The sequence below is a fragment of the Paenibacillus tyrphae genome (genome assembly GCF_024158745.1).
In the GTDB taxonomy this organism is placed as follows: domain Bacteria; phylum Bacillota; class Bacilli; order Paenibacillales; family NBRC-103111; genus Paenibacillus_G; species Paenibacillus_G tyrfis_A.
On record NZ_JAMZAW010000010.1, the window covers coordinates 1 to 57671 of the forward strand.

Genomic DNA, 57671 nt, shown 5'->3' on the forward strand with positions numbered 1-57671 from the left:
ATGTTATATACGTATTCATTGAGGCTTTGGAAATGGTTAGTGTTCAATTTCAGCAAGCTGCATGTCTCCTTTTCCTTTCCCCGTCTTTGCCGTGGATCGGCAGCTATCTTGAAAATATCTCTTGTCAGGGTAACCTACAACTCGTTGTCCGAAGTAAGGTAAAATCAGTAGGCAGGCAGTTGCAAGCGAAACACAGTAAGGATCTTCGTACCAAAGAAACTGCTTAACTTCTTAAGCAGGTGGCTTGATGGCTACGATGCGCAATCGGCGGGTGTCGATCATCCATCGACCTCCCCTGTCCAAGTGCGGCCTAACCTTTTCTTCGATGGTGCGGTAGATCGACGTTTTGTCTGCCGGGGTGACGTCCGGGAAGAAATAATCGGCGAACTTGTTCAGCCAGTCCCGAACCCCTGTCTCTCCCTTGAGTGGAGTTGGACTGTCGAAGTGCTGAGCCAACGTGACGCGGAAGCCAGTCTGCTCAAGCAGGCTGGCGTATTCGCCAATGGTGGGCAAATACCACGGGCTCCGTCCCGCCCACGCATAACCATGCGCCTCCAATGCCTGCTCCATGGCGGTGGTCAGCACGGCGACATTGCCGCTGCCGGCGAATTCGGCAACGAATCGGCCGCCATTCCGAAGGGCCAGCCAGATGGAGTTGGCAACGGCGGAAGCATCTTTGATCCAATGCAAAGCTGCATTGGAGAACACTGCGTCAAAGCGGACATCTGTCCGGTAATGACTAGCGTCTTCTACCTGAAAATTCAGTTCAGGGTATTTCTGTCTGGCCTGCCTAACCATCTCCTCCGACAGGTCAATACCTGTGGGTATAGCTCCGGCGGCTGCGATCTCGGCCGTCAAGTTCCCATTACCGCAGCCCACGTCTAGGATGCGTTCCCCGGGTCGGGGCTGCAGCAAGGTCAACACCCCGACTCCCGGCTTGGCCACAAAATCTTGCTTATCCTCATATACTTCCGAGTTCCATTGACGGGAAGAGTGTTCGTTACACATAGGCTCAGTCTCCTTTTTTAAGGGGCATCCGCATCTGCTCGCGTCCGAAGCCGACTCGATCAGCCCCGCTTTAACCAGCTTCGTGGGTATCAAAAAAAACATCGTAAGGAGGACTTCGTTCGTCGCTTTCGAATTTCGTCTTCCTTGCCTAAATCATAGACTTAATGTATCCATGATAACCATAATACGAAAGCCTGTCAAGACGCTTTTCGAAGACGTGCTTGACAAGCCGCGAATGTTAATGCGAGGCACCCGACACTTTCTCTATGTGCTCTCTTCTGCTCTTGCGCCACCTGGGATTTTAAATCTCTATTTTTGTCTCCAGAAACTCAAGATATTTCGGGTCATCTTCCATCAAAATCTCAAAACCGGCACCCATATAAGCCCGGGTTAGCTCGTCTGCGGCCTTCTCCAGGCTTTCCTGTTCATAATACAACTGTCCTAGCCGAAGATGAATATAGGGGTTGCCCATCCCCTTCGGGCTGTACCGCATTAAAAAAACATTTGAATGCCTTGTCGTAATTGTTCATTCGAAAATGAACATCCCCAATAGCCACGTACAGCCACGTAGCTGCCTCCCATTCTCGATGGTTTTCCGGCAATAAACGGAGGGCCTCGACATACTTATGCTTGCCCGCCTCAAGTTCGCCCGCCTTCACCAAATCATCGCCTTGTTTAGACAAAGCGGTAATTTCGGAATAGGTGGAATCTGAAAGTTGCACTGCCATCCCTCCCGTCCTACTCTTGAATTTAACGAATTATCGTTTTTTGACCTTCATCAAAAATGATTGCGTCCGGTATCTCCAATAAATAGTCTATTGCCCAAATGATATGATTCGTGAAATCTCGTCTCTCATCAGGCGAAAATACAAAGCGAATGCGATCAGTACAATCTTGGATGTCAGGCGGACAATCCTTGACGACACTCGCAACATAATTTGCATCTGCGACTACATTGCCGCCAGTTTCAAAATGTGCCGAAAAGTTCCACCCTGGCCAAAGAAGAATCGCATATTTTTGTTTCGTGAACGGATTCGCCGATGTTTCTATTTTCAGACCATTTTTTGTTTCAAAATCAAAATAGGTGCGTAACTCTGAGGCGAGACGTTCATAAGAGTATGGATTTGACGACTTCGCAAGGTAGGCATGTATTACGGACATGAACCGATTCTCCTGACAATAGGGATGGATGAATTAAAATAATTGTTTTCATCAAACAGGATGTCTCGTTTGCAGCAGAAAGTCAATACGATCATGCCATCAACTCCTCTGGGTTTACACGATCATGTCAATTGTATGGAGCACCTTCTCTTATCCTTTCTGAGAAGAATATAGACCATCTATATTTAACATACTGCCCTAGATCGTTGTATGGGAATCCTGCAAATCTACCAATTTTAATGAGAGTGTACGAGGCCTTTTTGACTGTCCGCAAATCATAAATCAGCCGCTTTAGCTCATGATTTCTCTGGAATGGCCTGCGACAGCGCTTGAACCACGTTGAGCAGCGATGACAAGGTGTTCGTGTCCGTCACGCTGCCATCCGGCCCGATCATCTTACTAACGAACGGAACGGCAAGTGATGCTTCGTCCGGGATAGCCGCGCTCATCATCTTTAGAGTCAGTATCAACGATTGCAGCGCTGCAGCTCCACCATCCGGATGCGGAGACGCGCTTATGACCGCCGTCGGCTTGTTCATGAACTCGCCGGAGGACACGACCCAGTCCAGTGCGTTCTTGAGCGTGCCCGGCACACCTCGCGCATATTCCGGCGTACAGATCACGATCGCATTCGCCGCTCGGAGCTCCTCCCGCCATTCACGCACCGCCCCTTGCATTTGAGCTTCGTCACCGTCTAAGTCTGGACTGAAATGTGGTAAAATCGCGAGCCCTTGATACATACGAAACTCTATACCGGCGGGCATCATTCCTCCGATGAACGAGAGCAACCGCGTATTAGACGATTGCTTTCGCAGACTTCCGGATATTCCTAGCACTACTAGACTTCGTTGTTCCATTCAGTTCACCTTCTTTTCCATTCGGTATCTGCATTATAAACCATATCATTAATGTCATAGTCAATGGGAACATAATTGATATATTTAATAAATAGTCGGTACCATTCCCCCATCCATACGGATTGGAGAACCTTTAAATGCGGATGCATAAGGACTACACACAAATGCAGCTAGTCTGCCTATTTCAATAGGCTTGATAAATCGCTGTATTTCAGATTGAGGCAGGTTTGTCGTCATAAATTTTTTTTCTTTTTCTGAAAAAGTCATATCTTCATTAGGGTACATACCTTCAATGATTTGAAGCACATTTTCAGAGAGTGTTGGTCCTGGCATGATCGTGTTGACTGTAACTTCTGTTCCTCTTGTTAATTTAGATAAACTTTTTGACAATGATAATAGCATTGATTTTGTCATACAATATTGGGGCATTTGTCCTGAAGGCATAATTGCTTCTTCACTCGCAATAAAGATAATGCGGCCATAATCGTTTTTCAACATTTTAGGTAAATAAAATTTAGATAATCCATTTGCGGCAAGAACATTTGTACGGAAGTATTTTTCCCATACTTCATCGTCAACGTCCTCATATTGCATAATTTCATAAATACCCATATTGTTAACTAAAATATCAATATTAGGGTATTTTTCAAATAAAGCTTCTCTTTGTTGACTATCCACAATATCGGCTGTAGCGTTTTGAGGAGAGGTAGCCGGGAAATCTGACTTAATTTCATTTACGGTTCGTTCTACCTCTTCATCATTTCGTCCATTAATTAATACGTGAACACCTTCTTTGGCAAGTTCAATGGCAATTGCTTTACCTATACCTTTCGTTGATCCTGTAACTAAAGCTGTTTTATTGTTTAATCCCATATCCATATCCATTTCTCCTTTTAAATGATTGGCAGTCATTTTTAAAACAGTATTGTGCTCCGGATCGTGATTATATTACCTTGTCTGAATTGTTCAGTAACTAGCATATCGCGCCAAAGTTCTTGTTTAACACGCCAAATGATAAAAACTCAGTAAATTCTAGCGCTCTGTAGAATGGGTTGGGTTGGGAATTCGATTAATGAATCGTCGGCATTCCTAGCCGTCCTTCTGATATCGAGTTTGTACCTACATGTTCCGTACGCCAATTTGAAGGAGTATCCCCTTCCCAAAGGCGGAAGGCACGATAGAACGAGTTCTGGTCTTCATATCCAACCAAGAAAGCCACTTCTTTAATATCGAGCGAGGGGTCCGCCAAGTACTCTCGTGCCTGCTCATGTCTAGCTTGTGTCAACAGATGCTTGAAGCTCGTGTTTTCGTCAGTAAGCCGGCGCTGCAAGGTACGATCGCTCATCCCCAACTCCTTCGCGACAGCCTGAATGTCGGGGCGCCCTCCTGTGAGGCTGCGTTTCATGATCCATTTGACCTTCTCGGCAATGGAGCGGCTGCGCTGCTGTTCATCCAGCGATCGGTCCAGAACGGGAGTCAGGATCTCCAGCAACTCTTCGTTATACGAGACAAAGGGGCGGTCCAAATCTCTTCGATGCAGCGTCAACCGGTTACATTTTGCACCAATCCGGATACAGCAGCCGAAGTAAGCTTCAAGGGCCTGTACATCGCCCATGGAATGCGAAAATTCGACGAACCGCGCCGTCAAAGGTTGACCAGTGCCCCGGCGCCCCAGCTCCAGAAGACATGCCAGCGTGATACCAACCAGCATCGGCGGACCGGGTTGCTCGGTATCCAGCCATTCCAGTTCGATTGTGCAGTGCTCGCCCTCCTCGGTGATACGTAAGCTTTCAGGGGGGCACAGTTGTTTGTACCGAGCCATTCGGTTTAGAGCATCGCGGTAATCACGAGCGTGGTAAGTCGCCAAGACGGTCGGTGGGTACTTCGCTGTTTCAAAGACGGTCGCAAGCTTAATGATTCCTTTGGCCGTGTCGCCTATGAGATCGGAATAAGCCTGCCAGATCGCGAAATATTGGGCGGTGGTGACTGCCGGTTCAGTAATAATGGTGAGCGGTAGTCGTGCTTTGCGAGCTACGTCGTGGGCGGCAATCCCTAATTGGCGTAATCCTGCCCAAAATCCTGGCGGGATTTTAATACGTTCAGAGGTATGAGACTTCAGCATATGGGCCTCCTTTAGCTGCTTACCTATTCAATTGGTTGTGATATTGGTTCGCTCTGTAACTAGCAGAAAGTGACATTTCACTTGCCAATTACGACGTCGAAATGCTTACGCCGCTGAACACGCATGCACAAAAAAAAGACATCAACCAACCTAGTCTGGTCATGCTTCAGGCTGACGTCCTTTTGAGATAACGATATTCAGACCTCTTCGGCGCCGGAAAGATCGTCGAATCCCACAATGCGCGCATCGTGGAAATTCACCAGCACGCCGTAAGGCTCACAGATATCCAGACTCCCCTCGGCGAACAAGATGGACCAGTCCAAGCCGCCCCAGAACGTGAATTCCGGTTCGGCAATCAACGGCGCTTTGTCCTCCCCTTCGGGATCGAGGCCCAATCGGAGATCAAGAAAATCCCTCGCCACATCGGTATAGGGCTTCACCCCGGCGATCCTCTCGCGAATGAACTCGAAATCGACTTCTTCCAGGCGATCGCGGGCGGGCAGCTTGATGGAGAAGAACACTGGCTCTCCTGAAGCCACATATCGACCCTGGGCGAACACTTCGCCGTCGTCGCTCTCATTGATGCGCAGATCACCGATAGGCGAACTCAAAATCTCTTCCTTCATTTCCCGCCCCCCAGTTGAATACCTTGCTTGCCGCACGACAATCCATATATCCTACTATAAGTCCTGTATAAACTAAATACGACAATTTACTTATATTGTCCTCCTTTCGCCCGTTTCCCCAAAACCATCCTTCAATCCATACTTTAGTATCTATGAGGGCGAGTCGTATTGCGGATATAATGCACGTGAATGAGCGTGAATCGCCCAATTCGGCCATATGCAGGCTGTAAACTACGGAGGAGGGAAACATGGATGCGAATCGAAGGTCCGCAGTCATAGTTGGCGTATTATTTTTAATTGCAACGGCTGCGTATATTTCAGGAAATGCAATGATTGAATCTATGATGAGCGCTCCGGATGATCTCAAAGATGTTTATTCAATGAAAGACCAAGTCATCTTGGGAGTATTGCTTGAGCTCATAAATTCCGTCGCTGTTGTCGGAATCGCGATCGTATTGTTCCCGATCTTAAAGCAGCATAATGAAAAAATCGCCTTAGGCTACGTTGCTTTTCGGGTAATCGAGGCTGTGCTCCTTATCGTTGGGACAATCGGACCGCTATTGCTGATCAGATTAAGCCAAGAATACATCCAGGCAGGGGCTCCGGCTCATTCCTATTTTCACACCATAGGTGCGTTAGCGGCAGAAGGCAGTTTTTTGGCTTTCCAACTGGCGATGATTGTACTTGGTTTGTATAGCCTTTTGTTCTGTACTTTGTTGTATCGGTCCAAACTCATTCCGCGATTCCTATCCGTCGTAGGCCTCATTGGATACGCATCGTTGTCAGCCAGCGCCATTGTAGAACTTATGGGTAACAGTGGAATGGTTCTGTATACTCCGGGAGCCCTTTTCGAGATCATGATGCCGCTTTGGCTGATCGTCAAAGGGTTCAACTCATCTAGGACCAGAGCCAATCACAGCAGCAGATGATGAAATCACACGTTACAGGAGGCAAAAAGTGAACGTCTTTCGTTTAGCAATTGTAATCTGCAAGGGAAAAGTTGGGGCGAACGCCAACTTCGTATTCAGCGGAGACAAATTGCAGGCTAAATCGCAATACGGACTTGAATAAAAAGGGAACATTAAAAAATCACCAAATCCATAAAAGGATTGGTGATTTTTTTCATCATCAGCTGAGATTTTATAGGTGAGATCCTCCGCTTACATCGAGCAATTGGCCGGTTACCCAACGGCTGTCCGACGAAGCGAGAAAGGCGGCAACATCCGCAACATCCTCGGTTTCTCCCCATCGGTTGAAGGTTGAAAGACCCGCCGCATATCGCTGCCCATCGGGATTTTGCAGCGTCCCGGCATTCATCTCTGTGTTAATGATTCCGGGCTGAATGGCGTTAACCGTAATATTACGGTTTCCAAGCTGTTTGGCCAGGAGGCGGGTAAAGGTGTCGATGGCTCCTTTTGACATGCTGTAGGTGAACACGCTTGGGGAGGCTACGCGCGTCACAAAAGATGAAATATTAATAATGCTTCCTCCATCTTTCAAACGCGGCAAAGCTTGCTGGGTGACGAAAAGCGGCGCTTTGACATTGATGTTCATCACCTCGTCAAAAGATTGCTCCGTTGTCTCATCCAGGCCGACAATTTGACCGATTCCGGCATTGTTGACAAGAATATCGAATTGCTTGCCGCCCGTATGTTTCTTAAGGGCATCATCCAGTGCCGCGAATAAATCATGAACGCCATCGAGCGTGTTCAGGTCAGCGCCAATCGCGCAAGCACGCCCTCCGCTTTGTTCGATCTGCTGTACGACGGCCTCCGCTTCACTTCGTCTTTTTCCATAGTGCACGGCGACAAAAGCTCCCTCCTGCGCCAGACGCAATGCGATGCTGCGGCCAATTCCCCTGCTCGCCCCGGTGACTAAAGCGACTTTGCCTTCCAACTTATTCATGTCTTCATCTCCTTGTCCGAATTCAAGTATAGTTATATCACAACACATCATTTGAAATGTTGCTCTCCTATTCGGCCCAGTCGGGAATAAGGAGTTGGACGGAGTCCTATGATGAATCGGTAAGGCGTTCGCACAGGAGAACTCATAGACCGGTTTACTGCAATGTCCGAAGTTGTCTACGGATCAAATCGTAAACATCATTCCCATCCGGGAACACGTCCGTCATCGCATAGAATAAGTGGATCATTCCGGGATAGCGCTTTAACGTAACTTTGACGCCGCTCTCGATCATTTTGTGCGCATAGCGTTCTCCTTCGTCGCGAAGCGGATCGTACTCGGCGGTGACGACCAGAGCAGCCGCAAGGCTTGCGGTTTCTCCGAAGAGTGGCGAAGCGAGCGGATTCTTCCGGTTCCATTCACCCAAATAATGGCCGGCGCAGTAATCCAAGAGCGCTTTGGTCAAGAAGTAGCCGGTACCGTAAGTCTCTTTTGATTCATATTCACCGGACCAGTCGGTCAGAGGACAGAGCAGGATTTGATAGGCGATGTTCGGGACCCCATCTTTGCCGGCTCTCTGTGCCACGACGGCAGCGAGATTGGCTCCTGCGCTTTCGCCCGACACAATGATGCGCGTCGGATCCAGACCGAGCGACGCGGCATGCTCGCCCAACCACGCCGCTGCAAACAGGGCTTCTTCGACCGGAACCGGGAAAGGATTCTCCGGCGAAAGCCGATAATCTACAGATAAGACAGCACAGTCGCTTACCGCAGCAAGCTTGCTACACATCGGATCATACTGTTCCATCGTGGTGAAGACGAAACCTCCGCCGTGGAAAAAAAGAATAACGGGGAGCGAGCTTTCATTGGATGGCCGGTAGAGCCGCACGGCGAGCGGCCCGTGCGGTCCGCTCAATTCCAAGGTTTCCGTACTCGCAAGATCGTACGTTTCCAAAATCGCGGTAGCGATGACGACTTTTCTGATTTCCTCCGGCGTCAGCTTATGCAACGGCGGAAATTTCGCATCAAAATCATCCACTCCGCAATGACGAGATTCGCAGCCAGACCGACCCAGATGTTGATCTCCAGCACCTGCTTCACTACCGCTGCGGCCGAATGACCTCCATGCCCCGCCAAATAGATCAGGATGCAAAATGGAGTAAGGAGGCGGGCGCTTGCCGCGACGAGCGTCAATGCGTAATTTCGGACCATCCACGCCCCATGATCATCGAATCGTCCAAGCCTCGCTTTTTGATAACCTTTCCAGCCTGTAAACAGCCACAGAATACCCAAGGTCAGGAAGGACATCTGTCTAACATAGCTCGTTGCGAACATCCCGACCGTAAGTCCGGTTATGCCACCAACTGCAACAAGCCTCAAATAAATCCGTCCCGCCAATCGGTGGATATCCGTTCGCCGCTTTCTCAATCCGGGGAGAAACTGCAGCCAGCCAATGACAAGAGCAAGGAAGGAGCACCAAATATGCACGAGCAGGAGCGGATAGTGCGGCGGAAACGAAGGATTCAGTTCTACCCGGATGAGGCCCGGATCAAGATAAAGATAAGGAGCGACGGCAAAACCGGCCGCCCCTAAAGTAAGCACCACGATTACACCCCAAAAGATGCGGACTTTGCGTGTTTCCGTCATCCGCCATGTTCCTCCCGTCGGCCGTCAGGCCTCATCACACCTGCGGGAGCTGTTACCACCCAGCCGATGATTTCTTCGATCGTCATGGCCAAACACTCCTTTCCTAGCTTGATATCTCAGCTATTGCCTGATAAGTGGACGGATCTGCAATCGATTTGATCATGAAATCCGCCAGATCGGCGCGCGATATTCCCTCGGCACCTAGCAAAGGCTTGTTTACAGCCGTGCGGTAAGCTTCCGTTCGCGGCCCGTTCGTCAGCCGCGGAGGGCGAACGACGGTCCAAGTAATGCCGGAGGAAGCTCGGACTGCCGCTTCCATGCGCGACATGTCCTCATAAGCATGTTTATACATCCGCTGTATGACGTATCGGATGACCAGCCGCTGCGGCAGCGGCGTAGCGACGGGGACTTCCAGCCCCGCCGACGAGAGGCAGACGAGGCGGCGCACACCTGCCGCTTGCATCGCCTCCATGATATTTACCGTTCCAGTAGAATAAACCGTTGTCGGATTCCGGTGGGATACGCCAAGTGCGGATAGCGCCGCATCCTTCCCGCTCATCGCCTGCCTGAAAGTGGCGGGCAGGAGAACGTCGCCCTTGAGCACTTCCAGCTTATCGTGGCGAAGATCAAACGCCTCAGGCCTGCGGACGACAGCGGCGACTTCGTGCCCCTCCTCTAAGGCTTGAACGACAACCTGCCGGCCGGTGCCGCCGGTAGCGCCGAATACGATGAGCTTCATTCCGCAGCTCCTCCGGCGAGTACTTCAACGAGCCGTGTCACGATCGCTTTATGGCCAGCGAGGGTAGGATGAACACCGTCGGGTCCAAGCAGCAAATGAGCATCAGGCACCGCAAATTCCGCTTGCGTATCCACAACTTGATCCGGCAGGCTGCGGATGATATCGCCGACACGCGCAATATCCTCATTACGCCAACTAAGCTGGCCGAATTGAAAATAAGGATAAGCCGCAGCGCGCTCTTCGTTGAAGGTCGGCGGAGTCAGCCACACCCAGCCGGCATTTGTCCGATCGGCCGCGATACGCCGGATCGCCGCTAGGTTTTTGGCCGTTTCTTCGGCGCTGACCTGCGTTTTGGCTGGTTCCCGGCCAATCCTCATCGCGTCGTTGCCGCCGATCATACACAAGATCCAGTCCGGCTCCCTGGCGGCAATGCCGCTCATCCTCCCCAATACTTGTGCTGTCGTATAACCTGATATCCCTTCGTTAATAAACCGGATTCCGTCGTGCGGCCTCCGCAGCCCGACAAGATGGCGGAGCAATTCAAACCAAGACAGCAGGTCGTCGGTTGTGCTTTCGCCGATCGCAATCACCGTCTGCCCCGCTTGGATCGGCAAGCGATCCACCTTACCGGCAAACGCCGAATCTTCCAGCAGCACCAAAGCCGCATCCTCCGCCTGCTGTGAAAGCTGACGCTTAATTGTTCTGTAGGTGTCCACATCCATGTCATAGATAGCAGCAAGAGTCTGTTCTTCCATCTTGCGCGCGAAGGGCAGCAGCTTCTCCGGATGCTGAGATTGCACCAGCTTCACCCACTGCGGATTTACATTCGTTTCCATTATGATTTCATCTCCTCATCTCATGAACATGCCGCCGTTGATTTCAAGCGTCTCGCCGGTTACGAACGCGGAAAGCTCCGAGGCTAGGAACAGCACGGCGTTCGCCACATCCTCCGGCAGCCCCTCGCGCCCGAGCGGAATACCGGCGATGATCGATCTGCGGATCTCTTCGGTTTTGAACCGGTCATTATCGGTGTTCGCGATGACTCCCGGGGTAACGGCGTTGACGCGAATGCCTTTGCCGGCGAACTCCTTCGCCAAACGCCGAATGCGGCGTGAACCTCCTTCACAAGCGAGTCCATCTGACGAACCTCCGAAAGGTCGGCATGAAAAGCAGCCGCTTGCCCTCCTGCTTCCTGGATGCGGCGCACCGTTTCCTTCGCCCGCTCTTTATTGCGCAAGTAATGGACGGCGACAATCGCGCCTTCGGATGCCAGCTTTTCCGCAACCGCCCCGCCGATCCCGCCGCTTCCTCCCGTTACTAACACCAATTGTCCGGTGAACAGTTGATTCATCATTTTGCCTCCTTGACTTCGGTGTGATCTTTCCTGGTTTGGCTTAACATTCATGTCATGCTTTCCGCGCAGCTGCAATCGAGCCCCAGAACAGCAGCATGGCAATAAGCGGATGAAGCGCCGCAATAACGAATACGGATGAAAACACCTGAACCGTTAGAAACTGCATGACTACGAGCAGGAATAGTGCAAGGCTGAGGAAGCGATCGCGTCCCTTTATCCCTCCTATGAAGGTGAGAAGAAACATAGCCAGAGGCACCATAGCGAAAATTTTCACGAACCAAGCGTGCGCCTGCCACTTGGACGGATCCCCGAAAGTCGCCATTCCCGCCAGAAAAACTTGAATGACAATACAACCCAAGAAGGCCCATGCCAGAATCCTGTACGCGATACGCCCTATGTTCATGCTGTCCCCCTCCTTTCTACAATTTTTTGAGTTGACATCACTTATCGTAACCGGTGAATCTCTCAAAAAACTGAGTGAAATAGTCACAAAACAGTCACCATTTCGTTACAATTCATTCAAAATAAGCCGAGCACAGCCATAGATGTGCTACAATATTTTCAAATTCTCATTTAGGAGTGGCAGAGGTGAGCGGCTTGAGTTTGAGCGGAAAACGTACGGTACTCATTGTCGATGACGATAAAGAGATCGTGGAATTAATGCGAGATTATCTTGAAGACGAGCAGTTCGACACCGTCGAAGCGTTCAGTGCCGTTGAAGCGCTCGAAGCACTGGACCGCGGGCCGATCGATTGCATGCTGCTGGACGTCATGATGCCAGGGCAAAACGGCCTGGACCTGTGCCGGCACATCCGCAAAACGCACGATCTCCCTATCCTGTTCCTCAGCGCGCGCGGAGAGGATATGGACAAAATACGCGGGCTGAGCTTGGGCGGGGACGATTACATCGTCAAATCGGCCACCCCTGAAGAGGTTGTAGCGCGCATCAAAGCTGTACTTAGGCGCTATGACAAAAGCGAAAAAGAGACGAAATCGGAATGGAGGTTCGGTAGGCTCCTACTGGATGTGAAGGCGCATGAAGCCGTGCTGGACGGACGACCGCTGCCGCTAACGCCGAAGGAATTCGACATGCTGTGCCTTTTCGCGGAATACCCGCGCCAGGTATTCACATACGATCAACTGCTGCAGCGATTTTGGGACGGGATTGGCGACAAGCATGCGGTAACCGTGCACATTGGGAGAATTCGCGAGAAAATCGAAGAAGATCCGCGAAAGCCGAAAATCATTACGAATGTGTGGGGTATCGGCTACCGGTTCGAAGGGGTACGAGGATGAGGCCGCGGCTTCGCATCCGCCAGTGGATGATGATCGGCATGCTCATCGTCATGCTTCTGCCACGGTTATTATTTGAAATATCGGATCTGCTCGATCGTTACGTCATCGGAAGCTCTCTCTATGAGCGGCAGCAATCCGCCTTGACTGCGGCGATCCGTACCGTGAGCGAAACGAATGCGGCCCGATGGGCGGAGCCGGATTGGCAGGCTTCGCTGCAAAGTATGGCCAAGCTGTCAGGCCTCGGAATCATCCTGCTGGATGACTCCGGCCGCGAAATTCTGCATGCCGTCCCAGCCGGTACGGAGGAAGCCGCGAATCGCCAGCTAAGCGTCATCGAACATGGCGAGGTACGCGGCCAAGCCCTCTTCTTTGTCCCGAAGCGGAGCAGCGGGCTGGCTACAGGTTGCGCCATAATTACTGCGATAGGTGCGATCTTGTTCATCGGCTGGCAGATGGGACGCTTTGTCGTCAAGCCGCTTGAAGCGATGAGTGCGGCAGCCAGACGGATTGCCGATGGCGATCTTGATTTTCACTTGCCCGAGTCCAACGTGCTCGAAGTAGCAACTGTGCGATCGGCCCTTGATGCCTTGGGCAGCAGCCTGCGCGAATCCTTAACCCGCCAGTCCGAGCTGGAGGAAGAACGCCGTTTCTTTATTAGCGCGATCGCTCACGACTTAAGGACGCCGTTATTTACGCTGCGCGGGTTCTTGACAAGACTGGAAAAAGGAATGACCGGCAATCAGGAGAAAGCCGCACGGTATATTTCAATCTGCAGCAACAAGGCCGAGCAGCTTGAGCGGCTCATATCCGATCTGTTCTCCTACACCAAGCTCGAATCGATTGAGCAGACGCTGCGGCCGGAACTGGTGGAACCGGGCCGTCTCTTCGCAGAGCTTGCTGAAGAATTCCGCCCTATAGCTAGGGAAAAAAGCATTGAGCTTAACTATAAAGAGGACGTGTATAAGGAAGACGTTACTTTTATAGGAGATTCGCATTTGTTACGACGAGCGGTAGGCAATCTAATAGACAATGCCGTCAGACATACACCTTCTGGCGGAAATATTATGTTCGGTTGGCGAAAGGAAGACGATCGCATTGTCTTCACGATTGAAGACACCGGAACCGGTATTGTTGAACAAGATTTGACGCTTGTATTTGAGCCGTTCTATCGAGGGGATAAGTCCAGAAATCCGGCGTACGGAGGGGTTGGTCTTGGATTAACGATTGCGCGTCGAATTGTCCGAGCGCACAAGGGAGAAGTTACCGTTCAGAACCGAAGCCTGTCCGGTGGTGCTATTTTTACAGGGTGGGTACCTTTGGGTTAGCGGCTGGCTAAACAAACAGCACCTTCACGATAAAACGGTGAAGGTGTTGTTGACATTTTGTATCATGTCATTCTTTCCTACAAAGGGTTTAGTCTATGACAGCCGGGATAATCCATTCCTTAATGAGTGCCCATCGATCACGGGGATGAATGATGAATTCCGATGCTATGGCTACGACCAGGTCTTGTTCCGGAATACAGCAGATGACATTACCGCCATCGCCTAGCGCCAAGTATGCGGAAACTCCACCCTCTTCGCGTAACCACCATAGATAACCATAGTTATGGGGGGGCATCGCTGTCGATTCGTCAATCCAGGCCTCGGAAACAATCCGATGATTGTCCCAATGGCCACGGTTCAGATATAGAAAACCGAAACGTGCCATATCACGGGGAGTTAACGTAAGTCCCCACCCTCCTGTGGAGTTGCCGTTCGGATCATGAACCCACCCTTTCACATTTTTCCCGAATAAATCCTCAAACCCGAATGATTTCATTTCGTAATCCGGGATTTCTTGCATGCCGATCGGCTTAAATAAGCGTTCGTTGGCAAACGCGCGGGCACTTGTTCCCGTGCTGCGAGTGAGGATGGCCGAAAGCAGGTGCGCCCCTGCGGTGGAATACTTAAACGCCCCAATACTTCCTTGTTGACCCAGCATATCCAGCGTATATTTTACCCAGTCGGGCTGCATGCACATCTTGTCCAGCGGTTCGTGCCAGTCCTCGAATGGGTAAGGAGCCGTCATTGTGAGAAGATGGCGTATGGTGATTTCGCGTTTCTGCTGATCGGCAGCATCGGGAACATATTCGGGAAAAAAATCCAGCACCTTCTGATCTACACTCTTAATATATCCCGCATCGACGGCAATACCTATAAGGGCGGATAGTATGCTTTTCGTTACAGACGCCACATGGTGCGAATCGTCCGGGCCATAGCCGTTATAATAGCTCTCATAAGCGATGTATCCATTCCTCACAACAACAATACCGTTGATATTGCTGTACTCGGATTTTATCGTTGGTTCGAGCGCTGAAAGCTTTTCAGAGTCCATGCGCAAGGTGACCGGCTCTGAGGCTTGCCATTGTGTCGCTGGCCAGTAGTTTTCTTGCATGATAGCACCTCTCTATTTTTTCTTTATGGGAAAATATACCTCGGTCTCCATCTCCTCAGGACCGGCGGCTTGATTCGGGTCGGTTACATACACTTCATACGGGGATTTCACCAAGGCATATCCTTCGTTTTCTACCCATTCCCTCAGCTTGGCGTATACCGATGTCAACTCTGAATAGGAACCCTTTAACACAGACTTCGCGCAGAGGCCTCCGGGCAAATCTCTCGTTCCTTTTACTGGCTCCTTGATCGGGATGGCAAACTCGGTATCATTGCCGGCAGGATTGTATTCAGCGCTGTGATATATCGTCATTGGCGTACCGAGCATGGTGAGTTTTTCCTTAGCAATCTTTTCATAGAGCCTGCCAAAATACTTTCCATATCCTGCAGCATAGTCATCACTGCTCAACATCTCACGCATATAAAGGATATTCCTGGGCTGGGTTTCAACAAGCTGTACTTCGATCTTGTCAAGGTATGACATCATGGGGATGCCCTTCTCTAAGCTTAAAATGTCATTGCTCATTTGGTTTAGGGTATATTCTAAAGCATGCAGCTTCTCCTGTATTTCCCTTCTCTTGCGATGAAGGGCAGAACAAAGCTTCTCTTCGGATTGATCCTCTTCCAATTCAAGAACAGCTTTGATTTCTTCCAAAGAAAAATGATAAGATTTCAGGCGGTTGATAAAGAGCATCTTTTTGAGCTGCTTGATGGAATAATAACGATAACCGTTTTCAGGATTAATCTCATCGGGATGGATTAACCCGATTTCTTCATAATACCGTAGCGTCTTTGTCGAGACTTCGCATATCTTCGAGAATTCTCCAATCGATAGCAAAAGGTCACCTCCATTCTTCCTGTTTTGATGCGAGCTTTGTTCCCTTTCACTGTACAGCTTACCCTAAGGGTAAAGTCAACGGCAAAAAGAATAAAACGACCGTTTCCCGGTGGAATACCGAAAAACGGTCGTGACATAAATGAGTTCAGCCCATCGCTTCCAGACTTTCCGGAATAATCTGCCCGCCATCGACGATGATCGTTTGGCCTGTAATATAACCTGCCTCCTTCGAAGCCAAAAAGATAGCGGCGTAAGCGATATCTTCGACGCTTCCGAGCCGCTTGAGCGGGATAGACGCCGTCATCGACTGCAAATATTGGTCTCCAAGGCCTTCCAGCCCTTCGGTCATAATGTTGCCGGGCATGACGGCGTTAATCGTAATGTTGTAACGCGCCAGCTCAAGCGCTGCACTGCGCATAAAACCAAGCTGAGCAGCTTTGCTCGCGCCGTAGTGCGACCATCCGGCATAGCCGGTGACCGGCCCCGTAATCGACGAGGTAACGATGATGCGGCCATAGTCCGCTTTCTTCAGGAAAGGCAGGCAGGCTTGAAGAGAATACAGCGTCCCGCGTGCATTCGTGCTCATCACTTGATCCCACTGCTCGCCGGTCATCTCCTCAATCGGCGCATTCGGAAAAATACCCGCATTGGCGCACAGCACGTCGATCCCTCCGTACATACCGGCCGTCTCGTTGGCCACGCGCTTCATCGACTCCAAATCGGCGACATTGCCTTCGAAGGCATGAGCAACGCCTCCGTTCTCCCGGATTTCCGCCACCGTTTCCTCCGCATTCGTCAAGCTACGTGCGACAACGGCGACCTTTGCCCCCTTCGCGGCGAAGGTTCTGGCAATTCCTTTGCCGATTCCTTTGCTCGCTCCGGTCACAATGACCGTCTTATCCTTCAGTGGCGTCAGCATGCAATAACACTCCTGTTCTCTTTAAGAATGAGCTGCTATTTTTTCCATTAGCTGGTTCCACTATGATCGTACTACAAATCCAAATGCGGAGGCAACATATGGAATCACTCTGACTGGACAAGCAGCTTAATTCCATAATACAAAAAGACCGCGGATCACGCGGTCTTTAATGAGATCCTATTTTTACAATGAAAGAAATGCATGCAAAGCTTATTCTTCAGGTAAATCCACATTGTGATAAACTTGTTGAACATCCTCCAGATCTTCGAGAGTATCGACTAATTTCTCGAACTGTACCAGAGCGTCTCCCGAAAGAGTCACATAATTTTGCGCCAGCATCGTCTGTTCTGCAACGATAAATTCCGTAATGCCCGCCTGCTTGAACGCGGATTGCACGGCATGAAACTGATCCGGCTCGGCATAGACGATAACCGAATCCTCTTCCTCCGCAATATCCCGAACGTCTACATCTGCCTCCATCAATAGCTCCAAAACTTCGTCGGATGTTTTCCCTTCGACCCCGAAGACGGCCGTCGGACTGAACATATAAGTTACAGAACCGCTGACTCCCATGCTTCCGCCGCTTTTATTGAAAGCTGAACGTACGTCCGCAGCAGTACGGTTTACGTTATTGGTGAGCGTATCGACGATGATCATGGCGCCGTTCGGACCGAATCCCTCGTAACGGAGCTCCGTATAGTTCTCTTCCGAGTTTCCTTTCGCCTTCTCAATCGCGCGGTCGATGATGGCTTTCGGTACGTTGTATGTTTTGGCTCGTTCGAGCACGAATTTTAAAGCTTGATTGGATTCCGGATCAGGTTCACCCTTCTTCGCCGCGACATAAATCTCAACTCCGAACTTCGCATAGACCCGACTCGTACTGGCGTCCTTCGATGCTTTTTTCTCTTTAATATTATTCCACTTACGTCCCATACTGGTACCCGCTTTCTCTTTCTTATTTTGATCCTTTCCCTATTATATTTAATAAAGCGGTATTTGGACAAGTTCAGCATGTCGAAATCCTTGTTTAAAAATGAAAAAGCCGCAATAGATGCGACTTTTATCATAAGATTTATATCCCCGCCCAGACATCTTTGGCATAGCTGCCATTCAACTGAAGACGTTCCAACCATTGTTCCGCTTCTTGCTTATCGACCCCGTGGACGGCCTGGTAAGCTTTCTGCAGCTCGTTTTCGACATCGGGGGCCATTTTGCTGCCGTCTCCACACACGTAAAGCCGTCCGCCAGCGTCAAGAATGCGGATTAACTCTGCCGCATTCTTCGCCATCAAATGCTGTACGTACGTTTTGGGTACGCCTTCCTTGCGGGAAAAAGCCGTATGAAGCGTAACCACGCCGTCTTTTTCGTATTGTTCCAGCTCTTCACGGTAAATATAATCCGCTTCGTTCCTGCAGCCGAAATACAGATGGGCTTCGCCCAGCGATTGTCCTTCCCGCTTCATCTGCGCTCGAGCCTGCAGGAACCCGCGGAATGGCGCTACCCCCGTCCCCGGCCCTACCATAATCACGGGAGTCTGCGGATCTTCGGGGAGCTGAAAGCCGGATTCCGGCGTACGAACGAACATGACGATGTTCTCTCCCGACGGACGTTCCGCCAAATAATTCGAGGCGACCCCGACATATTCCCCTTGTCCGCTCCAAGCCGGACTGCGGACGATACCCACCGTAATGCTGGCCCGGCCTGCGTTTATCCGAGGGGAACTGGATATCGAATAATATCTGGGTTTTAGCGGAGGCAATAGCTCCAAAAACTTCGCAAACGGAATTTCGCAGGCTTCGTATTTTTCAACAAGGTCAAGCATCGTGATCCGTTTCTTCAAAATCTGTTCTTCGTAGGTCCCCTCTTCTAACAAAGCTTCCAATTCGCGCTTGTGCGGAGGACAAACCGTAAATGCGGCAACCTCACGGATCTGGGCTCGCGTTGCCGCCTCCTGCAGCTCCACATTATGGCTAAGCAGGTCCGAGAGCGATACGGGCCGGTCTAAAGGTAGATGGGATGCACTGACTCCGCTTGCCGTCAAAATCACTTGCTCTTTCTCACTCAAGCCAAAGCGTCGCAGAATGCGGCCGACATTCTCTTTTCTGTTGCTTGGAAAGACGCCAAGGTGATCGCCCTCTTGATACGCAACCTCCTCCGGCAATTCGATCTCGATATGCCGCGTGCTGCGTCCGCTGCCAGACTGCTGAAGTTCGCGGTTTTCCGCGATTGTCGCGTGAACCGCATCGTACGATTGAGCGAGAGGCGTCTCTGCAAAGCCGCTGACAAACTGAATGTTCAGGGTGTTCCGTTCTTTTTCCGCATTTTCGTTCAGTTTTAGATCGAATGTCTTCATCGCATCGGTCCACATTTGACTTTTCCATGTCTCAAACTGCTTTTCGAAGTCGCCGCTCGCATCAGCCTCCCCGCGAAGGGAGAATCTTGTCGCACCTTTTGCTGCGAGCTGTTCATCAATGAATCTCGGCACCTCTTGATACGTCGAGGCCCAGTTGTGGTCCCCGCAGCCAAATACGGAATAATGCACGCCGCTAAGCTCGCCCGCTTCCACCTGCTCCAGCCATTGAACGAACTGTCGCGCATTGCCCGGCGGTTTGCCGTTATAAGAAGAGGTGATGATGATTAAAGCGCCTTCCTTCGGCAAATGGCCCAACCGATCGTTCAATGCCGCCGCTTCGCTTCGTATACCGTGTAAACGGGCGAGGTCCGCCAGTTCTTTGGCGATGCGTTCAGCGGTTCCCATGTTGGAGCCGTAAAGCACGAGCAGCGGTCGGTTGTTCACTCCGATGACGGAAGCTTGCTGCGCTTGTTTTGCAGGGCCGGGAGCCTGGGCAAGGTCTTCTCCCCGTTTGTCGGGATGCGTAGCGGTTATTTTCTTATCCCGCAATTGAACACGGATCTTGAAATCGTCCGGCTTCAGCGTCAGCGTTTGTTTGACTTTCAACTGGTAGTTCAAAGGATCGAGCAATTCGAATTGCTGAAGGACCATCCCGAGCACCAAAGTCGCTTCGTGAAGCGCAAACTGCATGCCGATACAGGCTCGTTGCCCATTCCCGAACGGTTTATAGGCATGGTTCGGTACTTGGGCAGGGTCTTCGAACCGTTCCGGCCGGAATTGTTCCGCATCTTCCCCCCATACCCCTTTATCCCGGTGAAGCTTGGGCAAAACAATGGAAACGGCTTCCCCTTTCTTAATGGGATACTTTCCTCCAATGACGGTATCTTCCTTGGCGAACAAGCTAAATTGGGGAGCGGTCGGCCATAGACGCAAAGACTCGTTCAAAATCATTCGGATATATTTCAGCTTCAGAACTTGTTCGTACGTTGGCGTTGCGTCTGTTAGCACTTCGTCCACTTCGGCGTAAGCTTTTTTTAATACTTCCGGATGCTTTAATAAAAAGTAAATCGTAAATGACAATAGTCCGCTTGTGGTTTCATGACCGGCGATCAAGAATGTGATAATTTGGTATCGAATATTTTGATCATCCAGCTGTTGACCGGTCTCGGGATCTTTGGCGGTCAGCATTCGGGCAAGCAAATCGGTTTCTCCCTGGTCCCCTTTTGCTTTGCGCTCGGCGATGATTTTATCGACCAAGGAGAACATCGATTGAATATCTTGCTCGTACTGGCGTTTGGTTTTCACCATCAGCATGTTTTGAATCGGCAGCCTGTTGCCGTAATGCATCGCTTCATCCAGGGAACGAACCATACTGACAATAAAAGGATTTGGCGTTTCCCGGTAGTAGCTGTTGAAACGATAGTTAAATCCGCACAATCCAATAGTATCCAGGGTAAGCCGTGTCATATCGTCCGGAACGTCGATGCTTTCGTCCGGATTAAGGCGCGCCCATTTTTGGACGAGCAGCACAGCAATATCCACCATCATGTCATGATACCCCTTCATCGCTTGAAGGCTAAAGGAAGGCATCAGAATCGCATGCGCCTTTTTCCAATTCGGCTCTTCCGTAAGACTTGTGAACAGTCCGTCTCCGGCAAAATCGCGTACTTTAAGCAAATGACCTATCGCTTTGTCAAAACGCGATTCGTCACACACATCGGCCACCAAGACGGGTCCGGAGATGATATAAACAGATCTTCCCAATGCCTCAAAGCGGAAAATAGGACCGTACTCGTCAGCAAGTTTACAAAAAGATAAAGTAGGCGAATCCTTATCGATCAAAGGGATATTCCCTAGAACGCCATAGGTTTTGGGCTGGGGGATCAGCATCAGATTTTCCATAAAGAAACCTCCCTCTTTTTTATAATTAACCAGACACGCAGCAATCTCTTTCCAACCTAATATTCCCCAACATGGCTAACAAAAATTACCCTAAAGGATCATTCGGAAGAAAAGTTCTTTTTTTGTCCCTTCGAAAACTTATTCGAAAGTATGGGTTTATTTTAACCGCGGCGATCCATAATATCCAATGTATAATTGAACATCAATTCATTACATTGAAACAATGAATGGAGTCAGGGAATGGAACTGCAGCAGCTTCGCTATTTTCAAACCGTAGCCCGAATGGAGCACATGACACAGGCAGCCGAAGAATTAAACATTACCCAACCGGCGCTGAGCAGAACGATCTCCCGATTGGAAGAGGATATCGGCGTTCCCCTATTTGAAAGAAAGGGCCGTCATATTCGGCTGAATCGATATGGCGAAATTTTTCTTGCCCATCTGGAGCGGTCGTTTCTGGAGCTGGATCAAGCCAAGAAGAAAATCAATGACATAGCCCGGATCGAAAATCTCTCGGTCTCCATTGCTACCACAAACGTCAGTATATTTCCGAGTCTGGTATCGGCTTTTCTGCGTCAATACCCGGATATCCGGATTCGTCAGTACTTGCGAAGCGACATCAATATGTACCAATTGCTAGAAAAAGGCGAGATCGACATGTGCATTTCTTCCGAGCCTATAGAAGGCCCTGATATCCAATGGGACCCTTTATTTTCGGAAGAATTGTTATTGCTGGTGCCAAGAGAAGAACGCTTTGTGCATCGTCAGGAAATACGGCTGATCGAAGTCGCCGGCGAAAGATTCATTAGCAGCAATACGAGCTACGATTCTTCGAATTGGCTTGAAAAGCTTTGCCAGCAAGCCGGTTTTGCTCCCAAAATTTCATTCGAGGGAAATGATTCCGTGGTCATCGGAGAAATGGTGAGTCTCGGTCTTGGCATCTCGTTTATCCCGAAGCCTCTTTGGGAAAAGTTCTCTGATATCGTAAAGGATCGGCTTCACGTTCTGACCATGACCGAGCCCCATTGCACCATGACGACCGGCATATCGAGAATCATGGGCCGTTATCTGCCCACAGCCGCGCATGCCTTCTACAGCTTCGCGATTCAGCGAACTTGGGATGAAAAAAATGGACATTCCGTCTTTTGAAAACGGATGTCCATTTTTGGTATGAGATATTCGCTTATCGGCGTCCCCGAAAGGTGCGGCGCAAGTCGTCAACCCACTGGTCGGGAATTTCCCAGGGGATGAAGTGACCGCCGCGGTCGTGAACGGCGATATTGACATGGTTGTACCAGGACGCGCGGTCGCTGTCCAGAAAGTGCCGAACCCGGTTTTCGGTCGTAATGCCCGGCGGATTCTCATAGCCTACGAACGTAATGCCGGTAGGCGCTTCTATAACCGGCCATCGGTCGTGAGACGGTGTCCACGGGTAACGGTTGGCGTTCGCGTAGACGCGTATGGAGGTTTCGATGGCGTTGTTCGCCCAGAAGATCGTCGCGTGGGTAAGCAAATCGTCCTTCGAAAAGACACGCTCGATGTTTCCGCCATTGTCGCTCCATTTGGCCCATCGCTCCAGAATCCATGCAAGCATGCCTACCGGGGAATCGCTCAGCCCGTAAGCGAGCGTACTCGGATCGAGCACGTGTACGGCGAGATGCGACGCGAAACGACGATCGAACTTCAAGATCTCGCTCCGTATGCTTTCAGGGATATCGTCGGGAATAGGCTGCCCTCCGGAGAAATCCCAGGCACGATCACCGTTGAAAAAGGTGAGCTTTTGTGCGGACCCGATGTGGATCGCGTAGAGCTCGTCGCTATATTTGTGTCCGAGCTGGCCGGTTACAAGGGCTCCTACATCGCATCCCCCGGCGGCGTACTTATCGTAACCGAGAATCTCCGTCATGAGCACGTGCCAAAGATCGGCGACCTTCCAGAAATTCATGTCCGGATTGTTCGGCAGAGGCGTCGAGAACCCGAAGCCCGGAAGCGATGGCACGATCACGTCGAAGGCCTCCGCGGGATCTCCCCCGAATGCGCCGGGGTCGGCAAGCGGATCGATAACCTTGGACCAATGCCAAAACGTCCACGGCCAGCCGTGGGTCAAAATCAGCGGAATCGGGTTCAGTCCTACGCCGGGCTTGCACATAAAGTGGACAGGAACGCCGTTGACGTTTACTTTGTAATGCTCGTAGACGTTGATCGCGGCCTCGGATTTGCGCCAATCAAATTCGTTGATCCAGTAGTCGACCAGTTCCTCAAGGTAGCGCCGGCTGACGCCGTAATACCAGTCGTCGTTGCCGGCATCGAGGGGCCATCTGGTAGATTTCAGCCGTGTTCTCAAATCTGCAAGCAGATCGTCTGGCACGTAGATAGGAATCGGTTCAAGCGCGAAAAGAGATTGTGTCATGAGTACTCCTCCTTGGACCAATAAAATGTGAGTACGAAGCTGCCACAGTTTGGGCTAAGTGTTTCCAAGCTGGGCAAGGCGCGTCAATGCAGGCAGTGCGGATGCGATAGCACCTCTTTCCTCTGGAGAGAGCCCTGCAATAAGCTTGGCGATCCGCATTATGCGCTCGGACCGGCGTGAATCGATGACGCCGGCCCCTTGGGGGGTGATGTGGACGAGCACCGCACGACCGTCACTCGGGTCGGGACGGCACTCAACCAGCCCATCGCGTTCGAGCCGAGTCACCAGCTGCGTAATTGCGGATTGCGTTACCTGTTTCGTCGCAATCAGCTCGCTCAGCCTCATAGGGCTTCTAAGAGATAGTGTGTGTAACACGGATAGCGTAGTGAAGCTTAGCTTTTCGATAGACGGCATCCGAATGAAAATCCTCGTCAATTCTTCGAACACCATGGCGAAGTCGCTAACGTTCAGTTCAGATAAGTTCGTTTTAGGTTCCATGGATAAAATTACATCAGCAACTTATATAAATATCTAATATATATCCAATTTTTGTGTTTTTTACAGGTGAATCTGTTCGAAGAAAATAAAGTCCTAGACTGGCCGCTGTGGTTAACATTCAACTATCGTAATCCGTTAACGTAATGGTCTATGATCCTTGTGTTACGTTTCTCATTACAAATTGGTCTAATAAAAGATTTTTGTATTGGTTCTATATCATATACCAATAAGCCAATATAATTTATTTATACTAACCTTTGTTACTCTTATTATAATTGAAAGGATGATCCAAAATCGCAGGAATATCGAATAAACAAATCTCGATTGACATTGTGCCACTGAGAGTAGAAGACCGTAACCGCTGGAACATCTTGGCTCGAGGTTATAAAACCTTTTACGAGACTGAGCTCCCCGACTCAACATATGATGAGGTGTGGCACCGATTGCTGAACGCCGATGGTATATATGGTTTTGGCGCGCACCTACAAGGAAATTTGGTCGGTATAGCTCACTACCTATTCCATCGCGCTATCTGGATGGAAGATTCCTGCTACCTGCAAGATCTATTCGTCGACGAAGCTGCCCGGGGGCATGGGGTAGCTCGCGCGCTCATAGAGCGGGTCGCGAAATCGGCGCGCGAACATAACGCTTCTCGATTCTACTGGCAAACTCGTCACGACAATACCACAGCTCGTTTGCTCTATGACAAGGTCGCCAATCACAAGGGGTTCATTCGCTATGATTATCCGCTAGAGTAAAATATACTTCTACTTTGTAAGCTCAGATAAGGTTGTTCCTAAATATTACTGCCAGTTAGCTTAATGGCTTCATGACAATCACCCATACGGCTCATGAAGTGCAAACGTACAATAGGGTAACGTTTAATCCGTTACACCCATGAATGCGGAACCGTTCTCCAAGAAGTTCTATTATCGGAGAGTGATCTGGATGAAAATTGATATTGGCTGCGGCCTGAACAGCGATTTGAACGCCTCCCTTCCCCTCCCCGATAATACCGTCGAATTCGTCATGGCCAGCCGCTCCCTCCCCTATGTTCATCACTTTGAATCCGTCATGGGAGAGTTATACCGATTGTGTATTCATAAAGCCGCAGTCTGTATTTTGGCTCCTTATGCTCATAGCTTTGCTCTTGTATCCAATCCGTTGCTCAAGCACAAATTTGATGAGTATACGCCGCGCTATCTTGCCGCTTCCTTCTTTCAGCCTTCCCAGGGAGCTATTTGTCCTGAACTGTACGCTTATTGGCCGGAAACGCCTCCGCCCTACGACTTTCGTTTGCTGCGCATGGAGCTGTTTTATCAGGCGCCTTTTGTTCCGCCACTATATGAGCTTGAGGAGCTGGAAGTTTTGAAGACGCTGCAAGCCAATGTCGTACACGAGATCATGTACCATTTCGTTGTCATTAAAGAGCCTGTATCGGACGATGAGCTGGAACAGATGAGCCGCGGCGTCCTTCCCGAACCGAATCATGCGACGGATCTGCGCCGTGAGTACAATCATTTTTGAGATCGTTGTTCACCCGATGGATGAATGAAATGCTTTTCCAAAACAACAAAACCTCCCGTCTCGCTTTCGTCAAGCGGGATTGGAGGTTATTGGCCGTCTCGGGCTGGAATGAAAAAGACAGCAATCCTGTGATGTGCGATAGATTGGTTTAAGATAGCGGTGCCCAAACTGCTCTTGTCCAAGCCATGCGCATCCCAATTCGTTCCATGTTATTTTGACTGGAGCTCCCAAAACGCGCTTGTGCTGCAACAAGCTCACAACCGGCTTTGTACGCTTCATGCATCCGCCAATTCAAAAGAGCAGTTTGCAAGCCCTTCTGTCTAAATTCGGGAATCGTTGCCGCTAACGTGAAGGAGGCGATGTCTCCGCTAACGTACATGACAGCCACAGCGGCCGGCACATCATTCCAATAAGCCAAAAACAATTTCCAACCGGGACGGTTTAGTAAACCTATGTTGTTGTTCACAAAGTGGTGCTTATGTGCGAGATCCATACCGGACCCGACACAATGGATACCCGCATAGATGTCAAAATCGGTTTGATTGTCAATTTGGCGTATTTTTATATTTGGAGGGAGCTCCGGCAAGTCCTCTCTGGGCAGACCATATAGCACAGAGTGAAAGCTCTCCTGGAACAATCCGTTCTCGGCTAAATGCCTACATAACGTTGGGCTGGCAGAGCCGGGATTTAGATCCAACTGAAATGCTCTATCTCTTTCGCGATAGAAATGAATAATTTCCTCTAGCCTGCCCAAGTCTTCTTGCGAGAAACCCTTAAGCGAATTAAATAAACCCCAGGGCATCGTTCGGATATAAAAAGCCGTCGAGCTTCCAAATTTTCTAATTTCGACCCCTTCCGGATTACCGCTCCGTTCACCGATCGAACGAATCCTTGAAGTAAAGAAATCGATTTCAGACTGTTCTATCCGTTTAGCCAATTGTTCGTTAATTACCGGTAACCGCAATTTATGGTCACTTCCTATTCCGGTTTAATCCAATACACACAGCGGCTGTCGCCTTTTAAGATATGCTCGCCTCTTGCGATTTCAATCCCGTCGCCAAGGATGCGTTTGAACATGTCCAATTCCTTCTTGCAAAGTCCGGTGCATGCTTTCGCCGCCTCGCAAATCGGGCAATGCTTCTCTACGAGGCAAAAGGAGCCGTCGGAGTTCTCGATCACATCGGCCATATATCCTTCAGCCGTTCGCGATTCCGCAAGAGTCTTTAATTTTTCCTTGAGCGGCAGGCTCGCCGGCACTTTGTTCCGGTAGTCCTCCAGTTGTTTACGGTTACGAATTTCCAGCAGTTTCTCCAAGCCTTCGTCTCCGAACGCTTCTTTCATCGATTCGATCAAACTGACTGTAAGATCGGCGTACCCGTCAGGAAACAGCCGATTTGCCTCGGAAGTAAGCGTCCACATCTTCGCAGGCCGCCCCATCGTCCTCGATTCTTCCTTGAAGGTGACCAGCCTTTGCTCCTGCAGATCATATAAGTGCTGCCGCACCGCCATCGCGGTAACCCCAAGCTGGCTGGCCAAGCTTAAAGCGTCCATGGAGCCGTTGTGTTTGAGCAGTTTCACAATGGCTCTTCGTGTTCTTTCGGCACCTGCTTTTGCGTGGGAATTCGCTTTTTCCATTCCATTCACCTTTAATCTGCTCGCTAAAGCAGAACGTGATCTGCCAAAAAAAGAGCAGTCCCCTATACCGTCATTTTGATTCTAGGTATCCATCGAAATATGATCCCATTCTTCGTTGCGGTGACCTATGATCCAGAACAATCCCCGGCGTCTTTCCAAGACGACGCTTTCGTTCATACCGGCCGGGGCTTCCTCCCCTTGGATTCGGCTGTTGACGCACGCCCAGTGAAGCCGATAAATTTTGTCAGCCTCATCCAACATTTCTTCCTTGCTGCGCATCGCGGTTTTCAGAACGAATTGTTCGAACGTTTCGCAACTGGAAACGACCTCAATCGCATAGTCACAGTCGCATACTTGATCGGGAAAATCAAGCGTCTCCACAAGACCCAGTGCCCAAATAAGCGCCCAGTACGCTTCATATTGCCAGGAAATATTGATCGCCTCTTCCCTAACCGGCTCATCATCCTGCAATAGCTTTTTTTCGTTCTCTGTGAGGTACTCTTCCACGCCAAATTTTTGCAGCATGCCGGTGAAAAAGTCTCTCGACCCCTGAATATCTTCGCCTTGCGCCACGTCGCAAGCGAATTGGATGACGATTAATAAGGCTACCGCTCTTCTTGCGATGTCTTCTTTTGTTTTAAACTGGCATTGTTCCAAGGGCGGAAGCTGCGGCAGTCCGTGAATAAACGGAATCCCTCTTTCGCTTAAGTAGGCGATTGTCTTGCTTTTTCGTTGTTCGCCTTCCTCGGATGTGATTTCAGGGCCTAGCACCTTTCTGGTGCAGGCGTGAGGCCTGAAGTTAGACGGGCCCGATGTACCGTCGGGATATACAATGACCTCTCCCGCTTGATCAAGCAAAATTCCGTTCGGCAAAAAGCCGATTCCTCCGATTCGCGACAGCAGCCCCGTAAATAATTGCATCTGCCCGTCGGTTATGTCCTTCTCCGTTTCGATGGCAAGCATCGTATTTAAGACGGATATTTGCGTCATGACCAACCCTTTAAGGTTCTCGTCTTCAAAAGGAATGCGATCATAGAACCCCATCATCCCGGGAATATTGTTAGCGAAGTAATCGGGATTCGTATCCTCGGACGCGACTCTTATCGTCATCTTATGTTTGCTGAACAGCGTTTTGGACTTGAGAAAATAATCATTGTCGTCTCTCTTGATTTCGTAGCCTTTTGCAAATACGTCCGATATCGTAGTTTCGATATCATCAATGTCGTTCCTGGATGCGAATATCGTGAAGTGTTTCAAAATGTGTTCCTCCCCAAATCCATCATTTGCCTATGTTTGAATTTACTCTATAAGAGCATCGAGTTCAATAGATAATAACGATTATTTTAATCTAAACACTTGACCTTAGGTCTGACCTAAGGTGTATCGTTAAGATATTCCAAGCCCCATCCTAGGAGTGACCTTTATGAAGAGTGAAATTACGATTAGTGAATTAGCTAAGCTTATGAACGTGTCTGTTCATCAAATTCGTTATTTTGAAGAGAAAGGAGTCCTACAACCTGCTTATACGGATACTAATCAGTACAGAATGTATAGCATCGATCAAATTTATCAGCTAGCGCATATTCTGTTGCTTCGCAAACTGAGAGTGCCTGTTCAGTCCATAAAAGATTGCATGACTTCCTATTCCGCGGATCAATATCGCCAGCTTCTTCATCATTCCCTGCGGGAAATCGATGCGGAGCTGCAGCGGCTCCAAGAGCTTCAGCAGTTCATCAAAAAAGTTTTGCACGAACAACAGAGCTTCAGCTCGCAGCCCAATCCGTACCAAATCAAGCGGCGTGATACCACTTATCTGGCACGTTGGATTGAAATGGATTCGCACACGAAGCTAAATGCCGCACGATTGGCTGAACAGACGAAGCGCGTTCCGAACTTGTTCGAATCGGACATTCATTATGTATACGACGGTTCGAGCACCGTTTCCTTATTTCTGGAAACGCAGGCGCCCGGCGATTTGTCTCTGCCTGAGGGCGATTACCTTTCCATACAGAGTCTTGTGAATGAAGATGAAGATCTTGAACCGTTGATCGAACAGTTTTACGGCTATGCCGCTGCGCAATCTCCTGTCATCACAGGTCCTCTGATTCTCATTGAAAAATCTTATTTATCCCTATTTAGTCAAAGCCAGTTGCACTACGAGCTGCAGGCCTTAATCGAGCCGGCTGCAAAATCCTAGGGGAGGAATCGAACATGACAGCAGCCCCCATAACGATCGAACCAATACAAGCCAAGTATAATCCACAGGTCGGCCGATTGCTTGTACTCGGGTTTGGCGGAAAATTTCAAAACCTGACGAACATGAATGATGGCGAGCTCGCCCTTTTCTTCGAAAAGCTTCTTGACCATTTACCAACTGATCCGGCAAGTCAACGAATGGTCGCCCTGCAGGAGGGAGAAGTGATCGGAACCATATCCATCAAGTGGAGGCCCCAATCTGCTACGAAGCAAAAGCAAAAGCTCGCTTCGTGGAAAAGCTTCAATCGGTTTGGAACATGGAAGCTGCTTAAAATGTTGATCGGGTTATATTTATTCGACCATAACCCAAAGGCCGGAGAATGTTATATTGCAGACGTTGCTGTCCATCCGGACCATCGAGGCAAAGGAGTCGGTAAGCTGCTATTGCAATGGGCCCAGTATTTTGCAGAAACGAAGCAAAGCCTCGATCGGCTAAGTTTGTACGTCTCGGGTAAAAACCCGCGGGCGAAGCATTTATACGAGCAGCTATTATTCCGTACACATTCACAATCGAAAAGTCTAGTGTGGCATCTCTTATTCAAGGAAAAGAAATGGGATTACATGGTGATGAGCTTTAAACGGATCAGCGCGTCAAAGGGAGATGATGCGGTATGAGTCAATCTATAAATCCATCAAAAGAGCGAATAACCGCCCTTGATTTTGCGAGAGCATTGGCGATCTTTGGCATGATAATCGTGAACTATAAGCTTGCCATGCAGGCAGAGAATGGCGGACCGGCATGGCTGCAATCGATAGCAGGTTTGTTTGAAGGAAGAGCATCCGCATTGTTCGTCGTGCTGGCCGGCATTGGGGTGTCATTAATGACCTCGAAAGCGCGAAATTCAATGAACGAAGAGCTCATTCGTCAAAGCCGGAACAGCTTGTACCGGCGAGCCGTTTTCCTGTTTGTAGCTGGCGTGATTTTATTGTTAATGGGCTGGAGCGCCGACATTTTGCATTATTATGCCGTGTTCATGCTAGTCGCTGCGGTCTTGATCACCGTATCCGATAATAAAATACTCGGTCTGTTCTCGATGATTCTGTTAACATCGCAGTTATTATTAGTCCTACTCGATTACACTCAAGGGTGGGACTCGAGTTTTAAGCAATATGCGGGCTTTTGGACGATAGAAGGGTTCACCCGCAATCTGTTATTTAACGGATTCCATCCTGTCTTTCCTTGGTTGAGCTTCTTCCTCATCGGCTTGTGGATTGGCAGAAAGCGTTGGCTGAATAAACAAAACCGATCGAAGGTACTGCTCTATTCGCTGTCGGGAACGGTTGTTTTTGAAACGATTTCTTCCGTTTTGGTCCAATGGAAAACGCCTGCATTCGGTAAGGCGGCCTATTATCTTTTTGGGACTAAACCGATGCCGCCCAACATGCTGTATGTATTATCCGGCATTTGTTCAGCTTTGGCCGTTATTGCGATCTGTGTTTATATCGTCGAAAAATTTGAGAATTCCCTTCTGACGCAGGCGGTGATCCATACCGGACAATTATCGTTATCCCATTATATCGGGCACATCGTTATTGGATTAGGGCTGCTTGAGACTGTGGGTTATTTAGAAAATGGCAAACTTTCAATCGCTATGGCATATGGGACCGTTTATTTCATGCTGGCCATCGTTTTTTCGGCAGTGTGGAGAAAATGGATGAAACGAGGTCCGATTGAGTTGATCATGAGAAAATTTTGCTGAGTCGTGTAAGACGCGAAGGTTTTCTTCTCTTATATGGCCGTCGTACAAGCTGGAATAAGAGGGCAACAACCACGTCTTCATTGACGTGGTTGAATTTGTTGAGAAAGTGGTCAATTGAGATAATAGAGGTTACGAGGGGGTGAGGTATCCACTTCCGTTTGCATCTCATTTTTTGTAAAAACACGCTTTCTCAACTCTCAGAACCACGTTTTCAATTGACGTGGTTCTGATTCTAACCATTACCTTTAACTTGGGTCATATAAAATAATTTCCGCTACCGCCAACCGTTCCATGACCTACTGTTTCTGCCTCCTCGTCAGTCCCATTCGGGACTTTCGCTCTATTAAGAAGGCAACACCTGCAAGGTACCCTATCAATTTTTTAATTTTTCGTACCTGCTCCGTTGACAGGCCAAAAGCGAATGACAACTGAGCCTCGCTGCTCAATAATTACTAGATCGCTAGTATGTAATTTCACGGTAGTGACCATATATCCGTTATCGGAAAGATAGTCTCCAAATTCATGTCCGTGGCTCTGAAATAAGGCCGCAATATTCCGGGATGAACAAGGAATTTCCTCAACATGCTGGAGATTGTTAGTCTCATAGATTATCTTTGATTCCTGTATTGTAAAAGGAATTCGCTCACGGCAAAGATGGGCCACCGGATTTGGTAAAAATTCAAAAATGAATTTCTGGATGATTAATGCTTCTGGGTTTGTTGAATAATGGATTGAAATCCCCTTTAAACTGCCTTCCGGGTCCTCCGGAACACCGACCCATGGATTGGAACTGTTTGGATCGAATTTCGATTTTATTTTGAAATATAGGTGTCTTAGTTCATGAAATGTTGCACTTTCTACAAATAGAGTCGATTGATGCTCTTCATCGGATTCTTGATGGAACCTGACGATCAGAAGATCCAAACTATTGTTCATGAAGAAATCATTTCTTTTGGAAACAATAATTTCTTTAAATCGAAAGAAGTGGCCTCGGATAAGAGTTAAATCATTAGCATAAAGCTCGATATCTATTTCATCCTTATTTTGAATCCCTAGATAGACAAGCACATGCTTTGGAATGGCAATCTGTCCCTCTGCTGAAACCCGATAAACATCTTGATTGTTGTTTCCGAATAGAAAAGGTTGTTTTGGTTTGAAATTTATCTTAACTCGCTTGCCTACACCTGACTCGAACTCCTCATATTCAAGTATGGTGCCTGGCTCGATACGCATTCTTTCTCTTAAATGAATAGGGATTGTGAATAAAATTGGCGCCATATCAACCATAAAAACACCTTCCGCTCCGATTTATTATCTATATTATATAACGAATAATATGGATACTAAAAAGCCTCCTTATCCAATTATTGGATAGGAGGATTCTTATTCATAATTAGCGGACAGTCCAATGCCAAATCAAGGCTTGCTTTTCCACTTTTTTCACAAAATCGTCTTTTCCGTCGCCGTAACGCTCTATGTCATTTGGATATTTTTTGGCAAGTTCACTTTTTAATTCACCATAGTCCTTCGAAATTTCGGGATGATGGCAAAGATAGTCTCTAAACGATAGATGGCGCTCAATTTCTTGGACATTATCGTACTGGAACGCGTGAATATGGTGGGTTCGGTTGTCTCCCCCTTTACGGAAGTATCTTCTGCCGCAAATACCGAACTCGCCCATCACTTCGTAGCCGAGCTTTTCAAATTGTAGGGAGTAATTATCCAATGCGTTGATATCTTGAACTACAAGCAGGATATCAATAATGGGTTTCGCTTGCAGACCAGGAACGGAAGTGCTGCCAATGTGAAAGCTGTTCACGAATTCACCCTGGAAAGCTGCTTTAATTTCGCGTTCTTCCTTTAGATACTCTTCTTTCCAATAAGGATTGTGTTCCACAACAGTGATATTCATAGGTTCACCTCTACTCGCATTTCATATATTCACCTTGTTGCATTCGATTGAGGGCATTACATCAATATACAAAAGTTGGAGAATGGTGTCAATTCAAAATAGTATCAATATGCGGAACCAGGGTCGTAAGTACCCATCTGCTTCTTCGGGGATCATGTTGGATGAAGCCGCCGAATTCTACGTTATCTTCCGATATGGCCGCCATCGTGCCGTTCGGCGCGTTTTCATACATCTCTCGGCCTATGCGCTGCGAGGAGGCTCCATTGGAATCAAAATGTCCGGCCTTCCAACGATGGAAAGCGTCCTCTCCCTGCTGCAAATACGCAACGAGATTGTTCGCGACCGTTTTCTTCACCTGGCACTTCTCCCATTTGAGCGTATTCGCCAAGTCCGTCAAATCTGACGGATCGGGAGCGTTCTTTAACGTATCGATCCATCTATACTGCTCGTAAGCCTTAAGCGTCAGATCCGAATTGATTTGTTTTTCCTTGTAAAGCTCAAAATGATAAGTCGGATTTCGCTGCTCAAATTCCTGCAAGGCGCTTTCCAGGTGTCCGCCGCTTACCCCGCTGTTGACGAAGCTTTTCGGATCGGGCGTTTTGACGGAAATCAAGTGCTGAACTAGGTCGGCCGTAATGTCCGTATTCGTAACGCCGTGATTTTGCTGTATCCTGGGGAAGCCCTTCGGATCGGAAGTATACTTATACAGAAGTGAGGCCGACTCAAGCTCCTCCCGCAGGCGGAGAAGTTTAGATGCCTCCTGCGGAGGCAGGCCCGTTACCTTCGTATCCACATAGGTCTTCATCTCGGCAACGTAGCTCTCCACATTTGTCGGATCTACGGCCAGCTTCTGCAGCACCGTGCGCAAATCGTATACAGCGTCGTCGAACTCAGTGCTTTTTTCGATATGCTGTTTGTTCAGATTCGGCAGCTTTTTCCCTTGGTTCCCAGCCTCTTTCTGGTATTTGTTTACCAGCGCAGGCAGATTTACCGGCTTATCGTTGCTGAGTTGCAGCTCTGAGCCGAACAGTTGCTTCGCCTCGCCCAGCAAGACCCTCCAATTGGCGGCATTGGTGGAAACCGCCTGATCCAGATCAATCAGGAACTTTTCTTTTTGCTGAGCCTGATCCCTCTTCTTTTCCGTTTCGTTCCAATTCTTATAGGCACCCTCCTTCTGGTTTTGCAGCCCTCTGACACGGTCCGCCATGTCCGCCATATGCTCGAATAATGCCGGGGAAAAGTCGCTGGGGGCCAACAACTTCAGCTGACGGCAGCCAGCCTCCAATTCAATGCAAAAAAGACTCACAAAGTCTTGTTTATTGAATATTTGATCTTTTTTAAAAGTAATGCTGATTGATGTATTGGGCGTGATCTGGGTATGATCGGCGGAGGCGATCTCGCAGGTAACCGGATATTTATCCGTAACTGCGGTATTTTTATTTACAATTTCGAACTCCGCTTTGCTGCCCGTTTTCTTCACCGCTTTCAATTCCCATGGTGTAGCTGCGAGCACTTTGTCATTCACAACTGCCTCATTATCATACAGAGCTTCAATGGTTTTTGGGGGGCTGGATGTCACTCTTCCGTTCCTTCCGACAGGCGCGACCGCCGGCGCGTTGTTCAACCGGTGATCCATGTGCCCGGCTATACTTTCCGCCGCTTCATCCAGAGGAGGCAGGTGCGTATCCTCCTTGGGGATGTACGTGGAAATAAAGCTCTGCCCCGCTTGATCGACGCGGACAATGGTCACGTGCGAATCAAACGCGAAATGGACGGAGTAACCGCTATTGAACTGATTCCGTTCGATTTTGTCGGCATAGCCTTTCTCAATCGTAAGCCGGGCCCATTTCAAATACGTATCGATGTCCGGCGCCTTCGCCTTGGAAAAAGGATGCTTCTCGGCATGGGACAGCGCGGCTGGATCGCTTTCAAAGGTTAGCGCACTCGCCGCCGCCTTTAGCTTTTTTTCCATCTCCCCCTTGTTCTCCGGGTCCAGTCCAGGCACGGTCTGTTTGGACTGCTGCTTGCCGTGTAAAGCGTTGGCACGCGCTGCATAGTTTTGTTCGACGATATGGTCAGCCAGCGTCCCGTCCGGATTGTTCGCAATGTAGAAGCTGTAATGGTTAGCAAGCAACCGGGCATCGGTAACGTCCGTACGGGCGGCTGCATAATCGAGCGCTTTTACTTTTAAGGTTATCTTTTCTTTGTCGTTTACTATATCGAACAAACGCATCCGATCCTCCAGCGGAGTGGACGAGCCTGATAGCATGGTGTTGACTTTGGTTCCATTGCTCATTAACGCAAGCAGTTCGTCGACCTCCGTCATCAGATGATGTTGAAACCGCAGCCGCTCGCCGCCGGATTTGATCAACTCGTGCTGATGGCCGACTTTTCCCGGATCTCCTTCCGCCTCCTTGCTGGAGTCGACAAGCTTTTGCAGCAGCTGCAGAGTGGCATCTTTACGCCCTAGCTCCTCAAGCTTCAAATAATGCATGGTCAAGGAATTGTTCATGACGATTAGCTCGTCCTGTACGGTAAACTGATGATTTCCCGACGCAAATTTGACGTCCAGGTACGTTTTCCACTCCGCAGCATTATCCGCGCTCATGTTCAGGATGGGATCGGTAAATTTTCGCTGTGCGACAGCACCGGCAGCCGACTTGAGCTGACGGACCAGCCGGGTCAAAGCCTGGTTCCCCACTTGCTTCTGCATCTGCAGCAGAGCGGCTGCCGAGACGGGAAAGGCCGGCTGCGAGTGCGTATTCCGCGCCTCCGAACGAGTTGCCCCTGCTGCGCTTGATCCCGCTTGTTTATGTGTAAGCCGCCACATGGACTTCTCCTCCAGAACGTAGTTATGTTCATAATTCGCCATATTTCGACGAATCCCTTTATTTTCCTATCGGAGAAGGTCCATCCACTATCAGATGGAGGTTTATTTTCGAAATTCAAAAAAAATAGACTGCCGAAACAGTCTAACCAATGGATATCATTCATTTAAGCGAGTCACACGACCGCCTCGATCTGCCGATGGAAGGCTTCCAGCGCTTGTCTCACCTCGGCGGCCGTATCGAGCGCTAGCACACGCTCTGCCAAAGCAGCACACTCGCCTCGATTCACATGGACGATTACCTTTTTCACCTTGGAAAGCGAAGATGCGGACATGCTCCATTCGTGAAGGCCTAAGCCCACCAAGAGAGGGGCGGCAAGCGGGTCGCCGGCCATCGTTCCGCACATCCCCGTCCACTTGCCGTGACGGACCGACGCATCGATAACCTGTTTCACCAATCTTAGAACGGCCGGATGGAAGTAGTCGTACAAATGGGAGACCTTTTCGTTCATGCGATCGACGGCAACCGTATACTGCACCAAATCATTCGTTCCGATGCTGAAAAAATCAACTTCCTTAGCAAAGCTATCGGCCATCAGAGCCGCAGACGGAACTTCGATCATGATCCCAAGCTCTACCGCATCGGCAAATGGCTTGCCTTCCTTGCGAAGCTGTTCGCGTGCCTGCTCGTAAATCGCTTTGGCCTCGCGCCATTCCTCCAGTCCTGAAATCATCGGAAACATAATCTTGACGGCTCCATGAACGCCGGCTCTGGCGATCGCTTTAAGCTGGGTAAGAAGCAGCTCTTTTCTATCCAAGCCAATCCGGATCGCCCGATAGCCGAGAAAAGGGTTCATCTCCTTCGGCAGCTCCAGGTAAGGAAGCTCCTTATCTCCCCCGATATCCAGCGTACGAATGACGACGGGACGGCCCTGCATCGCTTCGGCCACGGCCGAATACGCTTGATATTGGGTCTCTTCATCGGGCAATTGGGATTGTCCCATGAACAAAAATTCCGTCCGGTACAGCCCTACCCCTTCGGCCCCTTGCTCCAACAGGGACAACGATTCCTCAACCGTTCCGATATTCGCAGCCAGCTCTGCTCGAAAGCCATCCTTCGTGACGGCCGTACGATTCGCGTAAGCCTTCAAATCGGCCCATTCCGATTGTTCCCGCTGCTGCTGCTCGCGATACGCTTCTACAGTTGCCGAAGACGGGTTCACGATGCAATCCCCCACGGAACCGTCGATAATAAGCTCGTCGCCGTGACCGATGGCTTCCATCTCATCCCCGATCCCCAAGACGGCGGCGATGCCTAGCGAGTTGGCCAGAATTGCCGTATGCGATGTCTTGCCCCCTATTCGGGTAACAAACCCGAGCACCAAGTTTTTATCCAATTGGACCGTATCCGAAGGGGTCAGATCGTCTGCGACGAGAATAACCTGCTCCCGAATGTCCGAGAGCCGGGTGCCTTGATGATCGGACAATTGGGAGAACAGCCGGTTGCCCACATCGCGAACGTCGGCTGCTCTCTCCCGCATGTATTCGTTCGCCATGCTCTCGAATAACCCTGCGACCTGGGTCACGACTTGGTGAACCGCCGTCTCGGCCGTCCACCGCTCTTGCACAATCAGATCTTCCATCGGAGGGTAAAAGACCGGGTCCGACAAGAAGCTGAGCTGCCCCTTCAGGATCATCGCCTTATCTTCGCCTAGCGTGCTTTGCGCACGATCAACCAGCGCTTGAAGCTGCTCTGAGCATTTCGCTTTTGCTTGTTGAAGCCGCTGCAATTCCAGGCCGCTATCATCGGTTTTCCTGCTCTCGATATCCGCCAGCCTGACAGGTGAGTAGACGAAAGCTTTCCCGATTCTCACCCCTGCCGATACGCCAAGTCCCTTCAGCTTTTTTTCCGCCATCGATCGTCTCTCCATTCCCTGGCTCTTTGTTCTGCGATGCTAACCTTCCCCAAAGCCGCTCTCTACCAGTTCGACTAACGAATCAAGCGCCTCCCGCTCATCCGGTCCGTCCGCGGAAAGGGTAACGACGGAGCCTTTCTCCAGTCCCAAGGTCATCAGACCCAGGATGCTTTTTCCATCCGCTTCCGCCGTACCGGATTCTTTGTGGAAGTTCACTGTAATTTTCGATTGAAATGTCGTCGCTTTCTCCGTAAACAGCTGGGCAGGTCGAATATGAAAACCGGAATCGTTCCGGATCGTAACCTCTTTCGTTAACATATGCTTGTCTCCTCCTAAATGGTCTGCAATAGGTCGATCAATTGCTGCGGCTCCGTAACGTTCAACAAGCTTTGACGGAACTGTTCGTCAATCAGCTTCCGGGAAAGCGCGATCAAGATTTGCAGATGCTCGTTGCCCGCCGCTTCCTCCGGAACGGCGATCATAAACACAATCGATACCGGATTTCCGTCCAGAGACTGCCAATCGAGCGGCTGCGTCAGCTTGGCAAAAGCCAATCCGGCTTTGCTTACGCCGCCAGACTTTCCGTGCGGAATGGCGACGCCGAAGCCGATTCCTGTCGAGCCCGTCTCTTCCCGCTTCATCACAGCGTCCAAATAAGCGGACTTGTCGCGGAGGCATCCTGCGGCTTCGAGCCCGTCGATCATCGCCCGGATACAGCTTTCCTTGTCGGATGCTTCCAGCGGAATCATAATGCTTTGTTCCTGCAAAAGTCCTTGAATATTCATACGTTCATCCTCCTATTTCAAAACAGGCTTTTTTAATACATTCAATACGATCGCCGTAACGACGGTTCCTGCAGCGATCGCTGCGGCATACAAGGCAAGGTGGCTCACCGCGTTCGGAATCGGCAGGACGAAGATGCCGCCGTGAGGCGCACGAAGCGTCGCGCCGAAAAGCATCGATAAAGCGCCCGTTAACGCGGAGCCGATCATAATCGAAGGAATGACGCGGAACGGATCGCTTGCCGCAAACGGAATCGCGCCCTCCGTAATAAACGAAATCCCTAAGACGGAAGCTGCCTTGCCGGCATCCCGTTCTTCCTTGGTATACTTCTTCGGAGCAAGCAGCGTCGCCAACCATAATCCTAGCGGAGGCGTCATCCCTGCAGCCATCACGGCGGCCATCGGCCCGTACACATCGCTGGCCAATAAGCCTACGGAAAACGTATATGCCGCTTTATTCACCGGTCCGCCCATATCGAAGGCCATCATTAGTCCAAGCAAACCGCCGAGCAGGACGGCATTGGTCGATCCGAGCGATTTCAGCCATTCCGTTAAGCCGTCCATGATCGTCTTCACAGGCTCCCCGATGACGTAGATCATCAGAAGTCCGGTTATGCCGGTCGCCAGAAGCGGAATAAGCAAAATCGGCTTTAAGCCTTCCAAGTTTCTGGGCAGCTTGATGTAGTCCTTTAACCATTTCGCAACATAGCCGGCTAAAAATCCGGCAATGATACCGCCAAGAAACCCTGCGCCGATTTTGGAGGCCAGCATGCCGCCTACGAGACCGGGGGCAAGACCCGGCTTTTCCGCAATCGAGAACGCGATGAATCCGGCCAAAATCGGAACCATGAGCGCGAAAGCCGCTCCGCCTCCGATATCCATTAACGCTGCAGCCAGCGTGCCTTTCTCTTTAAACGCCTCGATGCCGAACACAAAGGAAAGGGCGATCAGCAATCCGCCTGCCACGACCAAAGGAAGCATGTTGGATACGCCGGTCATCAAATGCTTGTACGCCCCGGTCCGGGAAGCGCTGCGCTGCGCCTTCGATTGCTCCACCTGCTCCCGGTAGTCTGCGGCGGGTGCGGCTTGTTTGTTCAACGCTTCGTCAATAAGCCCCGACGGGTCTTTAATAGCCTGAGCTACCGGCACTTTAACAACGGGCTTCCCTGCGAAACGGGATTCCAATACATCCGTGTCAGCCGCCACAATAATCGCATGCGCCTCGGCAATCTCCTCCGGGGAAAGCTCATTCTCCACGCCGACGGCTCCTCGCGTCTCTACTTTCATCGGAACCTGCTTCTCTCTCGCCGCTTTGGCCAAAGATTCGGCAGCCATATAAGTATGCGCTACCCCCGTCGGACAAGCGGTCACCGCCAAAATCTTTTTCATATGGAGCGCCTCCTCAACTCATGATCGCAAATGAAATTATAAGGGCCATATCGTTACCTTGCTTACCTTCTCTTCGACTTCGGCAAGCGTACAAACTTCCGTTCCCGGCTTGGAAGCGGTCACCGTTCCCGCCGCCGATGTCCATCGGGCCATCTCCTCCAGCGGCTTCCCTTCCAGCAGGCAGTAAACCAAAGCGGCCACCATAGAATCGCCGGCACCGACCGTGCTCAGCGGCACAATCGGAAACGGGTTGGCGCGCACCGCTTCCGTTTCGCTGACCAGAATCGACCCTTCGGCTCCTAAAGAAACGGCTACGTATGCGATACCTTTGCCTGTGAGCCTTCTTGCAGCGGAAACAATCTCCTTGTCCGTCTGAAAGGTTTCTTGAAAAAACGCTTCCAATTCGTGAATGTTCGGTTTGATCGCATACGGAACAGCCTCAATCCCGTGCCTGAACGGATCTCCGTCGGCATCCAGCACCGTCCGGGCTCCGGCGTGATTCGCAATCTCGATTAACGTCTTGTACGTATCGTCCGGCGCTCCGGGCGGCAGGCTGCCTCCCAATACGACAATCGAAACGTTGCGGACAGCGTCGGTATACCTCTCGATAAACTCATGCAGCGCTTTCCGGCCGACCGTAAAGCCCGCTTCGTTGAACTCGGTCGTTTCTTGGGTGCATTCGACGTATACTTTCAGATTGGTTCTGGTCTCGCCTTCTGTCTCGATAAAAAAGTTAGGGATGCCCAAACCGGTAAGCTGTTCGGTAACGATCTTTCCCTGGTGACCGGCCTTCAGCCCCCAAGATGCCACATCGACGGAAAAATGCTTGAGCGCTTTGGCGACGTTAATTCCTTTGCCGCCAGCGTCCGTTCTCCACGCTTTAATCCGATTTAATCCGCCGCTCACGAACTCTTCAATCGTTACCGTTTTGTCCAAAGCCGGATTAAGGGTAACGGTAAGAACTTTAGAGCTCATGTCCTCTCCCTCCAGCATGGACAACCGTCACCGATAAGCCAGCCGCCTCCAGCTCCTCTCGCGCATTGTCCGGCAATCCGTCGTCAGTGATCCAGTGGTCGATCTCCGGCAGTTCGGCCACTTTGGCAAACGAAACTTTTCCGAATTTGCTATGGTCTGCAAGCAAAATCACCTGTTTGGCCGAGCGAAGAATACTTTGCTTCGCCGAAGCTTCCAATATATTCGGCGTCGTCAGCCCGATCACCGGGTCCAGCCCGTTGGTTGCCAGGAAGGCTTTGTCCACATAGACCGCTTTCAAAGCTTTCTCCGTTAACGGCCCGACCATAGCGAGCGTTTCATGGCGAAGCGATCCGCCGGTTAGCACGAGATCCACACCCGGATGCGTGAGCAGCTCTTGCGCGGCCATAACCGAATTGGTCACCACGGTTAATTGCTTGAAAGCTTTCAGCTCCTTAGCCAAATAATAAGTTGTCGTGCCGGAATCCAGAACAATCGTATCCCCTTCTTGGATCATGGCCGCGGCGGCTTTGGCGATCGCCTCCTTTTGTACCCGGTAGCTATCTTCCTTCTCCATGAACGGCGGCTCCGAGTTATCGTTTACTAACGCTACCGCTCCCCCATGCGTGCGGCGAAGCTGGCTGCTCTCTTCCAGAATCTTCAGATCCCTGCGGACAGTCGATTCGGATACTTGAAACTGCTGTGCCAGTTCCTGAACCGAAGCTCGTTCCCGCGTTTGAACATAATCGGCGATTTTCTGCTGACGCTCTTCCTCAAACAGCATTCGTGTCCCTCCCCCTACGCTGCCTTCACATGCTCATATTTGACTGATAATTCATCGATGTTCCTTATTTATGATTGTATATGATTATTTATGATTTGTACAGCGCTTACTTTTGTCTAAATTATTAATTATCAGTCGCAAATGAGCATTAATGTGCAAAGGCAGCAAAAATGCCGTTCCCTTCATCCCCCCCTGCTTCCTCTGGTTCCAAATTCGACGATTCGGGCATTCACTTTAACCTCGATCGAAGCTTCGCTAAACGTAGAATCCCAGTTCTCTTTCACTTTGTTCCATACTTGAGGATATTCGACTTGCAGCCGTTTCCCGAACCCGGCGGCATCCAGCATCAGTTTCTTTTGCATTTTGACCAGCACTTTTTTAAGCGAAGACTTGATCGACGCTTCTGCCGCCCGCTCCGCCCTGCCGATAAATTCTTCCTTAAAAGCATCGTCCGAATCGACCCAATCTTCCCGCAGCCTTCCTTCCGTCTTAATTTCCACCTGAAAGGAGATTCGCCCGTCCTTGTGCCTGGGCTTGATGCTTCTTGCGAACTTGCGGACCTCATAGACGATCTTTTCCCCGCTGATCGGGTCCGTTCCTTCGATAATTCCCGTTCTCTTCCTCTCCCCCTTCAGCCAGTTCAAGCCAACCGTCTCTTCCTCATCCAACCAGCCGGCCATTCTGGCATCCTTTCCCCGGATCACGGCGGCCCCGGACAGCGTCGTTTCCTCTCGCGCTGCAGTTACCCATTGAATGACGAAATTTTCTTTTTTCGTTAAGTTTTCGGACAGATCTCCAAGCTTCATGATCGGAGGGATACGCAGCGTCTTGCGGAAGCCTTCTACAAGTCCCCTTAAATTCAAAGCCGGATTCGCCACGATGCCTTTCTTTTCTAACACGGTTCTTGTTTTTCCCTCGCATACCAATACACGGATCGACCGTCTCGCCTCCGGGTTGCGCAGCAAGAAGTTGATGATATCTCTCAGATCAAAGCTGCGCGCCACCTCTTCGCTGATGAGAATAACTCTCAGATGCTCATAACTGGGAGTGCGGGACAAGCGCGTTGATAAACCGTTAATGTTGTCAAATACGACCCTTCCCTCGCTAACGACGTTAATATAATCCTTTTGCGCAGAACCCCCCTCTTTCGCGGAAAATTGCTTTGGCATGGCAAAATGATGCGTCATGGCGATTCGCTCAACCTTGCCTTGTTTACCTCCGGGCATCCCATTCTCTTGATTCGTTGCTTCATGAGCGGGCATGTCAAAGCCGATACCAAGCACAATCCCTACGTCCTCGATCTCTACCCGATCCCAGCAACCCGTCATGGACACAAGAAATAGACTTGCCAAAAGCAAGCGTAACCTCCTAGCCGTTCGCATGGCCTTTCCCCCTCAACTTGACGAAGATCCAGAAGTAGAGCGGCATGATCACAACAATGAACAAGGCAAAGTCATTAAGAAAATTGCCGAAGCTTAGTACGTTGTTTAATGTTTTCGGCATCATGGCAACGATATAAGTCACCGGGAACAGAAGGTAAATAAAGATCCGGAAATTCCTTCGGAACAGATGCCCCAACCCGAGGCTTGCCACATAATAGTACGGAACAAAAGTCGCATACATCGACATGACCCAAAGCACGGAGAATAAAGACTCGAACCGTTCGAAAAATCCTCCCGGCAATTCGATGTCCTTGGCTACGGACATGGTCGGCCAGGTCAGTGTCTTGACTTCATCTACCGTTAGCGTTCCGATTGCAATCAAAACAGTTAACGTATATAAAGGAATAAGTAAACCGATCCCTCTCAGCATGGATTTCACGGCGTCCCGGGGCTCTTTCATGAACGCGCTTAAGACCAGCATAATCTCGAAGCCGCTATAAGAGAACGTCGAAGACGGTATCCCTTTCCATACCGGCGTGAATCCTTCTGCCAGTACCGGCCGTATATTGTCGAGTTCGAACTCCTTAAAGCTGAACGCGATCAAAGTAACGAGGATGATTAAGATAGCAGGAAAAAATAGCTCGATCAAGCGCGCAATCGGGTTGATTCCTCCTATGGCGAGATACACCCCAACCATCATAAAGACAATCACGATGAACGAAATCGGGGTTTTATCCAGCAAATACATGCGGATCACCTCGCCCATGACACGCGCCAAATACCCGGCAGATATCGTAAAATAGGCGCTCAGCACGACAGTATGAACCGCGCCTATCACCTTGCCAAACACCGTTTGGCTGAATTCGAAAAACGTTTGTTTGGGAAACCGCTGGTTTAATTTGATGATGACATACCCGGCCAGCAAAGCGAGGAACCCGCCAATCAGAACGGAAATCCATCCGTCCGGCGTCCCCACCTCCTTCGCTATAACCTGGGGCAGAAACAGAATCCCTGTCCCAATCATGCTTTTCGATACGATAAATGAAGCTTGCAACGATGTAATTTCATCTTTACGACTCATGATGGTGACGACTCACCTTTACCTTTTCTATTGGCGCGTGCGGTCTTGCGGTCTGTTTAGTCCGGGACGCCGCTTCATCATTTGGAGAGGCACTCTTACGATCAGGTCTTTCCAATCTTTTGCCTGCATGGGCGCGAAGGGAGCCATATAATCGACCCCGAAGCTCTTGAGCTTCACAAGATGGGCCATGATGAAGATAAATAGCAGAATTACACCGTAAAGCCCGAGTATGGCCGCCGCCATCATCATCGCAAACCGGAGCATGCGAATGGCAATCGCCGAAGAATACTGAGGAAAGGCAAAGGAAGAAATGGCGGTCAGCGCAACGACGATCACCATGATGGGACTCACGATGGCCGCTTGGACGGCGGCTTGTCCGATGACCAATCCGCCGACAATGCCGACCGCTTGTCCGATCGGTTTCGGCAGGCGCAGCCCCGCTTCCCGAAGAAGTTCGAGCGTCACTTCCATAATGAGCGCTTCGATGATCGATGGAAAAGGAACCCCTTCCCGTCCCGCTGCAATGGAGATGACGAGTTTCGTCGGAATTAATCCATGGTTGTAAGAAATCAAAGCAATATAAAGTGCAGGAAGAAACAGAGCGATGAATGCCGCCCCATATCGCAGGATGCGGATCAAGGAAGCGGGCATCCACCGTTCGAAATAGTCTTCGGAAGAAGTCATCAGCATGGAAAAAGTGACCGGTATAATCAATGCGAAAGGAGTCCCGTCTACCAACAAGGCGATACGGCCCTGCAACAAAGCGCCCGCTACCCGGTCGGGCCGCTCCGTGTTTTGCATCTGCGGAAACGGAGAGTAAGTATGATCCTCGATGAGCTGCTCAATATAGCCGGAGTCGGATATCTCATCAATATCGATCCGCTCGATTCGGCTCTTCGCTTCTTCCACGAGCTCTTGGTTCGTTAATCCCTGGATATAAATCAGATACACGTCCGTTTGAGACCGGCGTCCAAGCTTGTAAGGGATCATGGTGAAGCCCGGGTCTTTAATTCGGCGCCGAAGCATGGCCGTATTGGTATGAAGCTTCTCGACAAATCCTTCTCTCGGTCCCCGAACAACCGCTTCCGATAACGGTTCTTCAATGGAACGGCCCTCTCCTCCGACGGTGCTTAGAACGATAACATCGGTCAAGCCGTCCAGTAATAGCGCGGTATTCCCGTCAAGGACTTTACGAACGCAATCCTTTAAGCAGCGCATCTCATGAACCTCCGCTGTCGAAACGACGGAATCGGAAATGGTGCTCTTGAGCTGCTCTTTATTCATGGCGGAATCGCTGGACAGACCTCGTTCCCGCATTAAAGGCTTGATCACTTGCTCGTTCAGAACGGTTTTATCCACCAGACCGTCGATATAAACGACAGCCGCTTGCCAGGAGGAATGTCCAACTCGAAACTCTCGGAAAACAACGTCGGGGCTATGCCCAATCGCATCCTTCATCATCCGAAGGTTTGCGGACAGGTTGTCTGTGAACGGAACATCCGGCATGTCGTGCACCTTCTCCAGCCATGGGTTGTTTATAAATTTCCATCCTGTATTATCTCCAAACAATTACATTTTATGATATCTTTGTTTCGTTCATTAAAAAAACCTGCACCGGCAAGCTGCTTACGCCAGTAACAGGTGTTTCGGTTTCGGGTATGCTTTGGGAGTCAGTTCAATGTCGCCATCATTTGCTTCGCTTCCAAATACAGGACTTGCACGAATTTTTTCGTATTGATTTTATGGTTTACGCTGGATCTTCGATCTTCTTCCAATTCGTTCATTCTTCTCCGGACTTCCATAAAATCGAAAAATTTCGCTGCGTAATTTTCAAACTTGGGATGGGTATAATCCGTTATGCCTAACGATGCGAGATGATTTAGCGCATGAGATATAGCTCTCCGTACACGCTGCTCAGCCGCCTTGAATTCTTTTTGAATGAGCTCGGAGTCAACGCGTTCCCCGAGTTTTTTCGATGAAATTTGCCAAAAAATATCTTTTAATGCCGGAAATTCGTCCTTTAACGCTCGCTCCGATTCATCTTGGAATAAGTACTCCAACATCTCCAGCAAGTCCTGGGTTCCGCTTTCTCCCGCCATACCCAGCTCCGACAACAGATAATTTCCGCAAGTTAGGATGGACGCATCTTCTGATCGCCGGGTCTTATTTTCGCTTATATCATACGGAGAAAGAAAATCGATCGATTGCTTGATGGTTTGAATCGACGTTTCAAGCAGCATGCTTTCCATCACTTTCTTAACGATCGTTATGAGTTCAATCCGGTTTAAAGGCTTAAGGACGTAATATTCGATGCCTAACGAGTAAGTACGGCTGACGATATCTTTCGAACCGACTTCGGAGAGCATAATGATCTTTCCCAAGAATACGGGCATTAGTGCACGAACGGTCTCGATCCCGTCACGGTTCGGCATGAGGACGTCAACGAAAAGAATATCCACTTGGTTCATGACGATCGATTGGGCATCGATCTTCGCTCCGTCTTCCGCTTCTCCCACGACTTGGCCCAGACCCTCATCTTCAATCATTTGCGCCAGCATGAGACGGACCGCAGGGTCATCGTCTACAATAAAAAATCTCATGACTTTGCCTCTCCAATGGCCGTGTTTCTCATGAATGCACTGCCTCCTATTGTCGGTTAACAGACGCTTAAATCCCACGCTTGGGCGACATGCTTCAAGAGCATATGCCCCGCCGTACTGTTGCCATACTTGTCGATGGCAGGGCCATATATACCGATCCCGCATCCGTCCGGAAAAGGAAGCTCTCTGGATTTCGCGCGAGGCGGAACAGCGGCCATAATTCCTCCGGATACCCCGCTTTTGGCAGGTACGCCCACAAAAGCGGCGAATTTTCCCGAAGCGTTATACATTCCGCATGTCAGCATCAAAGCTTTCGTGATGCGAGCGATATCTTTGGATACCACTTGCTTCTTCCGTACCGGGTCGTAACCGTCGCATCCAAGGATCATCCCGATGGCAGCCAAATCTTCCACCGTGACTTCAAGCGAGCATTGCTTCAAATAAACTTCCAGCGCGACTTCCACGTCGGACTGCAGACAATTCATTTCCTTCAAGCAATACGCCAGCGCTCGATTGCGATGGGCCGTCTGCCACTCGGACTGAAACACCTCTCGATTATAGGTCGGGTTTTTTCCCGTTAAGGCTTCCAATAAAGCCGTGATAACCTCAAGCTTGGATTCCGCAGTCGCTCCCGGCTGCATGGAAGCTATAGTGATGGCTCCCGCATTAATCATGGGATTAAAAGGCCTGCCCGGCTTGTGAAGCTCCAACCGAACGATCGAATTGAAAGCGTCTCCAGTAGGCTCCACATCTACATATTCCAGCACGGTGTCGATGCCGCAGCTTAAACAAGCGGCCATAAATCCGATAACTTTGGAAATACTTTGGATGGTAAAGGGCGACTCGGTTTCTCCGGCTTTTACGATTGTTCCGTCTGCTCCGATCATGCAAATGCCCAATTGAGACGGATCGGCCTTTCGTAACGCGGGAATGTAATCGGCACAACTCCCAAGGGTGGAGTAAGACCGGTACCGGTCCACCCATTCGCCCAAGTCTATCGTTCTATCGCTTACGCTCGTCATGTCCATTGATAACCAACCCCGTCCCCTTCCGGCCACAACCATTCGTTTGCCTCGATAACGCTTTCACTCTCACGGCCGGAAATGGCGAATATCCATTATTTCCATATATCAAGTACACTTTGAACATACCATCTCGACTACTAAAAAATATAAAATTCTACACGGCGCTTGAAGCACTTCTTATTTTGAAAGTCGGAAGACGCACGATAAATGTCGTGCCGGTACCTTCTTCGGAAGAGCCGATGGCAATCTCCCCTTCGAGCGAATGGACGATATCCCGCACATGCGACAGTCCGATCCCGGCTGCGGCTACCCCGCTTTCGTTATATTTTGTCGTAAATCCCGGTTGAAAAATAATACCGCGGTGCGATTCCCGAATGCCGCAGCCCGTATCGGAAACTACGAAGACCGTCTCCGCCGTATCTTCATACACGCGTATACCGATGGCCCCATGCTCTTGAATGGCTTCCACCGCGTTCGAGACGAGGTTATTCACTATGGTTAGCAAGGGAATAAAATCGGCGGTCCGGTAATCCGCATCGAGATCGGTCGTGAACTTGATTTTCTTTTGGAACATCCGGCTGTACTTTTGATTCGCTTTTACGACAAAGCCGAGCATTTCCGCCAAGCTCATATCGATAACGATCTCGCTATCGTATAATTTGGTCAGGCCGGCCAGGATGCGCTGGGAATCCTTCTTGACTTCGTGAATCTGCTGGGCGATACTTAAGGCTTCTTGGCCGTAACGCTCCAGGTTCTCTTCTTTTAATTTGGAATAAAGAATGTAGCTCTGCTCGGTAATCGCTTCGATCGTGCCCATTGATTTTTTCAAATAAAACGTTTCCCCGTACAGCCCCGTACCCACATGCAGCATCTGCTCCATTCGTTTTTCCTTCTCGGCATGAACGACGCGCATTTGGCCTATCACGATGCTGCTGTATAGCCCGATGACAAAATAACTGCGTACCACGGTAAGGATCAATAAAAGAAGCCAGTCGCCCCAATCCATCACATTCACGCCGAGCAGCAGCCACCGCAAGAAAAGCTCCGCCCCATTCGAGATCAGATCGATGCCCGAGACAAGCCCGCCTAGCCTGAGGGGGTTGTATTCGTGAATTGTTGTTCGAAGTCTGTCCATGCAGAGAGCAAACACGATATAATATACACCGGCGGCCACATTATTCTGAAGGCTTGCCGTGAAAGAAAGCGGAGTCGAGTAGGTCAGCCATTCGGTCCCCTGAAAGCATACGCTGAATATTCCCGTGATGATCCCGATCTTGAGGTAAGGCAAGTGGCGCATAAACAGCAAGAAGAACAAAAACGTACTGGCGCCAAGCCCCATACGGAAATAATCTCCATGAAACGGATATACTTTGATTTCAGCGCCAATAGCCGTCGTCAGCGCGATAAGCAGAATTTGCATCGTTTCATTTTTGAGAAACCTCCTCACATGAGTTCCCCCTATGGTGATATTTTTTTAAAATGAGTATAAACGAAAGAAGATTCATCCGCCAACCTTCCAAATCCAGGTCTCTGCGAAGCTTGGGAGTTTTTTAATAAAATCGGATAGCGAAAAGGATTATGGCGGATCATGTCGAAAATGAAGTGGGAACTTAACTTGGAAAATAAGGAGGGGGATACCATGTCCGGACCGTTCGGGATTCGCTGTGCCGAAAAAAATAAAATCAGTCTTGCCACCTTGTTAACCGGGCTGGTCTCCCTTTCCGTCGCGCTTACTTTGACGATTCTGCTTCTCGCCTCGTATCATTCCAATAAGCAATCGTTATTCGAAACGACCTTTGCGTTGAACTATTCGGCCGCGACCAAAATGAGCCATTCCATAGATTCCTTATTCCAATCGATGCGGGCCGGTCTAGCCTATACCGGTGCCCGTCTTTCGGCAGGCGATTTATCGGATACGCAAGAAATACAGAGGCAGCTTGAAGCGCTGCGACTGGGCAGCCACTATTTCAACTCCATCGCTATCGTGGACGAAACGGGTCTTGTCCGCGGTGTAGACCCGCCTTCCGTCGGCACGACCGGAATGCACATCGTAACGGCAGCGACCAAAGAAGCGCTGGCGGTAAAAAAATCCTATATATCCAAGCCCTACAACTCGGCTACCGGACGACTTGTTGTTTTTATGAGCGAGCCGCTTTTCGACAAAGACGGGATATACCGCGGTTATATCGGAGGCAGTCTTTATTTGCAGGAAAACAATATATTGAATATGATGTTCGGCATGCATAATCTCAATAGCGACGGTTCGTACTTTTATATCGTAAGTTCCAGCGGTCATTTATTGTTTCATCCGGACAAATCCCGGATCGGCGAAGATGGCAGCGCCAATCTAGTCGTCCAGAAGGTGCTTCGGGGCGAAAGCGGATATGATCAGGTGACCAATTCTCAAGGAATCACCTTTCTTTCCGGCTATTCCCCCGTTCTGGAAAACGGCTGGGGAGTCGTCGTCCAGTCCCCCATCAATGTCGTATATGACGAACTGAACCGAAATATTCGTACGATCCTGCTGTACACTCTGGCACCGTTTGTTGTATTGATGATCACCGCCATCTGGCTTGCCCGGCGTTTGGCCCGTCCGTTCGTCTCACTTGCCAATTTGGCCGGCAGATTGGGCAGAGGCGAAAGAATCGTTCTTCCCGAGGTTAAGCATCACTGGAACCGGGAAGCCGACTTGTTGACGCAGACGATCACACTTGCGTTAAACGATTTGCAGAAACAGACCGCTCAATTGACTCATGCCGCTATGACCGATTCTTTAACAGGGTTAACGAACCGCAGAACGTTTGAATCCATCATGACGCAATGGACGGAAGAGCAACACCCCTTCGCTCTTATCGTGATGGATATCGACCGGTTCAAGTCCATCAACGATACCTACGGCCATCAGGCAGGCGACGAAGTATTGAAGCATCTGGCCCGCGTCGTCACTTCGTCCGTAGGCCCCCATGACATATGCTGCCGCTACGGCGGAGAAGAATTTGTCGTGCTTCTGCCGCTCGCTACCGTGCCGGAGGCTTTGACCACGGCGGAGCGGGTTCGTACCGCTTTTGAAACGAGGGAAAATCCTCTCGGAATCCCGATAACGGTCTCGTCAGGTATCGCTCACTATCCATCCCACGCCGAATCGGCTGACATGCTGTTTCAACGAGCCGACCACGCTTTGTACCGGGCCAAGGAATCGGGGAAAAACAGAACCATCGTGGCCGACTAGAAAACGGAGCGTTTCCACATTATCGCATCGTGGAGACGCTCCGTTCGTAGTGCCGATTTATGTTTCCCCATATCCTTTTAACTCGATCCCGTTCGCGGCTTTGGCGATCATCTTCGAAATCATTTGAAACATGGCGTTCATCAAGAACGGCACGCGAAGCATCCAGTTTTGCAGGATGATTTTGAAGCTGGAGCTGGCGACCATCCCCTCTGCCGCTGACTGGCCGATTTTCTGGTTTTTCTCCACAAATGCTCTCATCTCTCGCTCGTAGGCTGCAAAAGCCCGTGTATAGTCCCCTTGCGCGAGTTTCAACTCACCGGCCAGCACGTAAGCACCGACAAGCGCCAAGCTGCTGCCCTGCCCGGAAAGCGGTGATGGGCCGTAGGCTGCGTCGCCTACAAGCGCAACACGGCCTTTCGACCATGCAGGCATATGAACTTGGCATATTTCGTCAAAATAAAAATCTTCCGCCGCCTTCATGGCCTGAAGCAGCCGCTGGGTTTCCCAACCGTTCTCGCTGCCGAAAGTATCGGCCACAAGCTGCTTCTGGGCTTCCGGATTGTGCCGGTCGTATGGCAATGGCCCCGATTTAAAAATGAACAGGCACTTTGCTTCGGTGTTGTCGCGGGAGCTATACATCCCTACCGTTTTGGGATTCGTCTTCAAGGCAACTATGGATGATCTGCCGTTGAAGTGGGAAAAAGTCAAAAGTGAAATCATAGGCTACGATGAAATTTTCAAGGAAATCCCTGTGAAAAGCGTCATTCTGACGATGGAAGCAGTCATATTCGAGAAGAATAATTCGCTACATTACGAAGTTGAGCCCGACTTGACGGTATGCGGCAGCAGCGAGCAGATCAAGCAGGTGGTGATGATTCTCTTGGATAATGGAATCAAGTACACCAAACCAGAAGGATCCATTACCCTTACCCTGCAAAAGCGTCATCATGATGTTCTTCTCACCGTAACGAATACGAGTGAAGGCATACCGCCGGAGCATTTGGATCGAATTTTCGATCGTTTCTACCGCGTTCATTAATCCCGCTCACGCCAAAGCGGAGGTTACGCCCTTGGTTTAACCATAGCAAAATCAATTGTCGAGCAGCATAAAGGCAAAATTTATGCTACGAGCGCATTAAAGAAGATGACTTCGTTTTTTGTTCAATTGCCGATTCACGTATAATCAAAGACGGGTATACTTCAAACCATCATGCTCACCGTATCATCTATGACTGTAAAATGAAAGGACACCGCTTGGGTGTCCTTCCTGACCATTTACCTGGGGAGAAACTTGGTAGCTGTCAAGCATCGGCTCCGGCAGCTTTATGGCTTATTTTTCCTTCAGGATACTCTCCAGCACATTGTCAATCATCTGGCGATTGGCAATGGCACCTGTATACAGCCAGCTTGCACTACGGTCATATTCGAATACTTGCCCGTTTTTGACTGCAGGAATCCCGGCCCAAACCGGGTCCTTCAGGATCTCCTCTTTCGTTGCGCCCTTGCTGTTCACAATAAACAAGTAGTCAATGTTCATCTGAGCAAGCTTTTCCTTGTTAATAGGATTCCAATTGGCTGTAGCCGTTTTGGAAATTTCCTTAATTTCTTCCGGCACGGTAAGCCCCAAGTCCCGGTACAGAACGTCGCCGCTGGACAGATGCTCGTTAGGCACATATACCGTTTTCTCGGTTACCCAAAGAACAGCCACGGATTTGGTTCCGATGGCCTGCTTTAATTTCTCCTTAGCTTCCTTCGCTTTCAACTCGTAGCTTTCCAGAACCTTCTTGGCTTCTTCGCTTTTATTCAACACTTCGGCCACAGTCATGAATTCCTGCCGCCAGTCATTGTTGACTCCGCTCCCCACGGTGTATGTCGGAGCAATCTTGGCATATTGAGCGTATTTGTCCCCAGCTACCTGCTCCGCGCTATCCATGAGAATTAAGTCCGGAGCAAAGCTCATGACGGATTCGAAGGGAAGATCGCTTGGTATGGTCGGAATTCCGTTCAGTTCCTTCTGCAGGTAGCTTTGCACCGACTTCCCGTTGGCGACCGACCATTGGGCAACCGGCTTGACGCCAAGGGCAACCAGATGGTCCTCCAAATAGGAAGCGATGATCCTCTGAGGGTCAGCCGGTATTTTCACTTCGTGCCCCAGCGCATCCTTCAGCACACGCTCAGCGGCGGGCTTCGCTGTTGAAGCTGCAGCCGGAGAGGATGCTGACGGAGAAGTGCTGACGGCTGCGCCATTATCCGTTGTGCTTGAGCATCCGCTTCCTGCTATTAGAGCCCCTAACAGCAGTCCTAACCATGGATATGTACGTTTCCTGTTCATAGGATGTCCTCCGTTTATAATGATGGATTTTGGATCATTCGGCGTTAGATTACAGAGCTAATCCCTCTCCAACCGAACGGCAGGAGGAGCGCAATCCTGCGTCCAGTCTTTATGCCGCTCGTTTCCTGAATGGACATTACGGATATTTGGGATTAACTTCAATTGATAACTATAATCATTATCAATTAGCCTGTCAATGTATAAGGGATGCGGAGAGGCAAATATTTAGTTTAACCACAACATCAATGAACAAAAGTAAAAAGCCTCCTCCGCTTGAATGAGCAGTTGAGGCTTATGCTATCTATATTATACCGCTGACCATGTGATGGTATATTCCGTAATACCTGCTTCTGCATCAATGATCTTACCTTCAATAACCGTAGATTCTTGGCTTTTGGTTGCGCTAATGTTGATTGTATTGTCGGTGGAGGAGTCAACCGTATGGTCATAACCGCGTTTTTTCAAATATTCGTTATAGGTCTTAATCAGATCTTTCAAGCTTTCCTTTGTTTGCAGAGTGAAATTGACGCTTTTATTGCTGCCGACTGCATCTTCAACCAACTCGATTTTTTTAGCATCCGCTGGGAGCGGGAAGTCGCTTGGCAAATGCTTCGGACGCTGGAAAGAAGCAGATGTCCCTGAAGTTGCAGTACTGCTGCCACTTCCGCCAATTAATACTCTATTGTTTGTTCCATCGTACTCGATAGGTACCTTCAATGCTTCAGAAACAGCACGTACCGGCAGATAGGTTGAGTTATTATATGTGATCGGATACTGTTTATTCCCCTCGTCATCTACAGGCTTGAAGTCAGCATTGTTGACGACGATACCGATCTCCGTATTTAGGAGTGCTTTAATTTCCTGCTAGTTACTGCCTGCATACACACCGGCGGAGCCTGTCACTACCATTCCGACTATAGATGCGCTAATAAACCATCCTTTTTTGTTCAATGTCTTTTCTCCTTATAGTGTGTGGTTTTCGTCTATTATCATGTTTTTAAGCTGGAAGAACAAGGATCTAACGGCCTAGTAGCACATGCCTAAAAATCCCGATCACGCCAAATAACTTGCGCATTGTAGATTGGGCCTTACGGATAATGTCCGGCCTTCCGCTGGATCACCGCGAGAAGATCTCTATCGTGGTCCTGTTGACCAGTCATGCGCGTGTACACAGCTTTTTTCAACGGGATATGGACCGTGCCGTTCAGACAGGCGTTAACTCGGGCCCTGTCCCTGGCGTGAGCTATAAGGCAGCGTTGGAGCATCTCGTAACTTCGGAACGGTTTCCTTATCTGTCGCCAGTCGTGCTTGCGGGCGCTTATTCGCCTGAGAACGATGAGAAGGACGGTCATTCCTACGGTTTCGAATTTGATTTTGGCCTCGCCCGAATATTGGATGGGATTGAGCATTATGTTCATTCAAAACGATAGTCATGAGAAAATCTCTTGTCATACTTAAATGACAGGAGCTTTTTTCTAATGACAGGCAAGTGCTTTGGAATAATTTCTCCCCTTTCGATAAAAAGTTCTCCCTTCTTTCGGGCACGGAACATCCCATATAATAGTAAGTAATCCTTATAGCGGAAAGGAGGATACTTAAGGGACCGAACGACTGGAAGGAGGGCATGCTGAAGATCGTCTTTTGCGATGAAGATCTTTTGTAAGCGCTTTATAAAAGGTTCGAATTCAAATACCAATCCAATAAGGAGGCTCAACTGATGAACTTCAATGGTTCTTCCTTGTACGCACGCTTACGCACCCGTCTGCTGCTAGGGTTCATTGCCTCGCTCATCGTCTCGCTATTCTCCGTGATTGCGTCCCCTCTCCCCTCTGCCGCGGCTCCCGCCGGAGGCTATAAAATCGTCGGCTATTGGCACAACTTCGACAACGGCTCGGGCTTTATCCGGCTGCGCGACGTATCTCCGGATTTCGACGTGATTAACGTTTCGTTCGCGGAGCCGACGAGCGGCAGTGGCGGTGTGATCGGCTTCACCCCCTATAACTACACCGAAGCCGACTTCAAAGCCGACGTTGCGTATCTGCAGAGCAAAGGCAAGAAGGTTGTCATCTCCATCGGCGGTGCGAACGGTCAAGTGCAGCTGGCGACGACGGCTGCCCGCGACGCGTTCGTTAGCTCGGTGACGGGCATCATCGAGAAATACGGGTTCGACGGACTCGATGTCGACTTCGAGGGGCACTCGCTCTATTTGAACGCCGGCGATTCCGACTTCCGCCATCCGACAACGCCCGTCATCGTCAACCTGATCGATGCACTCAAGTCGCTGAACAGCCACTTCGGCACAGACAAATTCATTCTGACCATGGCCCCGGAGACGTTCTTCGTCCAGCTTGGGTATTCGTTCTACGGTGGAAGCTGTATCAGCTGCGATTCGCGTGCCGGCGCTTACCTGCCCGTTATCTATGCGACTCGTGACATTCTGGACTGGCTCCAAGTGCAAAATTATAACTCTGGCCCGATCATCGGCCTCGACGACCAGTATCATACGATGGGCAGCGCCGATTTCCACGTCGCCATGGCCGATATGCTGTTGACTGGGTTCCCCGTTAACAAGAATGCCAACCTGTTCTTCCCGCCGCTGCGTCAGGAGCAGGTGCTGCTGGGCTTACCGGCAAACGGCAATGCGGGCGGCGGCTTTACACCGGTTGCCGAAGTGCATAAGGCGCTCGACGCGCTCGTGAAAGGCCAGCAGCTTAGCACCTACAAAACGCGGGGCAGCGCAACCGGCTATCCGAACTTTGGCGGTCTGATGACATGGTCGATTAACTGGGATAAGTTCAATCAATTCGAGTTTTCCACGAAGCACCGCGCCTATTTGAACGCCTTGAACCCGCCGGCGCCGGATACCCAGCCTCCGACAGCTCCGGCAAATTTGGTATCGACCGGCAAAACCGCAACCACAGTCTCCCTGACCTGGAGCGCCTCGACCGACAATGTCGGCGTGACGGGCTACACGGTCGCCTACGGCTCTTCGCAAGTGAACGTGACAGGAACGAGCGCAACGATACAGGGTCTGAAGCCGAATACGAGCTATACGTTCTCGGTGACGGCTAAGGATGCTGCCGGCAACGTCTCGGCCGCCAGCAATCCGGTGACGGTCAAGACGGACGAATCGTCCGGCGACAACCAAGCTCCGACCGCGCCGACACAACTAAGCGTGGTCTCCAAATCGGCTACGAGCGTGACGTTGAGCTGGACGGCGTCCTCCGATAATGTCGGCGTGACCGGCTACACGGTCGCCTACGGCACTTCGCATGTGAACGTGACAGGAACGAGTGCAGCGATAGAGGGACTGAAGCCAAATACCGGCTATACGTTCTCGGTAACGGCTAGAGATGCCGCGGGCAATGTCTCGCCTGCCGCAGTACTTACGGTGACGACGGACGCACCGTCAGGCGCGCAGCCGTGGGCTCCCGGAACCGCCTATAAAATCGGCGATGAGGTTACGTACGCAGGCAAAACCTATGTATGCCGTCAAAACCACACTTCGCTGCAAGGCTGGGAGCCTCCGAACGTTGCGGCACTGTGGCAGCTGAAGTAATCCGAGCGCGCAGCGGCCGACGAAGCCGATGATGACGCGCGCGCGAAATGCCGCTTGCCGCCGGATGGCGGCAAGCGCTTAAGCGCAAGGTTTGACGAGTCCGTGATTCACCACTTCCGTATCGCAAGTATGAACGAAGCCAAGGCTGCAAGGGAGGCAACCGTCCGTACATGATTCCAAGCGACCCACTTGGAAAGATAATGATTCCAAAGCTCAGCCCCCTCGGAGCTTCGGGGAGCAACCGCAGTCAAGCGTCATTCAACGGGACGTTAAAGATGATCGTCACCAGAAATGAGCCTTCTCAACACTCTGAGCCGTAGGGAAGCTTTTCTACGGCTCTTCGTATGGCTTCTACCTTACCGGTTTGATCACAGAACCTGTCGCTGAACCGCTCTTAGCGTTTATTTCACGATAAATTTAACTCTAGTTCCGTCCGCGTATTTGGAAAGCTTATTTCCTACCCAGCTTCCCGCCCCACGGTTGTCGGACGGATTAATGTAACGAATATCCGCCCCTCTTCCCCCTTCCAAGCACATGGCCATCGGCCATTCGTCCCGATCGTAACCTTTCTTCGGTGGATAGCCTCTCAGAGATTCTTCACGCCGCTCACGGGTACCGTCCCGCTCGATAGTACATACATCGGACTTGCCTGCTGCAATGGCATCTTTAATATGCGCTCCTGTTTCGGGGTATCGG

At 50.1% G+C, this 57671-nt stretch carries 55 protein-coding genes and 4 pseudogenes (1 of these 59 running past the window's edge); 14 read left to right on the forward strand and 45 right to left on the reverse strand.

The annotated features are described in order from the left end of the window. Positions 1 to 227, forward strand: a 227-nt coding sequence (locus NI000_RS15925) for a hypothetical protein (RefSeq protein WP_253412150.1), incomplete at its 5' end; no start/stop codon positions are given. A 4-nt stretch (positions 228 to 231) separates the two neighbouring features. On the opposite strand, the gene NI000_RS15930 is transcribed toward NI000_RS15925, so the two are convergent. The 7 genes and pseudogenes from NI000_RS15930 to NI000_RS15960 form a co-directional block, all read right to left on the reverse strand. Continuing rightward, positions 232 to 1008 (reverse strand): class I SAM-dependent methyltransferase, encoded by a 777-nt coding sequence (locus tag NI000_RS15930; protein WP_253412152.1) that lies wholly within the window; start codon positions 1006 to 1008, stop codon positions 232 to 234. Between the two features lie 301 nt (positions 1009 to 1309). After that, positions 1310 to 1730: pseudogene (locus NI000_RS15935) on the reverse strand (tetratricopeptide repeat protein). A gap of 28 nt (positions 1731 to 1758) precedes the next feature. Further along, a complete protein-coding gene (locus NI000_RS15940) occupies positions 1759 to 2169 on the reverse strand; it encodes a hypothetical protein (protein ID WP_253412156.1) in 411 nt (136 codons plus the stop codon). Between the two features lie 296 nt (positions 2170 to 2465). Further along, positions 2466 to 3026, reverse strand: a complete 561-nt coding sequence (locus NI000_RS15945) for an NADPH-dependent FMN reductase (RefSeq protein WP_253412158.1) — start codon at positions 3024 to 3026, stop codon at positions 2466 to 2468. A gap of 84 nt (positions 3027 to 3110) precedes the next feature. Further along, positions 3111 to 3905, reverse strand: coding sequence for an SDR family NAD(P)-dependent oxidoreductase (locus NI000_RS15950; RefSeq protein ID WP_253412609.1), 795 nt, complete (start codon positions 3903 to 3905; stop codon positions 3111 to 3113). 190 nt (positions 3906 to 4095) lie between these two features. Further along, positions 4096 to 5148, reverse strand: coding sequence for an AraC family transcriptional regulator (locus NI000_RS15955; RefSeq protein WP_253412160.1), 1053 nt, complete (start codon positions 5146 to 5148; stop codon positions 4096 to 4098). A gap of 197 nt (positions 5149 to 5345) precedes the next feature. Further along, a complete protein-coding gene (locus NI000_RS15960; protein ID WP_253412161.1) occupies positions 5346 to 5774 on the reverse strand; it encodes a hypothetical protein in 429 nt (142 codons plus the stop codon). A 248-nt stretch (positions 5775 to 6022) separates the two neighbouring features. On the opposite strand from NI000_RS15960, the gene NI000_RS15965 reads away from it, so the two are divergent. Beyond that, the gene (locus NI000_RS15965) at positions 6023 to 6703 is read left to right on the forward strand and encodes a DUF4386 domain-containing protein (RefSeq protein WP_253412163.1); all 681 of its coding nucleotides are present in this window, start codon (positions 6023 to 6025) and stop codon (positions 6701 to 6703) included. 211 nt (positions 6704 to 6914) lie between these two features. On the opposite strand, the gene NI000_RS15970 is transcribed toward NI000_RS15965, so the two are convergent. The 8 genes and pseudogenes from NI000_RS15970 to NI000_RS16000 form a co-directional block, all read right to left on the reverse strand. Then, a complete protein-coding gene (locus NI000_RS15970; protein ID WP_253412165.1) occupies positions 6915 to 7679 on the reverse strand; it encodes an SDR family oxidoreductase in 765 nt (254 codons plus the stop codon). A 154-nt stretch (positions 7680 to 7833) separates the two neighbouring features. Then, positions 7834 to 8685, reverse strand: coding sequence for an alpha/beta hydrolase (locus tag NI000_RS15975; RefSeq protein WP_253412167.1), 852 nt, complete (start codon positions 8683 to 8685; stop codon positions 7834 to 7836). Beyond that, a complete protein-coding gene (locus NI000_RS15980) occupies positions 8673 to 9323 on the reverse strand; it encodes a DUF2306 domain-containing protein (RefSeq protein ID WP_253412169.1) in 651 nt (216 codons plus the stop codon). Before NI000_RS15980 ends, NI000_RS15975 begins: the two co-directional genes overlap by 13 nt. A 103-nt stretch (positions 9324 to 9426) precedes the next feature. Further along, entirely contained in the window at positions 9427 to 10062 is a 636-nt protein-coding gene (locus NI000_RS15985) for an NAD(P)-dependent oxidoreductase (protein WP_253412171.1), read from the reverse strand. Further along, positions 10059 to 10898: an SGNH/GDSL hydrolase family protein gene (locus NI000_RS15990; RefSeq protein WP_253412173.1), complete on the reverse strand. Its 840-nt coding sequence runs from the start codon at positions 10896 to 10898 to the stop codon at positions 10059 to 10061. Before NI000_RS15990 ends, NI000_RS15985 begins: the two co-directional genes overlap by 4 nt. A 15-nt stretch (positions 10899 to 10913) precedes the next feature. Then, positions 10914 to 11159: an SDR family oxidoreductase gene (locus tag NI000_RS36955; RefSeq protein ID WP_309247904.1), complete on the reverse strand. Its 246-nt coding sequence runs from the start codon at positions 11157 to 11159 to the stop codon at positions 10914 to 10916. Positions 11160 to 11221: 62 nt separating this feature from the next. After that, positions 11222 to 11467, reverse strand: a pseudogene (locus NI000_RS36960) (SDR family NAD(P)-dependent oxidoreductase); the annotation flags it as partial. A 1-nt stretch (position 11468) separates the two neighbouring features. After that, a complete protein-coding gene (locus NI000_RS16000) occupies positions 11469 to 11819 on the reverse strand; it encodes a DUF6220 domain-containing protein (protein ID WP_253412175.1) in 351 nt (116 codons plus the stop codon). 200 nt (positions 11820 to 12019) lie between these two features. Between NI000_RS16000 and NI000_RS16005 the strand changes: the two genes are divergently transcribed. Together NI000_RS16005 and NI000_RS16010 are read left to right on the forward strand one after the other, a co-directional pair. After that, positions 12020 to 12712 (forward strand): response regulator transcription factor, encoded by a 693-nt coding sequence (locus NI000_RS16005; protein WP_253412611.1) that lies wholly within the window; start codon positions 12020 to 12022, stop codon positions 12710 to 12712. After that, complete coding sequence (locus NI000_RS16010; protein ID WP_253412176.1) at positions 12709 to 14037, forward strand: sensor histidine kinase; 1329 nt, start codon at positions 12709 to 12711, stop codon at positions 14035 to 14037. Before NI000_RS16005 ends, NI000_RS16010 begins: the two co-directional genes overlap by 4 nt. Before the next feature lie 88 nt (positions 14038 to 14125). Here NI000_RS16010 and NI000_RS16015 read toward each other — a convergent pair whose 3' ends face one another. The 5 genes from NI000_RS16015 to NI000_RS16035 all read right to left on the reverse strand — a co-directional run bounded on the left by NI000_RS16015 (position 14126) and on the right by NI000_RS16035 (position 21159). Next, entirely contained in the window at positions 14126 to 15148 is a 1023-nt protein-coding gene (locus NI000_RS16015; RefSeq protein ID WP_253412178.1) for a serine hydrolase domain-containing protein, read from the reverse strand. A gap of 12 nt (positions 15149 to 15160) precedes the next feature. After that, the gene (locus tag NI000_RS16020; protein ID WP_253412180.1) at positions 15161 to 15985 is read right to left on the reverse strand and encodes a MerR family transcriptional regulator; all 825 of its coding nucleotides are present in this window, start codon (positions 15983 to 15985) and stop codon (positions 15161 to 15163) included. A 145-nt stretch (positions 15986 to 16130) separates the two neighbouring features. Then, positions 16131 to 16904, reverse strand: coding sequence for a 3-oxoacyl-ACP reductase FabG (gene fabG, locus NI000_RS16025; protein ID WP_253412182.1), 774 nt, complete (start codon positions 16902 to 16904; stop codon positions 16131 to 16133). A 210-nt stretch (positions 16905 to 17114) separates the two neighbouring features. Further along, positions 17115 to 17837, reverse strand: coding sequence for a YebC/PmpR family DNA-binding transcriptional regulator (locus NI000_RS16030; RefSeq protein WP_253412184.1), 723 nt, complete (start codon positions 17835 to 17837; stop codon positions 17115 to 17117). A gap of 139 nt (positions 17838 to 17976) precedes the next feature. Beyond that, positions 17977 to 21159, reverse strand: a complete 3183-nt coding sequence (locus tag NI000_RS16035) for a bifunctional cytochrome P450/NADPH--P450 reductase (protein WP_253412186.1) — start codon at positions 21157 to 21159, stop codon at positions 17977 to 17979. A 240-nt stretch (positions 21160 to 21399) separates the two neighbouring features. Between NI000_RS16035 and NI000_RS16040 the strand changes: the two genes are divergently transcribed. Then, a complete protein-coding gene (locus NI000_RS16040; RefSeq protein ID WP_301292529.1) occupies positions 21400 to 22308 on the forward strand; it encodes a LysR family transcriptional regulator in 909 nt (302 codons plus the stop codon). Positions 22309 to 22342: 34 nt separating this feature from the next. Here the strand turns inward: NI000_RS16040 and NI000_RS16045 are convergent, their stop codons facing one another. Beyond that, positions 22343 to 23569, reverse strand: coding sequence for an epoxide hydrolase family protein (locus NI000_RS16045; RefSeq protein ID WP_253412188.1), 1227 nt, complete (start codon positions 23567 to 23569; stop codon positions 22343 to 22345). 54 nt (positions 23570 to 23623) lie between these two features. Beyond that, a complete protein-coding gene (locus NI000_RS16050) occupies positions 23624 to 24067 on the reverse strand; it encodes a MarR family winged helix-turn-helix transcriptional regulator (RefSeq protein ID WP_309247905.1) in 444 nt (147 codons plus the stop codon). A 332-nt stretch (positions 24068 to 24399) separates the two neighbouring features. On the opposite strand from NI000_RS16050, the gene NI000_RS16055 reads away from it, so the two are divergent. Together NI000_RS16055 and NI000_RS16060 are read left to right on the forward strand one after the other, a co-directional pair. After that, a complete protein-coding gene (locus tag NI000_RS16055; protein ID WP_309247906.1) occupies positions 24400 to 24825 on the forward strand; it encodes a GNAT family N-acetyltransferase in 426 nt (141 codons plus the stop codon). Between the two features lie 190 nt (positions 24826 to 25015). Continuing rightward, positions 25016 to 25594: a hypothetical protein gene (locus tag NI000_RS16060; RefSeq protein WP_253412192.1), complete on the forward strand. Its 579-nt coding sequence runs from the start codon at positions 25016 to 25018 to the stop codon at positions 25592 to 25594. A gap of 148 nt (positions 25595 to 25742) precedes the next feature. Here the strand turns inward: NI000_RS16060 and NI000_RS16065 are convergent, their stop codons facing one another. The 3 genes from NI000_RS16065 to NI000_RS16075 all read right to left on the reverse strand — a co-directional run bounded on the left by NI000_RS16065 (position 25743) and on the right by NI000_RS16075 (position 28486). Beyond that, positions 25743 to 26558 (reverse strand): GNAT family N-acetyltransferase, encoded by an 816-nt coding sequence (locus NI000_RS16065; RefSeq protein ID WP_253412194.1) that lies wholly within the window; start codon positions 26556 to 26558, stop codon positions 25743 to 25745. A gap of 14 nt (positions 26559 to 26572) precedes the next feature. Beyond that, positions 26573 to 27229 (reverse strand): helix-turn-helix transcriptional regulator, encoded by a 657-nt coding sequence (locus NI000_RS16070; RefSeq protein ID WP_301292530.1) that lies wholly within the window; start codon positions 27227 to 27229, stop codon positions 26573 to 26575. Between the two features lie 81 nt (positions 27230 to 27310). Next, complete coding sequence (locus tag NI000_RS16075) at positions 27311 to 28486, reverse strand: DUF4272 domain-containing protein (protein WP_253412198.1); 1176 nt, start codon at positions 28484 to 28486, stop codon at positions 27311 to 27313. Positions 28487 to 28652: 166 nt separating this feature from the next. Here NI000_RS16075 and NI000_RS16080 point away from each other — a divergent pair, with 166 nt between their 5' ends. Genes NI000_RS16080 through NI000_RS16090 form a run of 3 tightly spaced genes read left to right on the forward strand, consistent with a single transcriptional unit; the run spans position 28653 to position 31185 of the window. After that, positions 28653 to 29426, forward strand: coding sequence for a MerR family transcriptional regulator (locus NI000_RS16080; protein WP_253412200.1), 774 nt, complete (start codon positions 28653 to 28655; stop codon positions 29424 to 29426). A 14-nt stretch (positions 29427 to 29440) separates the two neighbouring features. After that, the gene (locus tag NI000_RS16085) at positions 29441 to 30100 is read left to right on the forward strand and encodes a GNAT family N-acetyltransferase (protein WP_253412202.1); all 660 of its coding nucleotides are present in this window, start codon (positions 29441 to 29443) and stop codon (positions 30098 to 30100) included. Continuing rightward, positions 30097 to 31185, forward strand: a complete 1089-nt coding sequence (locus NI000_RS16090; protein ID WP_253412204.1) for a DUF418 domain-containing protein — start codon at positions 30097 to 30099, stop codon at positions 31183 to 31185. The genes NI000_RS16085 and NI000_RS16090 overlap by 4 nt, the downstream gene beginning before the upstream one ends. Before the next feature lie 381 nt (positions 31186 to 31566). On the opposite strand, the gene NI000_RS16095 is transcribed toward NI000_RS16090, so the two are convergent. From NI000_RS16095 to NI000_RS16165, 15 genes are all read right to left on the reverse strand, one after another. Further along, positions 31567 to 32472 carry an AbrB/MazE/SpoVT family DNA-binding domain-containing protein gene (locus tag NI000_RS16095; protein WP_253412206.1) on the reverse strand — a complete coding sequence of 302 codons (906 nt, stop codon included), beginning with the start codon at positions 32470 to 32472 and terminating at the stop codon, positions 31567 to 31569. Between the two features lie 106 nt (positions 32473 to 32578). Beyond that, positions 32579 to 33097, reverse strand: coding sequence for a GrpB family protein (locus tag NI000_RS16100; RefSeq protein WP_253412207.1), 519 nt, complete (start codon positions 33095 to 33097; stop codon positions 32579 to 32581). Positions 33098 to 33185: 88 nt separating this feature from the next. Then, positions 33186 to 35927 (reverse strand): hypothetical protein, encoded by a 2742-nt coding sequence (locus NI000_RS16105; protein WP_253412209.1) that lies wholly within the window; start codon positions 35925 to 35927, stop codon positions 33186 to 33188. A gap of 173 nt (positions 35928 to 36100) precedes the next feature. Next, positions 36101 to 37840, reverse strand: a complete 1740-nt coding sequence (ptsP, locus tag NI000_RS16110; protein ID WP_253412210.1) for a phosphoenolpyruvate--protein phosphotransferase — start codon at positions 37838 to 37840, stop codon at positions 36101 to 36103. Positions 37841 to 37879: 39 nt separating this feature from the next. Then, positions 37880 to 38158, reverse strand: coding sequence for an HPr family phosphocarrier protein (locus NI000_RS16115; RefSeq protein ID WP_253412211.1), 279 nt, complete (start codon positions 38156 to 38158; stop codon positions 37880 to 37882). A 14-nt stretch (positions 38159 to 38172) separates the two neighbouring features. Next, positions 38173 to 38625: a PTS sugar transporter subunit IIA gene (locus NI000_RS16120; RefSeq protein WP_253412213.1), complete on the reverse strand. Its 453-nt coding sequence runs from the start codon at positions 38623 to 38625 to the stop codon at positions 38173 to 38175. A gap of 12 nt (positions 38626 to 38637) precedes the next feature. Next, complete coding sequence (locus NI000_RS16125) at positions 38638 to 40011, reverse strand: PTS fructose transporter subunit IIC (RefSeq protein WP_253412215.1); 1374 nt, start codon at positions 40009 to 40011, stop codon at positions 38638 to 38640. A gap of 36 nt (positions 40012 to 40047) precedes the next feature. After that, positions 40048 to 40986, reverse strand: a complete 939-nt coding sequence (gene pfkB, locus NI000_RS16130; protein ID WP_253412217.1) for a 1-phosphofructokinase — start codon at positions 40984 to 40986, stop codon at positions 40048 to 40050. Beyond that, positions 40976 to 41767, reverse strand: coding sequence for a DeoR/GlpR family DNA-binding transcription regulator (locus NI000_RS16135; RefSeq protein ID WP_253412219.1), 792 nt, complete (start codon positions 41765 to 41767; stop codon positions 40976 to 40978). The genes pfkB and NI000_RS16135 overlap by 11 nt, the downstream gene beginning before the upstream one ends. Before the next feature lie 182 nt (positions 41768 to 41949). Further along, a complete protein-coding gene (locus NI000_RS16140) occupies positions 41950 to 43119 on the reverse strand; it encodes a Ger(x)C family spore germination protein (RefSeq protein WP_253412221.1) in 1170 nt (389 codons plus the stop codon). A gap of 16 nt (positions 43120 to 43135) precedes the next feature. After that, a complete protein-coding gene (locus tag NI000_RS16145) occupies positions 43136 to 44230 on the reverse strand; it encodes a GerAB/ArcD/ProY family transporter (RefSeq protein ID WP_253412223.1) in 1095 nt (364 codons plus the stop codon). A 27-nt stretch (positions 44231 to 44257) separates the two neighbouring features. Continuing rightward, entirely contained in the window at positions 44258 to 45736 is a 1479-nt protein-coding gene (locus tag NI000_RS16150; RefSeq protein WP_253412225.1) for a spore germination protein, read from the reverse strand. Positions 45737 to 45900: 164 nt separating this feature from the next. After that, positions 45901 to 46830, reverse strand: a complete 930-nt coding sequence (locus NI000_RS16155) for a response regulator (RefSeq protein WP_253412227.1) — start codon at positions 46828 to 46830, stop codon at positions 45901 to 45903. A gap of 56 nt (positions 46831 to 46886) precedes the next feature. Further along, positions 46887 to 47858, reverse strand: a complete 972-nt coding sequence (locus NI000_RS16160) for a glutaminase (RefSeq protein WP_253412229.1) — start codon at positions 47856 to 47858, stop codon at positions 46887 to 46889. 151 nt (positions 47859 to 48009) lie between these two features. Then, positions 48010 to 49302, reverse strand: coding sequence for a sensor histidine kinase (locus tag NI000_RS16165; protein WP_253412231.1), 1293 nt, complete (start codon positions 49300 to 49302; stop codon positions 48010 to 48012). A 192-nt stretch (positions 49303 to 49494) separates the two neighbouring features. Here NI000_RS16165 and NI000_RS16170 point away from each other — a divergent pair, with 192 nt between their 5' ends. After that, positions 49495 to 51084 (forward strand): sensor domain-containing diguanylate cyclase, encoded by a 1590-nt coding sequence (locus NI000_RS16170; RefSeq protein ID WP_253412232.1) that lies wholly within the window; start codon positions 49495 to 49497, stop codon positions 51082 to 51084. Between the two features lie 57 nt (positions 51085 to 51141). Here NI000_RS16170 and NI000_RS16175 read toward each other — a convergent pair. Beyond that, positions 51142 to 51750: pseudogene (locus NI000_RS16175) on the reverse strand (FAD-dependent monooxygenase); the annotation flags it as partial. Between the two features lie 106 nt (positions 51751 to 51856). On the opposite strand from NI000_RS16175, the pseudogene NI000_RS16180 reads away from it, so the two are divergent. After that, positions 51857 to 52267: pseudogene (locus NI000_RS16180) on the forward strand (sensor histidine kinase). A 147-nt stretch (positions 52268 to 52414) separates the two neighbouring features. Here the strand turns inward: NI000_RS16180 and NI000_RS16185 are convergent. Both NI000_RS16185 and NI000_RS16190 read right to left on the reverse strand, forming a co-directional pair. Beyond that, complete coding sequence (locus NI000_RS16185; RefSeq protein WP_253412236.1) at positions 52415 to 53416, reverse strand: ABC transporter substrate-binding protein; 1002 nt, start codon at positions 53414 to 53416, stop codon at positions 52415 to 52417. A gap of 306 nt (positions 53417 to 53722) precedes the next feature. Continuing rightward, positions 53723 to 54274 carry a stalk domain-containing protein gene (locus tag NI000_RS16190; RefSeq protein WP_309247909.1) on the reverse strand — a complete coding sequence of 184 codons (552 nt, stop codon included), beginning with the start codon at positions 54272 to 54274 and terminating at the stop codon, positions 53723 to 53725. 239 nt (positions 54275 to 54513) lie between these two features. Between NI000_RS16190 and NI000_RS16195 the strand changes: the two genes are divergently transcribed. After that, a complete protein-coding gene (locus tag NI000_RS16195; protein ID WP_253412240.1) occupies positions 54514 to 54846 on the forward strand; it encodes a hypothetical protein in 333 nt (110 codons plus the stop codon). A 287-nt stretch (positions 54847 to 55133) separates the two neighbouring features. Beyond that, positions 55134 to 56975: a fibronectin type III domain-containing protein gene (locus tag NI000_RS16200; protein ID WP_253412242.1), complete on the forward strand. Its 1842-nt coding sequence runs from the start codon at positions 55134 to 55136 to the stop codon at positions 56973 to 56975. Between the two features lie 107 nt (positions 56976 to 57082). Here NI000_RS16200 and NI000_RS37130 read toward each other — a convergent pair whose 3' ends face one another. Together NI000_RS37130 and NI000_RS16205 are read right to left on the reverse strand one after the other, a co-directional pair. Next, positions 57083 to 57226, reverse strand: coding sequence for an anthrone oxygenase family protein (locus tag NI000_RS37130; protein ID WP_375540978.1), 144 nt, complete (start codon positions 57224 to 57226; stop codon positions 57083 to 57085). A 150-nt stretch (positions 57227 to 57376) separates the two neighbouring features. Then, on the reverse strand, positions 57377 to 57671 hold the 3' portion of the coding sequence (locus NI000_RS16205; RefSeq protein ID WP_253412244.1) for a NucA/NucB deoxyribonuclease domain-containing protein. 143 nt of this gene lie beyond the right edge of the window; the window shows 295 of its 438 coding nt (coding positions 144-438); its start codon lies beyond the right edge, outside the window; its stop codon occupies positions 57377 to 57379.

Coding starts and splice junctions, on each gene's coding strand:
- NI000_RS16200 (WP_253412242.1), top strand. CDS start 55,134: ATGAACTTCAATGGTTCTTCCTTGTACGCACGCTTACGCACCCGTCTG.
- NI000_RS16125 (WP_253412215.1), bottom strand. CDS start 40,011: ATGAAAAAGATTTTGGCGGTGACCGCTTGTCCGACGGGGGTAGCGCAT.
- NI000_RS16095 (WP_253412206.1), bottom strand. CDS start 32,472: ATGGTTGATATGGCGCCAATTTTATTCACAATCCCTATTCATTTAAGA.
- NI000_RS16040 (WP_301292529.1), top strand. CDS start 21,400: ATGGAACTGCAGCAGCTTCGCTATTTTCAAACCGTAGCCCGAATGGAG.
- NI000_RS15940 (WP_253412156.1), bottom strand. CDS start 2,169: ATGTCCGTAATACATGCCTACCTTGCGAAGTCGTCAAATCCATACTCT.
- NI000_RS15990 (WP_253412173.1), bottom strand. CDS start 10,898: ATGGAAACGAATGTAAATCCGCAGTGGGTGAAGCTGGTGCAATCTCAG.
- NI000_RS16115 (WP_253412211.1), bottom strand. CDS start 38,158: ATGTTAACGAAAGAGGTTACGATCCGGAACGATTCCGGTTTTCATATT.
- fabG (WP_253412182.1), bottom strand. CDS start 16,904: ATGCTGACGCCACTGAAGGATAAGACGGTCATTGTGACCGGAGCGAGC.
- NI000_RS15930 (WP_253412152.1), bottom strand. CDS start 1,008: ATGTGTAACGAACACTCTTCCCGTCAATGGAACTCGGAAGTATATGAG.
- NI000_RS16030 (WP_253412184.1), bottom strand. CDS start 17,837: ATGGGACGTAAGTGGAATAATATTAAAGAGAAAAAAGCATCGAAGGAC.
- NI000_RS15955 (WP_253412160.1), bottom strand. CDS start 5,148: ATGCTGAAGTCTCATACCTCTGAACGTATTAAAATCCCGCCAGGATTT.
- NI000_RS16195 (WP_253412240.1), top strand. CDS start 54,514: ATGTCCGGCCTTCCGCTGGATCACCGCGAGAAGATCTCTATCGTGGTC.
- NI000_RS15945 (WP_253412158.1), bottom strand. CDS start 3,026: ATGGAACAACGAAGTCTAGTAGTGCTAGGAATATCCGGAAGTCTGCGA.
- NI000_RS16120 (WP_253412213.1), bottom strand. CDS start 38,625: ATGAATATTCAAGGACTTTTGCAGGAACAAAGCATTATGATTCCGCTG.
- NI000_RS15965 (WP_253412163.1), top strand. CDS start 6,023: ATGGATGCGAATCGAAGGTCCGCAGTCATAGTTGGCGTATTATTTTTA.
- NI000_RS16085 (WP_253412202.1), top strand. CDS start 29,441: ATGACAGCAGCCCCCATAACGATCGAACCAATACAAGCCAAGTATAAT.
- NI000_RS16150 (WP_253412225.1), bottom strand. CDS start 45,736: ATGCCGGATGTTCCGTTCACAGACAACCTGTCCGCAAACCTTCGGATG.
- NI000_RS16105 (WP_253412209.1), bottom strand. CDS start 35,927: ATGTGGCGGCTTACACATAAACAAGCGGGATCAAGCGCAGCAGGGGCA.
- NI000_RS15980 (WP_253412169.1), bottom strand. CDS start 9,323: ATGACGGAAACACGCAAAGTCCGCATCTTTTGGGGTGTAATCGTGGTG.
- NI000_RS16080 (WP_253412200.1), top strand. CDS start 28,653: ATGAAGAGTGAAATTACGATTAGTGAATTAGCTAAGCTTATGAACGTG.
- NI000_RS16170 (WP_253412232.1), top strand. CDS start 49,495: ATGTCCGGACCGTTCGGGATTCGCTGTGCCGAAAAAAATAAAATCAGT.
- NI000_RS15970 (WP_253412165.1), bottom strand. CDS start 7,679: ATGAATAAGTTGGAAGGCAAAGTCGCTTTAGTCACCGGGGCGAGCAGG.
- NI000_RS16035 (WP_253412186.1), bottom strand. CDS start 21,159: ATGGAAAATCTGATGCTGATCCCCCAGCCCAAAACCTATGGCGTTCTA.
- NI000_RS16045 (WP_253412188.1), bottom strand. CDS start 23,569: ATGACACAATCTCTTTTCGCGCTTGAACCGATTCCTATCTACGTGCCA.
- NI000_RS16155 (WP_253412227.1), bottom strand. CDS start 46,830: ATGAGATTTTTTATTGTAGACGATGACCCTGCGGTCCGTCTCATGCTG.
- pfkB (WP_253412217.1), bottom strand. CDS start 40,986: ATGAGCTCTAAAGTTCTTACCGTTACCCTTAATCCGGCTTTGGACAAA.
- NI000_RS16060 (WP_253412192.1), top strand. CDS start 25,016: ATGAAAATTGATATTGGCTGCGGCCTGAACAGCGATTTGAACGCCTCC.
- NI000_RS16090 (WP_253412204.1), top strand. CDS start 30,097: ATGAGTCAATCTATAAATCCATCAAAAGAGCGAATAACCGCCCTTGAT.
- NI000_RS16010 (WP_253412176.1), top strand. CDS start 12,709: ATGAGGCCGCGGCTTCGCATCCGCCAGTGGATGATGATCGGCATGCTC.
- NI000_RS16015 (WP_253412178.1), bottom strand. CDS start 15,148: ATGCAAGAAAACTACTGGCCAGCGACACAATGGCAAGCCTCAGAGCCG.
- NI000_RS16185 (WP_253412236.1), bottom strand. CDS start 53,416: ATGAACAGGAAACGTACATATCCATGGTTAGGACTGCTGTTAGGGGCT.
- NI000_RS16050 (WP_309247905.1), bottom strand. CDS start 24,067: ATGGAACCTAAAACGAACTTATCTGAACTGAACGTTAGCGACTTCGCC.
- NI000_RS16135 (WP_253412219.1), bottom strand. CDS start 41,767: ATGCTGTTTGAGGAAGAGCGTCAGCAGAAAATCGCCGATTATGTTCAA.
- NI000_RS16000 (WP_253412175.1), bottom strand. CDS start 11,819: ATGAACATAGGGCGTATCGCGTACAGGATTCTGGCATGGGCCTTCTTG.
- ptsP (WP_253412210.1), bottom strand. CDS start 37,840: ATGGCGGAAAAAAAGCTGAAGGGACTTGGCGTATCGGCAGGGGTGAGA.
- NI000_RS16100 (WP_253412207.1), bottom strand. CDS start 33,097: ATGAATATCACTGTTGTGGAACACAATCCTTATTGGAAAGAAGAGTAT.
- NI000_RS15960 (WP_253412161.1), bottom strand. CDS start 5,774: ATGAAGGAAGAGATTTTGAGTTCGCCTATCGGTGATCTGCGCATCAAT.
- NI000_RS16160 (WP_253412229.1), bottom strand. CDS start 47,858: ATGGACATGACGAGCGTAAGCGATAGAACGATAGACTTGGGCGAATGG.
- NI000_RS15985 (WP_253412171.1), bottom strand. CDS start 10,062: ATGAAGCTCATCGTATTCGGCGCTACCGGCGGCACCGGCCGGCAGGTT.
- NI000_RS16145 (WP_253412223.1), bottom strand. CDS start 44,230: ATGAGTCGTAAAGATGAAATTACATCGTTGCAAGCTTCATTTATCGTA.
- NI000_RS16070 (WP_301292530.1), bottom strand. CDS start 27,229: ATGGAAAAAGCGAATTCCCACGCAAAAGCAGGTGCCGAAAGAACACGA.
- NI000_RS15950 (WP_253412609.1), bottom strand. CDS start 3,905: ATGGATATGGGATTAAACAATAAAACAGCTTTAGTTACAGGATCAACG.